General features: G+C 50.2%; 57 protein-coding genes and 1 rRNA gene (1 of these 58 running past the window's edge). 30 read left to right on the forward strand and 28 right to left on the reverse strand.

Annotated features, from left to right (window positions below):
* From LZP69_RS14530 to LZP69_RS14550, 5 genes are all read right to left on the reverse strand, one after another.
* Nucleotides 1-77 (reverse strand): 16S ribosomal RNA (locus tag LZP69_RS14530); the annotation flags it as partial.
* A 527-nt stretch (nt 78-604) separates the two neighbouring features.
* A complete protein-coding gene (locus LZP69_RS14535) occupies nt 605-1,186 on the reverse strand; it encodes a TlpA family protein disulfide reductase (RefSeq protein ID WP_234201442.1) in 582 nt (193 codons plus the stop codon).
* Nucleotides 1,183-1,632: a heme lyase NrfEFG subunit NrfF gene (gene nrfF, locus LZP69_RS14540; RefSeq protein WP_234201519.1), complete on the reverse strand. Its 450-nt coding sequence runs from the start codon at nt 1,630-1,632 to the stop codon at nt 1,183-1,185. Before nrfF ends, LZP69_RS14535 begins: the two co-directional genes overlap by 4 nt.
* Nucleotides 1,633-1,661: 29 nt before the next feature.
* On the reverse strand, nt 1,662-2,219 hold the full coding sequence (locus LZP69_RS14545) for a DsbE family thiol:disulfide interchange protein (RefSeq protein WP_234201443.1): 558 nt from the start codon (nt 2,217-2,219) through the stop codon (nt 1,662-1,664).
* Nucleotides 2,220-2,236: 17 nt separating this feature from the next.
* Complete coding sequence (locus LZP69_RS14550; protein ID WP_234201444.1) at nt 2,237-4,210, reverse strand: heme lyase CcmF/NrfE family subunit; 1,974 nt, start codon at nt 4,208-4,210, stop codon at nt 2,237-2,239.
* Between the two features lie 407 nt (nt 4,211-4,617).
* Here LZP69_RS14550 and ccmI point away from each other — a divergent pair, with 407 nt between their 5' ends.
* Nucleotides 4,618-5,862, forward strand: a complete 1,245-nt coding sequence (gene ccmI / locus LZP69_RS14555) for a c-type cytochrome biogenesis protein CcmI (RefSeq protein WP_234201445.1) — start codon at nt 4,618-4,620, stop codon at nt 5,860-5,862.
* A gap of 130 nt (nt 5,863-5,992) precedes the next feature.
* Here the strand turns inward: ccmI and LZP69_RS14560 are convergent, their stop codons facing one another.
* Nucleotides 5,993-6,286, reverse strand: a complete 294-nt coding sequence (locus LZP69_RS14560; protein WP_234201446.1) for a c-type cytochrome — start codon at nt 6,284-6,286, stop codon at nt 5,993-5,995.
* Between the two features lie 340 nt (nt 6,287-6,626).
* Between LZP69_RS14560 and ccmA the strand changes: the two genes are divergently transcribed.
* The 7 genes from ccmA to LZP69_RS14595 all read left to right on the forward strand — a co-directional run bounded on the left by ccmA (nt 6,627) and on the right by LZP69_RS14595 (nt 11,752).
* The gene (ccmA, locus tag LZP69_RS14565) at nt 6,627-7,277 is read left to right on the forward strand and encodes a cytochrome c biogenesis heme-transporting ATPase CcmA (protein WP_234201447.1); all 651 of its coding nucleotides are present in this window, start codon (nt 6,627-6,629) and stop codon (nt 7,275-7,277) included.
* Nucleotides 7,278-7,287: 10 nt separating this feature from the next.
* Nucleotides 7,288-7,974, forward strand: coding sequence for a heme exporter protein CcmB (ccmB, locus tag LZP69_RS14570; RefSeq protein WP_234201448.1), 687 nt, complete (start codon nt 7,288-7,290; stop codon nt 7,972-7,974).
* 1 nt (nt 7,975) lies between these two features.
* A complete protein-coding gene (locus LZP69_RS14575; RefSeq protein ID WP_234201449.1) occupies nt 7,976-8,722 on the forward strand; it encodes a heme ABC transporter permease in 747 nt (248 codons plus the stop codon).
* A complete protein-coding gene (gene ccmD, locus LZP69_RS14580) occupies nt 8,722-8,922 on the forward strand; it encodes a heme exporter protein CcmD (protein ID WP_234201450.1) in 201 nt (66 codons plus the stop codon). The genes LZP69_RS14575 and ccmD overlap by 1 nt, the downstream gene beginning before the upstream one ends.
* On the forward strand, nt 8,919-9,404 hold the full coding sequence (gene ccmE / locus LZP69_RS14585; protein WP_234201451.1) for a cytochrome c maturation protein CcmE: 486 nt from the start codon (nt 8,919-8,921) through the stop codon (nt 9,402-9,404). Before ccmD ends, ccmE begins: the two co-directional genes overlap by 4 nt.
* Nucleotides 9,405-9,682: 278 nt before the next feature.
* Complete coding sequence (locus LZP69_RS14590; RefSeq protein ID WP_234201520.1) at nt 9,683-10,729, forward strand: NAD(P)-dependent alcohol dehydrogenase; 1,047 nt, start codon at nt 9,683-9,685, stop codon at nt 10,727-10,729.
* Nucleotides 10,730-10,849: 120 nt separating this feature from the next.
* On the forward strand, nt 10,850-11,752 hold the full coding sequence (locus tag LZP69_RS14595; RefSeq protein WP_234201452.1) for an AraC family transcriptional regulator: 903 nt from the start codon (nt 10,850-10,852) through the stop codon (nt 11,750-11,752).
* Nucleotides 11,753-11,783: 31 nt separating this feature from the next.
* On the opposite strand, the gene LZP69_RS14600 is transcribed toward LZP69_RS14595, so the two are convergent.
* The 6 genes from LZP69_RS14600 to LZP69_RS14625 all read right to left on the reverse strand — a co-directional run bounded on the left by LZP69_RS14600 (nt 11,784) and on the right by LZP69_RS14625 (nt 17,354).
* A complete protein-coding gene (locus LZP69_RS14600) occupies nt 11,784-12,161 on the reverse strand; it encodes a TonB-dependent receptor (RefSeq protein ID WP_234201453.1) in 378 nt (125 codons plus the stop codon).
* 94 nt (nt 12,162-12,255) lie between these two features.
* Complete coding sequence (locus LZP69_RS14605; protein WP_234201454.1) at nt 12,256-12,801, reverse strand: DUF4377 domain-containing protein; 546 nt, start codon at nt 12,799-12,801, stop codon at nt 12,256-12,258.
* 618 nt (nt 12,802-13,419) lie between these two features.
* A complete protein-coding gene (locus LZP69_RS14610) occupies nt 13,420-14,343 on the reverse strand; it encodes an IS5 family transposase (RefSeq protein ID WP_234201455.1) in 924 nt (307 codons plus the stop codon).
* Between the two features lie 97 nt (nt 14,344-14,440).
* Entirely contained in the window at nt 14,441-14,758 is a 318-nt protein-coding gene (locus LZP69_RS14615) for a hypothetical protein (protein WP_234201456.1), read from the reverse strand.
* A gap of 1,042 nt (nt 14,759-15,800) precedes the next feature.
* Nucleotides 15,801-16,391, reverse strand: a complete 591-nt coding sequence (locus LZP69_RS14620; protein WP_234201457.1) for a hypothetical protein — start codon at nt 16,389-16,391, stop codon at nt 15,801-15,803.
* Nucleotides 16,392-16,580: 189 nt separating this feature from the next.
* Nucleotides 16,581-17,354, reverse strand: a complete 774-nt coding sequence (locus LZP69_RS14625; protein ID WP_442800689.1) for a class I SAM-dependent methyltransferase — start codon at nt 17,352-17,354, stop codon at nt 16,581-16,583.
* 189 nt (nt 17,355-17,543) lie between these two features.
* Between LZP69_RS14625 and LZP69_RS14630 the strand changes: the two genes are divergently transcribed.
* Nucleotides 17,544-18,383: a 23S rRNA (adenine(2030)-N(6))-methyltransferase RlmJ gene (locus LZP69_RS14630; protein WP_234201458.1), complete on the forward strand. Its 840-nt coding sequence runs from the start codon at nt 17,544-17,546 to the stop codon at nt 18,381-18,383.
* Between the two features lie 8 nt (nt 18,384-18,391).
* Here the strand turns inward: LZP69_RS14630 and LZP69_RS14635 are convergent, their stop codons facing one another.
* Genes LZP69_RS14635 through LZP69_RS14645 form a run of 3 tightly spaced genes read right to left on the reverse strand, consistent with a single transcriptional unit; the run spans nt 18,392 to nt 20,718 of the window.
* Nucleotides 18,392-19,126 carry a lytic transglycosylase domain-containing protein gene (locus tag LZP69_RS14635; RefSeq protein ID WP_234201459.1) on the reverse strand — a complete coding sequence of 245 codons (735 nt, stop codon included), beginning with the start codon at nt 19,124-19,126 and terminating at the stop codon, nt 18,392-18,394.
* Nucleotides 19,126-20,136, reverse strand: a complete 1,011-nt coding sequence (locus LZP69_RS14640; RefSeq protein WP_234201460.1) for a DUF3137 domain-containing protein — start codon at nt 20,134-20,136, stop codon at nt 19,126-19,128. Before LZP69_RS14640 ends, LZP69_RS14635 begins: the two co-directional genes overlap by 1 nt.
* A gap of 15 nt (nt 20,137-20,151) precedes the next feature.
* Nucleotides 20,152-20,718, reverse strand: coding sequence for a LemA family protein (locus tag LZP69_RS14645; RefSeq protein WP_234201461.1), 567 nt, complete (start codon nt 20,716-20,718; stop codon nt 20,152-20,154).
* A gap of 533 nt (nt 20,719-21,251) precedes the next feature.
* On the opposite strand from LZP69_RS14645, the gene LZP69_RS14650 reads away from it, so the two are divergent.
* Nucleotides 21,252-22,859: an AbgT family transporter gene (locus LZP69_RS14650; protein ID WP_234201462.1), complete on the forward strand. Its 1,608-nt coding sequence runs from the start codon at nt 21,252-21,254 to the stop codon at nt 22,857-22,859.
* 94 nt (nt 22,860-22,953) lie between these two features.
* Here the strand turns inward: LZP69_RS14650 and prlC are convergent, their stop codons facing one another.
* Entirely contained in the window at nt 22,954-24,993 is a 2,040-nt protein-coding gene (gene prlC, locus LZP69_RS14655) for an oligopeptidase A (protein ID WP_234201463.1), read from the reverse strand.
* Nucleotides 24,994-25,286: 293 nt separating this feature from the next.
* On the opposite strand from prlC, the gene LZP69_RS14660 reads away from it, so the two are divergent.
* The 9 genes from LZP69_RS14660 to LZP69_RS14700 all read left to right on the forward strand — a co-directional run bounded on the left by LZP69_RS14660 (nt 25,287) and on the right by LZP69_RS14700 (nt 34,157).
* Nucleotides 25,287-26,063: a hypothetical protein gene (locus LZP69_RS14660; protein ID WP_234201464.1), complete on the forward strand. Its 777-nt coding sequence runs from the start codon at nt 25,287-25,289 to the stop codon at nt 26,061-26,063.
* A gap of 203 nt (nt 26,064-26,266) precedes the next feature.
* Complete coding sequence (locus LZP69_RS14665) at nt 26,267-26,860, forward strand: hypothetical protein (RefSeq protein WP_234201465.1); 594 nt, start codon at nt 26,267-26,269, stop codon at nt 26,858-26,860.
* A 132-nt stretch (nt 26,861-26,992) separates the two neighbouring features.
* Nucleotides 26,993-28,348 (forward strand): glutathione-disulfide reductase, encoded by a 1,356-nt coding sequence (gene gorA, locus LZP69_RS14670; RefSeq protein ID WP_234201466.1) that lies wholly within the window; start codon nt 26,993-26,995, stop codon nt 28,346-28,348.
* A 204-nt stretch (nt 28,349-28,552) separates the two neighbouring features.
* Nucleotides 28,553-28,822: a hypothetical protein gene (locus LZP69_RS14675; RefSeq protein WP_234201467.1), complete on the forward strand. Its 270-nt coding sequence runs from the start codon at nt 28,553-28,555 to the stop codon at nt 28,820-28,822.
* 445 nt (nt 28,823-29,267) lie between these two features.
* Nucleotides 29,268-30,173, forward strand: a complete 906-nt coding sequence (gene rimK / locus LZP69_RS14680; RefSeq protein WP_234201468.1) for a 30S ribosomal protein S6--L-glutamate ligase — start codon at nt 29,268-29,270, stop codon at nt 30,171-30,173.
* On the forward strand, nt 30,174-31,196 hold the full coding sequence (locus LZP69_RS14685; protein WP_234201469.1) for a succinylglutamate desuccinylase/aspartoacylase family protein: 1,023 nt from the start codon (nt 30,174-30,176) through the stop codon (nt 31,194-31,196).
* A 24-nt stretch (nt 31,197-31,220) separates the two neighbouring features.
* On the forward strand, nt 31,221-31,664 hold the full coding sequence (locus LZP69_RS14690; RefSeq protein ID WP_234201470.1) for an ATP-dependent zinc protease family protein: 444 nt from the start codon (nt 31,221-31,223) through the stop codon (nt 31,662-31,664).
* Between the two features lie 59 nt (nt 31,665-31,723).
* A complete protein-coding gene (locus LZP69_RS14695; protein WP_234201471.1) occupies nt 31,724-33,091 on the forward strand; it encodes a magnesium transporter in 1,368 nt (455 codons plus the stop codon).
* 118 nt (nt 33,092-33,209) lie between these two features.
* Nucleotides 33,210-34,157: a YeiH family protein gene (locus LZP69_RS14700; protein ID WP_234201472.1), complete on the forward strand. Its 948-nt coding sequence runs from the start codon at nt 33,210-33,212 to the stop codon at nt 34,155-34,157.
* Here the strand turns inward: LZP69_RS14700 and LZP69_RS14705 are convergent.
* The 6 genes from LZP69_RS14705 to LZP69_RS14730 form a co-directional block, all read right to left on the reverse strand.
* Complete coding sequence (locus LZP69_RS14705) at nt 34,131-34,316, reverse strand: hypothetical protein (RefSeq protein WP_234201473.1); 186 nt, start codon at nt 34,314-34,316, stop codon at nt 34,131-34,133. The genes LZP69_RS14700 and LZP69_RS14705 overlap by 27 nt on opposite strands.
* Nucleotides 34,317-34,679: 363 nt before the next feature.
* On the reverse strand, nt 34,680-35,432 hold the full coding sequence (locus LZP69_RS14710; protein WP_234201474.1) for a DNA-binding protein: 753 nt from the start codon (nt 35,430-35,432) through the stop codon (nt 34,680-34,682).
* Entirely contained in the window at nt 35,429-35,968 is a 540-nt protein-coding gene (locus LZP69_RS14715; protein WP_234201475.1) for a core component of ECF transporter, read from the reverse strand. Before LZP69_RS14715 ends, LZP69_RS14710 begins: the two co-directional genes overlap by 4 nt.
* 4 nt (nt 35,969-35,972) lie before the next feature.
* Entirely contained in the window at nt 35,973-36,659 is a 687-nt protein-coding gene (locus LZP69_RS14720) for an energy-coupling factor transporter transmembrane component T (RefSeq protein ID WP_234201476.1), read from the reverse strand.
* On the reverse strand, nt 36,643-38,016 hold the full coding sequence (locus LZP69_RS14725; RefSeq protein WP_234201477.1) for an ATP-binding cassette domain-containing protein: 1,374 nt from the start codon (nt 38,014-38,016) through the stop codon (nt 36,643-36,645). Before LZP69_RS14725 ends, LZP69_RS14720 begins: the two co-directional genes overlap by 17 nt.
* A 6-nt stretch (nt 38,017-38,022) precedes the next feature.
* A complete protein-coding gene (locus LZP69_RS14730; RefSeq protein WP_234201478.1) occupies nt 38,023-40,083 on the reverse strand; it encodes a TonB-dependent receptor plug domain-containing protein in 2,061 nt (686 codons plus the stop codon).
* A gap of 467 nt (nt 40,084-40,550) precedes the next feature.
* On the opposite strand from LZP69_RS14730, the gene LZP69_RS14735 reads away from it, so the two are divergent.
* The 3 genes from LZP69_RS14735 to LZP69_RS14745 all read left to right on the forward strand — a co-directional run bounded on the left by LZP69_RS14735 (nt 40,551) and on the right by LZP69_RS14745 (nt 43,210).
* On the forward strand, nt 40,551-41,822 hold the full coding sequence (locus tag LZP69_RS14735; protein WP_442800691.1) for an isochorismate synthase: 1,272 nt from the start codon (nt 40,551-40,553) through the stop codon (nt 41,820-41,822).
* 181 nt (nt 41,823-42,003) lie between these two features.
* A complete protein-coding gene (locus LZP69_RS14740; protein ID WP_234201480.1) occupies nt 42,004-42,672 on the forward strand; it encodes a 7-cyano-7-deazaguanine/7-aminomethyl-7-deazaguanine transporter in 669 nt (222 codons plus the stop codon).
* Nucleotides 42,673-42,748: 76 nt separating this feature from the next.
* Complete coding sequence (locus LZP69_RS14745; RefSeq protein ID WP_234201481.1) at nt 42,749-43,210, forward strand: GNAT family N-acetyltransferase; 462 nt, start codon at nt 42,749-42,751, stop codon at nt 43,208-43,210.
* A 205-nt stretch (nt 43,211-43,415) separates the two neighbouring features.
* On the opposite strand, the gene LZP69_RS14750 is transcribed toward LZP69_RS14745, so the two are convergent.
* Entirely contained in the window at nt 43,416-45,533 is a 2,118-nt protein-coding gene (locus LZP69_RS14750; RefSeq protein WP_234201522.1) for a sensor histidine kinase, read from the reverse strand.
* 28 nt (nt 45,534-45,561) lie between these two features.
* Nucleotides 45,562-46,992 carry a sigma-54-dependent transcriptional regulator gene (locus tag LZP69_RS14755; RefSeq protein ID WP_442800690.1) on the reverse strand — a complete coding sequence of 477 codons (1,431 nt, stop codon included), beginning with the start codon at nt 46,990-46,992 and terminating at the stop codon, nt 45,562-45,564.
* A gap of 259 nt (nt 46,993-47,251) precedes the next feature.
* Between LZP69_RS14755 and LZP69_RS14760 the strand changes: the two genes are divergently transcribed.
* From LZP69_RS14760 to mutM, 8 genes are all read left to right on the forward strand, one after another.
* Nucleotides 47,252-48,064, forward strand: a complete 813-nt coding sequence (locus tag LZP69_RS14760) for a substrate-binding domain-containing protein (protein ID WP_234201483.1) — start codon at nt 47,252-47,254, stop codon at nt 48,062-48,064.
* Nucleotides 48,061-48,768, forward strand: a complete 708-nt coding sequence (locus LZP69_RS14765; protein WP_234201484.1) for an ABC transporter permease — start codon at nt 48,061-48,063, stop codon at nt 48,766-48,768. Before LZP69_RS14760 ends, LZP69_RS14765 begins: the two co-directional genes overlap by 4 nt.
* 2 nt (nt 48,769-48,770) lie before the next feature.
* A complete protein-coding gene (locus tag LZP69_RS14770) occupies nt 48,771-49,502 on the forward strand; it encodes an ATP-binding cassette domain-containing protein (RefSeq protein ID WP_234201485.1) in 732 nt (243 codons plus the stop codon).
* Entirely contained in the window at nt 49,486-50,076 is a 591-nt protein-coding gene (mobA, locus tag LZP69_RS14775) for a molybdenum cofactor guanylyltransferase MobA (RefSeq protein WP_234201486.1), read from the forward strand. Before LZP69_RS14770 ends, mobA begins: the two co-directional genes overlap by 17 nt.
* Nucleotides 50,077-50,091: 15 nt before the next feature.
* Nucleotides 50,092-51,897, forward strand: a complete 1,806-nt coding sequence (locus LZP69_RS14780; RefSeq protein WP_234201487.1) for a bifunctional molybdopterin-guanine dinucleotide biosynthesis adaptor protein MobB/molybdopterin molybdotransferase MoeA — start codon at nt 50,092-50,094, stop codon at nt 51,895-51,897.
* 53 nt (nt 51,898-51,950) lie between these two features.
* Nucleotides 51,951-52,937 (forward strand): GTP 3',8-cyclase MoaA, encoded by a 987-nt coding sequence (gene moaA / locus LZP69_RS14785; protein ID WP_234201488.1) that lies wholly within the window; start codon nt 51,951-51,953, stop codon nt 52,935-52,937.
* 82 nt (nt 52,938-53,019) lie between these two features.
* Complete coding sequence (locus LZP69_RS14790) at nt 53,020-53,499, forward strand: hypothetical protein (protein ID WP_234201489.1); 480 nt, start codon at nt 53,020-53,022, stop codon at nt 53,497-53,499.
* Nucleotides 53,500-53,502: 3 nt separating this feature from the next.
* Nucleotides 53,503-54,318: a bifunctional DNA-formamidopyrimidine glycosylase/DNA-(apurinic or apyrimidinic site) lyase gene (gene mutM / locus LZP69_RS14795; RefSeq protein WP_234201490.1), complete on the forward strand. Its 816-nt coding sequence runs from the start codon at nt 53,503-53,505 to the stop codon at nt 54,316-54,318.
* Between the two features lie 63 nt (nt 54,319-54,381).
* On the opposite strand, the gene LZP69_RS14800 is transcribed toward mutM, so the two are convergent.
* The 4 genes from LZP69_RS14800 to LZP69_RS14815 all read right to left on the reverse strand — a co-directional run.
* Nucleotides 54,382-56,106: an ArnT family glycosyltransferase gene (locus LZP69_RS14800; protein ID WP_234201491.1), complete on the reverse strand. Its 1,725-nt coding sequence runs from the start codon at nt 56,104-56,106 to the stop codon at nt 54,382-54,384.
* A 9-nt stretch (nt 56,107-56,115) separates the two neighbouring features.
* Entirely contained in the window at nt 56,116-56,790 is a 675-nt protein-coding gene (locus tag LZP69_RS14805; protein ID WP_234201492.1) for a TVP38/TMEM64 family protein, read from the reverse strand.
* Nucleotides 56,783-57,511 (reverse strand): glycosyltransferase family 2 protein, encoded by a 729-nt coding sequence (locus LZP69_RS14810; RefSeq protein ID WP_234201493.1) that lies wholly within the window; start codon nt 57,509-57,511, stop codon nt 56,783-56,785. The genes LZP69_RS14805 and LZP69_RS14810 overlap by 8 nt, the downstream gene beginning before the upstream one ends.
* Before the next feature lie 132 nt (nt 57,512-57,643).
* A protein-coding gene (locus LZP69_RS14815) for a capsule assembly Wzi family protein (RefSeq protein WP_234201494.1) crosses the window boundary here: on the reverse strand, nt 57,644-57,671 show its 3' end. 1,496 nt of this gene lie beyond the right edge of the window; only the last 28 of its 1,524 coding nucleotides appear in the window; its start codon lies off the right edge, out of view; the stop codon is at nt 57,644-57,646.

A 57,671-nucleotide genomic window follows, 5' to 3' on the forward strand; every position in this document is an offset into this window, starting at 1 on the left:
CCCCGCTGCCGCTCGACTTGCATGTGTTAGGCCTGCCGCCAGCGTTCAATCTGAGCCATGATCAAACTCTTCAATTAAAAGTTTTTTGTTCGACTACGCCGAACGACTCAATGAATTCTGATTCATCACTTAGACTCGGAAGAATCTAAGGATGTTTGTACATATTGCTATGGACTCTCATCATTGCATTGAGATTTAAATCGTTTTCGATTTCTCAACACCTGTGAGTGTCCACACAGATTTCTTGTCTCATCTTGTTAAAGAACGGTCGCCTCATACTGGACTCCAGCGGGCTAGGGCTGCGTATTCTACACTTCCCAATCAAGTCGTCAAGGGCTAATTTTAGCAAACCTTTCGACTGCGGATTTATTGAACAAATCCACCTGACAAGGCGCTGCTGTATCTGCTTTGCCGTGTCAGTGGGAGCGCATTATAGGGAGTGAATTGGTTTGCGCAAGGGATTTTCCTAAAAAAAAGATCGCATGTTGTTTTTTCCAACAACTGCGACCTTTTCTGGTGAATTCTGCACCGATATGGCTATTTTATAGCAAATACTGACTATGCCGGCTGATTGAGCTACTTCTGGTACTTCTTCCTACTTCTGTTACTTCGCCTTCTCAAGCAAGCTGTTGATCAGCGCAACTGCCTTTTCATCATCCCAATCGACAAAAGTTCTGACGAAGGCGACGAGCTCACCCTCTTTATTCAGAATGAAAGTCGCGGGGATAGTATCCAGTGGAAACACATTCGCCAGCGCCTGCTGCTGATCATAATAAGTTTCAAATGAACCCATCTCCAAAGATTTCAGGAAAGGCTCAACCTGCTTTTTACCTTCGGCATCGATAGAGATAGGTAAGACAGTAAACTTGTTTTGATCAAACTTGGCCTTAAAACGTTCCAGTGCAGGTAACTCTCTCACACAGGGCGGACACCAGGTCGCCCACATGTTGATCATGACCAAGCGACCACGGTACTGACTGAAATCGACATCTTTTCCATTGGCATCTTGAAAGGTCACCAGATCGATTGGAAATGGCTTTGACAGCACATTGATCTTATCGACACTGGACTGCACTTCACCTTGAGCTTGCTTTTGCATACCCGGATAAGCCTGCGCATCCGTTGAGCCAAGGAAAGAACCCGAGATCAATACTCCACATACTAACGGGAGGAGTAACTTATTCATTTATCATCCCGCTTGAGCAGCTTATCCAGCTCGGCCTGGTCTTCCTGACTCAACTCTTCCTCGACCGCACTCACAGCGCGCTGCTTACGAATAAAGAAGAAACCTATCATCAGGCCAAATAACAATAGACCGATTGGCCCCAACCATAAGATAAGGGTTTTCGCTTCCATACGTGGTTTGTAAAGCACAAACTCACCGTAACGGCTGGTCATAAATTCGATGATCTCGGCATCGCCTTTACCGGCATCGACCATCTGATAGACCTCTAAACGCAGATCCTGAGCCACTGGTGAGTTAGAGTCGATCAGATTCTGGTTCTGACACTGAGGACAACGCAGTGAATGGGCGAGATCCAAGGCGCGCTTCTGGTTCTCAACACTCTTGAATTCATAGGTATCAACAGGTGTCGCCAGCGCAGTGCCCACCATAACAACAGATAACAGCATAGCGCTGATAAGAGTAAAAAATGCTTTCATTAAGATGCTCCATCCGCTTTAGCCTGGGCCTGTAGCTCCTTGACCATAGGATAAAGGGTTTCATTCCAGATGCGCATGTCGATTGGACCTGCGTAACGGAAACGAATAATCCCGTTATGGTCTACCAAGAAACTTTCTGGTGCACCATAGACACCTAGATCTAAGCCCAGACGACCATCTTTATCAAAAATATTGAGATGGTATGGGTCGCCCTGACGTTTTAGTTCCTGCAGTGCAGGCATACGCTCATCACGGTAGTTGATCCCATAGATAGGCAGGATGTTCTGACGCTTCAGTCTCACCAGATAAGGGTGTTCATACTTGCATGAAGGGCACCAAGTTGCCCACACATTGAGTAATGACACCTTACCTTTGAGGTTTTCGTTGGTGATCATCACACTGCTGTCTTCAAGCTTTTCCAGTTGGAAAGCCGGGATCGGCTTTCCTTCTAGGGCTGAATCGAGCTTCTGCGGGTTAAGGAAGAGCCCCTTATAAAGGAACACTCCCATCACCAAAAACAGTACCAAAGGAATAAATAGTATTAACCTGTTTTTCATACTTGCCCCAATACCAGTTATGCGGTTGCTAAATCTTCTTTCGCTTTTTCGCCTGCGGCTTCTTTGGCTTTGGCTTTGCGATAACGTTTATCCGACGCGGCGAAGAAACCACCGACCATCATAAAGATGCTACCGAACCATAACCAACGCACAAAAGGCTTATAGTTCAGACGTACGGCAAACTCGGTACGCGACAGCGGATCACCCATGGTGATATACAGGTCACGGAACAGACCCCAGTCGATACCCGCTTCTGTCATGTCCATAGTACGAACATTGTATTGGCGACGATCGGGTCTAAGCAGAGTGATAAATTCACCGTCTTTGGTCACTTCTACCTGACCTTGCTGGGCTGTGTAGTTAGGACCAACCACATTTTTGGTTTCAATATAGTGGAAGCTATAACCCGCCAACTCTTGAGTAATACCAGGACCCATTCTGACACTCTTCTCTTGCGAGTAGTTAGACACCATGGTCGCACCCACAACAGACACGGCAATACCGATATGGGCGATGATCATACCCAGTTCACTACGACCGAGACGCATCAGGCTCAAACCATCTTTGCCCTTGATGATGTCATAACCGGCGCGCAGAGTTGCCAGAGTGATCCAGGTCGCAGTACCTATACCAAGCACTACCCAGATATTAAAGCTACCGTCGACAATAAAGGGTGACACCACACCAACCAGAGTAGAGACCACTGCAGGAATGAGCAGTTTACGCTTAAGTTCGCCCTCTTTAGCACGTTTCCAGCGAATGCTTGGACCTATACCCATAAAGACAAACAGCACTAGAACAATAGGAACGAACACGGCGTTGAAGTATGGAGGTCCAACAGAGATCTTACCCATGTTAAGCGCATCGATAAGCAGCGGGTAAAGCGTGCCTAACAATACAGTACCACAGGCCACGGTCAGCAGAATGTTACCGATCAGCAGCATGGTCTCTTTCGACATCAACTCGAAACGCGCCGGGCTCTTCATGTCACTGGCGCGGAACGCAAAGAGAGTCAGAGAACCACCGATTGCCAGCCCCAAGAGCAAAAGAATAAACATACCGCGGCTTGGATCGGCGGCAAATGAGTGCACTGAGGTCAACACACCAGAACGTACAATAAAGGTACCCAGCAGACTCAAAGAGAAAGCGAAGATAGAAAGCAGTACTGTCCAGTTACGGAATGCCGCACGTTTCTCAGTCACGATAACTGAGTGCAACAGGGCTGTACCAATCAACCAAGGCATGAATGAGGCGTTTTCAACGGGATCCCAGAACCACCAGCCGCCCCAGCCGAGTTCATAATATGCCCACCAAGAACCCAGAGAGATACCGCCGGTGAGGAAGATCCAGGCGGCCAAAGTCCAAGGACGGCTCCAACGTGCCCAGGCCGAGTCGAGACGACCGCCAAGCAGCGCTGAAATAGCGAAAGCAAAACTCACTGAGAAGCCCACATAACCCAGGTACAACATAGGCGGGTGGAAGATTAAGCCCACATCCTGCAGCATAGGGTTAAGGTCGCGCCCTTCGGCCGGAATAGGGAACAGACGCTCGAAAGGACTCGAAGTCAACAGCATAAATAGGCTGAAGCCGATAACGATCATGGCCAGAATCGCCAGCACACGTGCCGTAAAGACCTCTTCTAACCCTTTACTAAAGTAGGCTACTGCCGCAGTCCAGGCAGATAAAGAAAACACCCAGAACAGCAATGAACCTTCGTGACCGCCCCATACCGCAGCAATCTTAAAGAAGATAGGCAGCTGCGAGTTTGAATGGTGTGCCACATAGGCGACTGAGAAATCATCGACAGCAAAACTGTAGCCAAGGACGATAACGGAGAGAGCGATAAAGAAAAACATGCCATAGCTCAATGGCCAGGCATAGCGTACTAAGTATTGATCTTTACGAGCAACACCGATTAACGGCACGCTGGCTAACAGGAAGGCGAATGCCAAACCTATTATCAACGAAAAGTGTCCTAATTCAGGGATCATGGGATTTCCTCAGTCCTATTCATTCGAATCTGATAACTTTAGCATTACCTGATTCACGCGCGTTTGCAACTCGGCTCAGGGTACTAAATTTGGGCTCATTTTAGTATTTGCTATTGTATCTGTCTGCTGCTTTAGCACAATAATGGGTCACTAGTCTCATTCTTAGGGCTGAGTGATACCCGTTAAACAGTGTAAATACAGACAAATTCTTACCTCTGACCTAGGTTTGAAAATTAAGTTTCAGCGGATTTTAGAAAATGGAATCGAACTGTGAACCAGTGCAAAAGTATCATTATTTAAGGATGCTTAAGCCTTATATTACTGTTCAATGAATAATCTTTCCGTATAATCTGATCCCTAATCGCGCGGCATAACCGCATTCTTGTAACTAATGTGAAAAAGAAATAATGACCACTCTCTGGACTTTTATTGCGCTTTTTGTATTAGTCAGCCTAGTGCTGATTTGGCTTCCTCACTTCCGTCAGCAAAAGATGCTGCAAGCGGAAGAAGCAGGTGTTCGTAGGTCAACCAACTTAGAGCTATTTAACAATCGCCTTGCCACTTTAGAGAAAGAACTGGCCGACGAGCTATTAGATCAAGCTGAATTCGATTCTCTGAAAAAAGAACTTGAGATCAGTCTGCTGCAAGATATGAAGCAGGGTGAAGATGAATCTTTAGTCAATAAAGTTAAGCCTAAAGGCCTGTTGTGGCCAACCTTGATGTCTATCGTTGTGATTGGTTTATCTGGCTATTTTTACAGTCACTTAGGCGCATACGCCAACCTGGAGCAAGCCACCCCAGCTAATCCACATGCGGGTATGGATGCAAGTCAGATCATGGCGCAGCGCATCAGCATGATGGAAGCTCAGCTAAAGGCTGAGCCGGAGAACAGCCAACTGATGTTCAGCCTGGGACATGCCTACATCAATGCTAACCGTTTCGACGATGCGGTTAAGTCATTCGATAACGCCATGAAACAGGTGGGTACCCATGCCGAACTGATTGGACCTAAAGCCACCGCTTTATACTACAAGGCGAATCAGCGCATGACCCCTCAGGTACAAGCTCTGATCGATCAAGCGTTAGCCTTAGATCCTGAAGATCCATCCACCCTGCTGCTTGTGGGTATGGATGCCTTCTTCAGCGCAGACTACCAAAAAGCGATCGATGCCTGGCAGATCATTTTAGACAGCGGCCGTAGCGATGTAGATCGTACCGCCATCATCAACGCTATCGACAGCGCCAAGATGAGAATGGGCGCCGCGACAGGTGAAATGCCACAGGATGCGACTCACCAGCAAGCCATGGCTGACAAGAATGTGACCGTCGAGATTTCGATTGCACCAGAACTGGCAGCCCAAGTTGGTGAATCTGATATGCTGTTTATCTTCGCCCGTAACACTGAAGGTCCTAAGGTGCCACTGGCAGCGACCAAAGTGTCGGCAAAATCACTGCCTGTCACTATCACGCTTGATGACAGCACTAACATGGGTGGCAACACCAAGTTAAGCGATGCTAAAAACGTGGAAGTGATCGCCGTCCTGTCAAAGCATGGTTCAGTGAAAGCTCAGCCTGGTGATATCCAAGGCCGCATAGAAACCGTTAAGGTAGGCGCAACTGCTAAACTGGTGCTAGACACTCAAGTTCAATAAACCTAGCAAATTACTGAAAAGCCGACATTTATGTCGGCTTTTTTATTTTTGCCTTGTCTACTCCTGAAATACAGGCACAAAAAAGCCGGCGTTTAGCCGGCTCTTTCACTGAGACAGATTTCAGCTCGGTTTACTTAGACATAAACTCGATAGCTTTCTTGTAATCTTCATCAGTACAATCGGTACACATACCACCTGGTGGCATAGCATTTAGACCGCTTTTGATGCTACCGACTAAGGTGTCTAGGCCCTTTGCTAGACGAGGCTCCCATGCTGCAGCGTCGTGTGCTTTAGGAGCACCTGCAACGCCCATGCTGTGACATACATGGCATGCCTTGTTGTAAATAGCTTCACCTTCTTGAGCAAATACGTTTGCCGATAGGGTCAATGCAGCCACGGCTGACAATGCTAACAGTTTTTTCATCTTAAATATTCCTAGTGCAATATTAACAAAGCTCTATGCCACCCTGACATATGATTGGGCAGACTTATTTATTGTGTTGCGGCCACAGGATACAACAAACTTCAAAAGATCTCACCTTTTTGTGACTAATCTCAGAATTTCGGTTTGCATTAGGGATCCTTAAACCAAATTTGCTGTTACATTAGCAAAAGTTGAAAAAGTTCAATATCAAGCAGTAAAAGGTTTCGCTTTTTGGAAGCATATCAAATTGCTGACACTAAAAAGTAACCAATACTAAACCCCTTAAGGGGATTATGTTAATATCGCTTGAGTTTATAAATGGCTTGAGATAGAGGGTTCTGTGGTAGAAGAAAACACGGCGTTAACGCTGGTATCGGCCGATAACTTAACCTGCATTCGTGAAGAACGCATCCTGTTCGATGAGTTAAGTTTCCACATTCAAGCTGGCGAAATTGTTCAAATTGAGGGGCCTAACGGCGCGGGGAAAACCAGTTTGCTGCGTATCCTTGCCGGTTTATCGCGCCCCTATGGCGGCCAGGCTCGTTACAAGGGTGAAGATATCACTCGCTGCCGCGACGAATACAACGATGATCTTTTGTATCTGGGCCACCTAGCCGGGGTGAAAAGCGAACTCACCGCCGAAGAGAACCTTAACTTTAATTTAAAGATCAGCGGTTATGATGCGTTCGATACCCGCGATATTTTAGGAAAAGTTAATCTATCAGGGTTTGAAGAAGCCCTGGCAGGCCATCTTTCAGCAGGACAACATCGCAGAACCGCACTGGCGAGACTCTGGCACACTAACTGCAAAGTTTGGTTATTGGATGAACCCTTTACCGCAATTGATAAGAAAGGCGTAGAAGAGTTGGAACACCTGTTTTTACAACATGCCCAAAACGGCGGCTGTGTCATCATGACCACTCACCAGGATATGAGCATCATAGGTGATGACATTCTTCGTAAAATTCGTCTCGACTATCGTTTCGTATAAGGTGCAGTAAATGAATAAAGGAATCAGTTTTACTCAAGCATTTTTCACCTTATTGAAGCGTGACCTGCAGATCGCAATCCGCCATAAAGGCGATATTTTTAACCCATTACTCTTTTTTATCCTAGTGGTGACCCTATTCCCATTGGGGATCGGCCCTGAGCCACAGGTGTTGTCGCGGGTTGCCCCCGGAATCATCTGGGTCGCGGCGTTATTGGCCTCCATGTTGTCGCTCGAGCGCCTATTTAAAGCCGACTTTGTCGATGGCAGTCTGGAACAGATGTTATTAAGCCCGCAGCCACTCTCCTTAATGGTGCTGGCGAAAGTGCTCGCCCACTGGTTATTAACGGGTGTGCCACTGATTTTGGTCGCTCCCTTGCTGGCAGTATTGCTGCATTTAGAGTCCAACAGCTACGGTGCACTGATGGCAACACTCGCACTAGGCACACCTGTGCTGAGTTTGCTTGGCGCAATCGGTGTCGCCTTAACCGTAGGCTTGCGTAAAGGCGGGGTTTTACTTAGCTTATTGATCTTGCCGCTTTATATTCCGGTATTGATCTTCGCCACCAGCGCGATCGATGCCGCAGGCTTAAATCTACCCTACAGCGGGCATCTTGCCATTATTGGTGCGATGCTGGTTGGTTCATTAATATTGGCACCTTTTGCAATAGGCGCCTCATTAAGAGTGAGTACTAACTAATATGTGGAAATGGCTACATTCATACGCAGACCCTCAAAAAGCCTATAATTTGGCAGGCACCCTGCTGCCTTGGTTCACTGCATTGGCTATCGGCTTTATCGGCGTAGGTTCTATCTGGGGTCTGCTATTCGCCCCTGTGGATTACCAGCAAGGCGACAGCTACCGTATCATCTTTATCCATGTTCCAGCGGCGTCCATGTCGATGGCGGCTTACATGGCGATGGCTTCATCCGCATTTATCGGTTTAGTGTGGCAGATTAAAGCAGCCGACTGGGCCGCAGCCTCCATCGCACCTATTGGCGCAGTGGTGACCTTTATCGCGCTGATCACAGGCTCTGCCTGGGGTAAGCCTATGTGGGGCACTTGGTGGGTCTGGGATGCACGTTTGACCTCTGAACTGGTACTGCTCTTCCTCTATCTGGGTGTGATCTCTCTGTACGCCTCTTTCGAAGATAAAGTGCTCGCAGCGCGCGCAGCAGGTATCCTGGCGATTGTGGGTGTGATTAACATCCCCATCATCAAGTATTCTGTAGAGTGGTGGAACTCGCTGCATCAACCAGCAACCATTAAGATCACAGAGAAATCTTCAATGGCGCCCGAGATGCTGTACCCACTATTGATCAATATCTTTGGTTTTGGCCTGATGATAGGCGCCATCACTTTAGTTCGCTTTAGAGCCGAAATTCTTGCCCGTAACGGTATGCGCCCTTGGGTAAGGGAACTCGCTAAGGCCGAAGGAGTCAAATAATGCAATTCGATTCATTAGCAGATTTTTTTAACATGGGCGGCTATGCTTTTTATGTATGGCTATCCTACGGAGTTACGAGCTTCGCGCTGGGTACCCTGATTTTTTTCAGTGCCAGACAGAAGCGTAAAATCTTGAGCGAAATCGCCAAGAAGATACAGCGTGAAGAACGCCTAAAAGCAAACCGGAGTAATCAACAGTGAACGCCAGACGTAAGAAAAGACTTGCCCTTGCTAGCGCATTAATCGGTGGTGTAGCCGCAATCGCATCATTACTTTTATATGCGTTGAATTCTAACCTTAACCTCTTCTACACCCCGACTGAGATAGTTCAGGGTAAGAAAGACACAGGGGTTAAACCTGAGGTGGGTCAACGTATCCGCGTCGGCGGTATGGTTACAGTGGGCTCAGTGGTTCGTGACCCTAACAGTCTGCATATCGAATTTGCCGTACACGATGCCGCTGGCGGCGAGATCATAGTGACCTATGACGACCTTCTACCGGATCTCTTCCGTGAAGGCCAAGGTATCGTTGCCCAGGGCGTATTACTCGAAGGTGATAAGCTGGAAGCCACCGAAGTACTGGCGAAGCATGATGAAAACTATATGCCACCGGAAGTTGCCGAGGCGATGGGCCAGAGTCATGAGAAAATGGAATATGGCGAGAACCAGAAATCAGGCTACTAAGCTGAACTGATTCACCCAGACAAACATAAGAAGACCTCAAATTGAGGTCTTTTTTATTGCCCGCAGCCAAACTCCCTCTCAGCCGATAACATCAATATCCGATTAAAAATCCTAACAATTGGATTTTTAGGCAAGAATAAAAGCGTATCTTGCTACCCTAAATTTCCCAGATTAACCATACTCAATCTCGTCCCTAATTAGCTATCGTCTGAATGCCAGTAACCAATCGTTTAATTCAAGCGGCTAGCAGTTTTTCAGACCCAACCGAGGAGATAGAGATGCAAACCACAGGATATGCGGCACAATCGGCCGACAGCCCACTCAAGCCCTACTCGTATGATTGCCGCTCACTGCGCGATGAAGATGTCGCCATCGAAATTTTATACAGCGGCGTATGCCACAGCGATCTGCACACGGCGCGCAACGATTGGGGCTGGACAGTTTACCCCACAGTCCCAGGCCATGAGATAGTCGGACGTGTGATTGAAGTCGGCAGCAAGGTCAGCAAATATAAAGTCGGCGATCATGTGGCCGTTGGCTGTATGGTCGACAGTTGTCAGGAGTGTCAACACTGCCATAGCGGTGAAGAGCAGTTCTGCGAAGAGGGCATGACACAAACCTACAACAGCCCGGATAGAATCACCCAGGAGATCACTAAGGGTGGCTACGCTAAACATGTCGTGGTTAGGGAAGAGTTTGTGCTGGAAGTGCCTGCCAGTCTCGATTTGGCCAAAGTAGCGCCGCTGCTGTGCGCCGGTATCACCACTTACTCGCCACTGCGTACCTGGGACGTGGGTCCCGGCAGTAAAGTAGGCGTTGTGGGTATGGGTGGCTTAGGTCATATGGCGGTCAAGCTGGCCGTGGCCATGGGCGCCCATGTCACAGTGCTAAGCCGTTCAGAAGGTAAGCGCCAGGATGCCATGGATCTCAACGCCGATGCATTTCTCATCTCCAGTGACAGCGATGCCATGGCACAGGCCGCTAACCATTTTGATCTCATCATAGATACTGTTCCGGTCAAACATGATGTGACCCCTTATTTCCCGCTGCTGAAAGTCGACGGCACTATCGCACTTGTCGGTCAGGTCGGTCCTATGGCCGAGCTCAACTCTGTGCCTATGCTGCTGGGACGCCGTCGCCTGGCGGGTTCTATCATAGGTGGTATCAAAGAGACTCAAGAGATGCTGGATTTCTGTGGCCGCTTTAATATACTGCCTGAGGTGGAGATGATCAAGATGGAACAGATCAACGAGGCCTTCGAGCGTCTGGAAAAAGCCGACGTGCACTACCGATTCGTTATCGATATGCAGGCATCCAATTTCTAGTAAGTGCTTTATAAAAGAGGTTCTATGCCGAGCCTCTTTTATATACTTATGATTTGCCTTTTTATCCAAACTGACAGATAAAATAAACGACTCGCCACCGACGATTTAGAAGTGATGACCATGCCAGACACCAATCCGTTAATCGAAAGCCTAAGCGATCAACTCGCGGCCAATATCGCCCGCTGGACCCATGGGGTCGAAGAGCTGGATACCGCCATAAATGGTCTCTCCTTCTATCGCCGGGATAATCCGACCGCCTGCTCCGTTTGCGTGGTTGAGCCCAGTATCGCCTTAGTGGTGCAAGGGTTAAAAAGCATGGCGCTAGGGGATGACGTTTTTGAGTATGATCGTTATCGACTGCTTATCACCTCGCTGGATCTCCCCGCCCAGATGCAGGTCTTAGAGGCTAAGCAGCAGCAACCTTATTTGGGTCTGGTATTAAAGCTAGACCTAGGCGTGATGAGCGAGCTAATGATGCAAACATCCTATCACGCACCGGCCTCATCCAGTAAACGCGGCATGTTACTGGGTTATACCACGCCAGAACTGCTCGATGCCTGTAAACGACTGGTGGAATTATTAGATGATAAAGATTCAATGCCTGTGCTTGCAGCCCAGATAAAGCGGGAGATCTTCTGGCGGGTACTCAACAGCGAACAGGGCGCACAGCTGCGCCAAATCGTCGCCGTAGGTGGTCAGGGGCTGCGCATCAATCGCGCCATTAACTGGCTGAAAACCAATTTCGCCACCCAGCACAGCATAGATGCCCTCGCCGAACTGGCACAGATGAGCAAATCCAGCTTTCATCACCATTTTCGAGAGCTGACGTCCATCAGTCCGCTGCAATATCAGAAACGCCTGAGATTGCTCGAAGCACGCCGCCTGATGCTAAGTGAAAATATCGATGCCGCCAACGCCGCCTACCGAGTGGGTTACGAGAGCCCCTCCCAATTCTCGCGGGAATACTCGCGTTTCTTCGGTAATCCACCGAAACGCGATCGCGAACTGATCAGAGAGAGTTAAGATAGGATAACCTGTCTGCAGCTAAGTGCGGCTAAGATCGTCGAGAACACCTGACAAACTCAATCGTCATCAAGATCAAGCCGATAAACACTGTGATGGATGCGATGGCGAGTATGGGATCTACGGTTTCCAAGGGGACAAACTTGCCATAAAGCAGGAACAGGCCGCTGAGCACCACGACCGAGCCAATCTGATGCACATAAAACTGAACAATGGCTAACTTGGATGTGGAATTATCCAGCCAGAGTTTATGACATAAACCATAGAGAAATGAGAGCAGAAAACCGATGAGCATAATATGGGCATGGGTGACATATTGACCATGATTATGGGTTGCCGCCATATGTATCCCCAGCATCAAACCCAATATGCCATACCCGAACGCGGTTAAGATAAACTTGCGATCCATAGACAATTCCTCTGCCAAATTGCTATGGATAAGTATAGATTGGCTTACAAACAAGCCATAAAAATCTGCATTGGCCAGCCTGCCTGAGCCCCTATCACATCCAGGCATCCAGCTGTATCTTGCCGCCGCCCAGATAACTAAAAGTCACCTCGGATAACAAACCGCCGGAACCACTGAGAGAAACCAGCGTGTCACAATCTACCCCAGCCGCGCAGCTAAATTCTTTGCCGTAAAAAGCGTAATTGTTATCCACACGAGTAAAAATAGCGTCCGATAACTCAAGGTTAGAGTAGACATATTCGCTGCCCAAATTGTCTTCAACCTCAGTATCTATGCTTATCAGAGTGTAAGCCAGACTGCTGCCATCGGCAGGGGGATTGGCGATTTCAGAGACTTCAACCGTCATGCTGTAGAAGTGACCCCATTGGTAGGTAAAGCCCTCTATGCTGCCATAAAAATGCATAAAGGCGGTTACAGGGCCAGTTCCCGACACGTCTAAACAGAGCTGATTACCGACTGCAGTGCAAACCGTAGGATTGCTTAACACACTCAGGGAGAGTGTCTCTGCCTTATCATCGCTGCCGTTACACCCAGTTAATATCGCGCCGCCAAATAACAATACCAATCCATGCTTTAACATATTTAATCTCTCCATATTTGGCCGACGTCTTAGTGTGAGTCACCCTGCCACGAATTAAGTTAACTTAAGCTAAATTAATAAATTAGACAAATTGTGTCGCTTAAAGCATAAGCTGACATAGGCTGCTTCCAGCTTTCAATCACTTAGCCAAAAAATGTAGCCATATCCTGACATAAAATATAACCATAAGCTGACAAATTAACTCAATCCATAGCAAGCCATGATTTTTACATGTAATTTTCTTACAAGTTTAAAGATATCTGAAGCTAAAGCGGAATTGGACAAAAGCAGTTTTGAACTTTAACTTGATGGTGAGCTCATTACCTGTGGTGAGTTTACGTGTAGTTACTTCTGAGGCACGCTGTAAACCCATCCCTGGGCGCTCCACGATTTCATCCCTGAAATCGAAGGCCTCAGCCGCACCTACACTCAGCTATCCATCACACCGATTAAGCCTGCCGAGTATGACTCCAATAATCAGAAGCAAAATAATTTATGGACAAAAACGTGTTAGAAAGGCGGCTATATCAAGTAACTTTCGGATTAAAATTTCTATAGGGTAACGGCTTTGTTTCCTAAATCGAATCAACACACAAAGCTCCCCCTGCTGTTCACATATTAGACAAAATACCGTGTTTCAGGCATACCTAGCTTAGTCAGTTTGTTTAATGCTTTGATCATGGCGTAAGCCTCCCCGACTTGAGCATTGTAATTTCTCATGCTCAAGCCGCCGCCGAGCAACTGCTTTATCCGATGCATGGCGGTTTCAGAGATTGAGCGACGATTGTAGCCATAACGTTTCTTCCACTTTTTATTTGAGCCGTAAAGCTTTTGAAAACTCACGGCTAAATTGCGCGGATGCCCTTGTTCCCAATAGGCTGCACCATCGCGTGGAGGGATCAGACTAAAGGCCCGTTTACGGCGGATAACCGTGTGACATTCTCGCGTATCATAGGCACCATCTCCTGAAATCGTATGGATTTTACGGTGGGTTTGTTTAAGCAAATTTGGCAGCACTTCAGCGTGGGTCACATTCGATAAGCTGAGCTCAGCGGCAATAATCTCATGAGTATGAGTGTCAACGGCAATATGCAGTTTGCGCCAAACTCGGCGCTTGCCATCCGTACCATGCTTCTTTACTTTCCATTCTCCTTCGCCATAGACTTTTAGTCCTGTGGCATCGATAGCTAAATGCTCAATAGTGCCCCTTGTCTTAGTTTTAAAGGAGACGTTAGCCGTCTTAGCGCGTTTGCTGATACAGGTATGATGTGGGCAAACTAATGGTACGTTTGCCAGTTTAAATACCGAATTGATAAAGCCTTGCAGGGCTCGCAATGGCATAGAAAAAACACGCTTAACCATAAGTGCGGTAGTGATCGCTAAATCACTAAACACAAGTGGCCGACCTTTTTTGCCTGATCCCGTTGTGGCTTTCCAAGTGGCGATGGCTTCCTCATCAATCCAGAAGGTCAATGAACCACGGTTAATCAAGGCTTGATTGTACTGTTTCCAGTTGGTTGTCTTATAGCGAGGCTTTGGCACGGTTGATTAGTAGCTCTGTGAATGATGTCGATCTGATCACTCGCTACAGATTTAGTTCCGTCGATTTAGGAAACAAAGCCTCAATTTTGGTTAAAAATCAACCTTGATTCAACCAGTCAGAATAGAGTTTCTTCAGAATCACTTCATTGTCATCTTTCGCCTTAAAAAACTTTCTCAGAGAGCTAATTCGAGGAATTAAAATCATCAAAAAGAATATAGCGAGAAGAGGAAAGAATACTTTAATAGAAAATTCCACTGAGCTTTTTATAGCTGTTTCAGCACTACTGCCGAAAAAGTACTCTTCTAAAAATTCCAAAGCAGCAAACACTAAAGTAAAAATTAATGTTCTCAAGAAGGTCTTGAAAAAGCTTCTGGGAAAATCAATTAAATAAAAAGCCAACTCACGTTTCGTCATAATAATCTCGGATTTCTTAGTGCAGTTAACAATATGGATTGGTTGGTAAACATTTACCCATTCTATCATCAATGGATCGAGAAACCTTGTCGCCTAAACCATCATTTACAATTTCTGGTAAGGCTTGAGAAAATTAGACACTTTGTAGCATTACTAAAATTAGGTCAACAGTCCAATGCCAAGCTGAGCTAGTTCAGTCATGCGAAGCAAAGAAAGGGGCAAATTCTTGTTAGATTGAATAGCTGAAAGGCTAGTTAATATTGGCATTGTTGATACCAGTGACCTTCTAAAACAAGGATGTTTTAGTAGAGCCCTCAGGGAAGAGTTTATGGCGTGTCACTGGGGAAACAATGACAATAAACACAGATCGACAATCACTTCCTTACCTCACTTTGGGGCAAAAACCAAGTTAGCTTTTTGATCCATCTTCACACCAATCACGGTTAAAATCGAAGAGAGACAATAACCAAGTGTAAGCACACTTTTGGCCTTCGAAATCAGGGATGATTTCGCAGAGCCCACAGGGACGTGCTTGTGGCGAGCCAAAAGTGTGTTTGCACATCCCCCGCCGGGCAGGCGTTAGATAGCCATAAGAGTACGAACTAAAATTTACCAAGTAAGAAAAGCAATACTGAAAAATGCCCTTCCTTCATTTCAAGGTTAACTCACTTTGGGGCAAATTCTTGTTAGATTGAATAGCTGAAAGGCTGGTTAATATTGGCATTGTTGGTATCAGTGACCTTCTAAAACAAGGATGTTTTAGTAGAGCCCTCAGGGAAGAGTTTATGGCGTGTCACTGGGGAAACAATGACAATAAACACAAATCGACAATCACTTCCTTACCTCACTTTGGGGCAAATACGTGTTACATCTTTTTGGGACAAAAGCGCCTTAGAAAGGCTGTCTTAGGCAAGGATATTTCCATGCTAACGGATTTACTCTAATCCACAAAATTCGGATTAAATTTTGTATTGAATTATGCAAAAGTCTTTGATGAGGCTCAAAGTTATCTAGTGATGTAGTGGTGATTCAATTCATTACTTTACCAAAATCGTCGCATATACCTTAACTCATTTTTGGGCACTGGTTCCCACCGAGTTTTGTTAACAGTTCTGGAATTCTTAATGCAACGGTCTTTAAATTCATCATTACTTGATTCTGTTGCTATAGTTTTTTGAGAGTTTATCGCTGTAGATCTGTTTTGATACTCTAATGCTTTTGCATGACTAAAGTACTCATTTAACAAAGCTAGGTTTCTCTCATAAAGATGTAGGTTGGAAGGATGTGCCTGAGAATATTTAGCTCTCAACATTGCACTTTTTTCACGATTGATAAGAATCCAAAGTTCTTTCTTAGATAGGCTGCTTATTTTATTTAAGTCAATTTTAGAGGGAATAAACTCTTTAGAACCTGCGCCTTGTAAACTCCGATTTTGAACAAATGAATTTTGTGTAATATCGGGTGGCGTTTTTTCTGATAAAGCCAGATTAACTTTTTTTCTATTTAAGTTGAACCTATGATGGCCTCTAAACCAATAGCCCAATATAAAACCAGCAAGTAAGATTGTTAAATGTAACATTTCTTGTTCAAATATATTAAAATAATATTCTAACATACTACTGGGAATGAACACCACTGGCCACATTAATCGATGGAAACGGGGTTGTGCTGAAAAGAATTTGGCTCAAATTTAAGCTGAAGAAGACACCAAAAAACTGGGTAACTGTCAGATAAGGCCTGAGTCTGAACTAGTACAGATTAAGTTCTACAAACCTAATTCATTAAATACTGAATCGCCACTGCTTTACTAGACAGGTTTTTACTACACCATAGCCGCTTTGACATAGACATCGAAGCGGTTTTTCTTGGTTTCGATGCGGGTGCTGGGTTTAATTCCGTCGAGATCGTCTGCGTAATCGGGGCGCTTCACCACCACACGTTTACTGGCCAAGGCCAGCGCCGGTGTCAGTAGGCCATCGGCATCGAGATCCGCGCCTACCAAGGACTGAAACACCCGCATCTCCTTTTTTACTAGAGCGGATTTTTCCCTGTGGGGATACATGGGGTCGAGATAAACCACATCCACCTGCTCACCAATATCGGCCAGATCCGTCAGGCTGGAGCCATGCACCAGAGTCATACGCTCGCGCATCCACTCGCCGATATCGCTATCTTGATAGGCCCGGCGCAGTCCATCTTCCAGCAGGGCAGCCACCACAGGATTACGCTCGATCATTGTGACTTTGCAGCCGAGACTAGCCAGCACGAAGGCATCGCGGCCAAGGCCTGCTGTGCCATCGACCACAGTGGGATTCACGCCCTGTTTTAAACCGACCGCCTTGGCGATGGCCTGACCACGGCCACCGCCAAATTTGCGCCTATGAGCCACGGCGCCAGTCACAAAATCCACCCAAATGCCCTTGAGTTTCGGTTCGTCACGCTTATTGAGCACCAGACAATCTTGCTCAAACACCAGCTCAAACTGAGCGTCTTTATCGAACACCAAACCCCAGCGGGCACAAATGGCCTCTAGCGAGGGAAAATGACGATTAAAAAAGATGCCGATGGTCGGCTGCGGGCTGGATGCTGGCTTCACGAGTCACTCTGAGTTTAATAAATAACCCGGCTATTATGCCAAATGCCAGCGGCACTGAACATGGGATTTATTATTCTTCGCCATAGGTAATCGTTGCCGCCTCCTAGGTCAACACCAAAGGCGTTACTCACAGCATAAGTTTGAATGGTATAATCCCTTATCTGGCTCTCGCCCATTTTTGGAAACCACATGTTAAGTTATCGCCACGGCTATCACGCCGGCAACTATGCCGATCTCCTCAAACACAGCCTGCTGCTGCAGACGCTCAAACTGATGCACAAGAAAAATAAACCTCTAGCGTATATCGATACCCACGCGGGCGCCGGCGGTTACAGCCTGAGCGATGAGTTCGCCCAAAAGACGGGTGAGTATCTCGAAGGGGTCGCCAAATTGTGGCAGCGCAGCGACCTGCCCGAGCCACTGGCTGACTATATCAATGATGTTAAGCATTTTAATGGCTCGGAGCAGTTGGAGTTATACCCAGGCTCGCCCGCCTTTGTGGACATGAATATGCGGGACAAGGACCGCATGGTGCTGCACGAGCTGCACGGCACAGACCATGAGATACTGGATGAACATTTTGCCGGCGACAAGCAGATCAAGGTGATAAAAGGCGATGGTCTGAAAGGCTTAATCGCCGCCGTGCCGCCGCTGGAGCGCCGCGCTGTGATTTTGATCGATCCCAGCTACGAGATGAAAAGCGATTATCTGGATGTGGCCGATGCGGTGATCAAGGCCCATAAACGCTTTGCCACAGGGGTCTATATGATCTGGTATCCTGTGGTGAATCGCGCCCAGACGGAGGCGATGTTCGATCGCCTGAAACAGAGCGGCATCCGTCGCCAGCTGAGAGTCGAACAAGCGATAAAACCTGACAGCGACGAGTTTGGCATGACGGCGGCGGGACTTTGGATTATCAACCCACCCTGGCAGCTGGATGAAATAGCGCAAACCACTTTAGATTTCCTCCACCCTCTGCTTAATCAGGGCGGCGGTCATGTTAACGTAAGCTGGGAAGTGGGCGAGTAACGGCCGAGTCAAAGCGCCTGCTGATAGCGTTTGAGTAAGATTTTCACTCGCTTCACATAGGCCTGAGTCTCAGGGTAGGGCGGAATACCTTGGTATTTCGCCACAGTTGTTGGGCCTGCATTGTAGGCGGCGCAAGCGAGATCGATATCGCCATCGAAACGCGCCAATAACTTCGCCAGATAGCGGGCGCCACCGGCAATATTCTCGTCAGGACGATAGGGATTATTAACCCCCATCGCCTTAGCCGTATTGGGCATCAACTGCATCAAACCCATGGCACCGGCGCGGGACAGGGCAAACACTTTAAATGCCGACTCGGCATGAATAACCGCGCGGATCAGCGCCGGATCCAGCTTGTTTTCCCTAGCGGCACTGTGGATCAACTCATCATAATCGGCGCTGAACAGCGGGATTTTTTGCCAGTCCAGCTCAGAATCCACCTTGCAGGCGTAACAAGTATAAAGCAGCACCTTAAAGTCCTGATCTCCTGGGGCATGGTCTGCAAATACCACACTACCGTCGGCTTTGGTGTATTGGTAGACCTTCACTTTTTGCTGTGCCGAGCCAGAGGTCGCTGGCGCGGTAGAATGGCTTTGTATTCCGGATGAAGAGTAACTGGCCTTATAACGCGGTTTCGATGCACTCGGCTCCTGCGCTAAGAGGCTCACAGAGCACAAGAGGCTCACGATTAAGGTAAGCACTTGGGGAAAGTAAAAAAAACGCAGACTATGGGCTGGTTGCATCAGAGTCCAATCTTTTGATCCAGTTTGAGTATGTCAATCATAGCAAAGAGCTGCTTCATTTCTCGGTTTATCTGGCTAAATTCATATTCGAAGGTCGCCGGCTGGAACAGCGAACCTAGCTCGAAGCGATTGTCGCGGCTGGAAAGCATGATAAGCAAACTGTCGGCATAGAAGGCACATTGAATTTTGTTATCAAACAGACTGGCTAACTCCTGCAGGCGCTCCATAAAACTCACTGTCAGCAGGTATCTGGCCTCTATCTGATCGGTCGAGAACACATCGAACTGCTTCTCAAAACGGGGATCTTCCAGCTTGACCCGACTCAGCCCCCTGAAGCTGTCGGAGAAGAAGTTAACCAGGCCGCCACGATTTTTAATCACCACAGTATGGCCCTTAAAGGCCTTATGACTGCCAAGCTTGACCATCACCCCCTGAAACTGAGTCTGGGTTTCGGTGCGCTTATCCCGCCGCACCTCCTTGGTGAGTTTAAGCTCATTGATTGTGATTGCCACCCCCTTATGGCTGCCATGAACATAATCATCGAAATGGGCGTCATCGTAATCGGGCAGTAACTTGGACAGCTCAAGGAGTGGCAGGCTCATGCGTTGATTGGGATTAAAGATAAAATCATCGCCGAAGTAACTGAAGATATAGGGAAAAACCAGATGTTTGACGTTGGCCTTGTACTCTTTCACCGGGCGGTAGGCCCACCAACTGAGCACCACCACAGGCAGTAACAATAAAGGCCAAGGCAGATTGACATAACCTTTAGCACTGTAAAGCAGCGCCACCAGCACTATGACCGCAAGTATCATGACACTGGTATAGATACGCTTTCGCAGCGTGGTTAAACAGGTGATCCGCTCTTTTTCAAACAGGCGAGTGAGGGGCGCAATATGCTCCTCATAATGGGCCTTAAATAGCTCAAGCTCCTCGGGAGCGGCGCTTAATCCCTTTCCCCGACGCTTAGGTTTCAGCTTAGCGCCGAGCAGAAAATTGATGATATTCAAAATAGTGGCCGGAGATTATAGATAATCGGCGGCATCCACACTGACTCTTGCGGCGGCCTCTGCTTCATAGAAAGGCATCACCTTCACCTTGGCCATAGAGGCGATAATGGAACCGGGGAAGATCTCCACCGCAGTATTAAGCTCGCCCACGGCGGCATTGTAAAAGCGGCGGGCGGCTGAGATATGCTCCTCCACTTCGTTGTAGGTCTGCATCGCCTGCAGCATAGTGACATCGGATTTCAGCTCAGGGTAGTTCTCCACATTCACCATCAGTTGACCCACCTTGGCATTAAGCTTCTCGGCCGCTGCCAGATGAGTCTTAATCGCCCCGCTATCTGTAACATCATAGCCGGCGGTAACTTGGGCTCTTAGGGCGGTGATCTCTGTGAGCAGTGACTTTTCATGCTCCATAAACTTCTTGGCGATTTTTAGAATATTGGGCACCAGATCCGCACGCTTTGTCAGCTGTACATCTATGCCTGACAGGGCTTCTCTGGCACTGTTGCGCTTCTTGATCAGGCTGACATACCAAAGGTAAGCAATGATCACCGCTATGCCTAAAATTAATAGTAAACCCTGCATTGCTATATCCTTGTAAATAAATAAAACCTGAATAATCGAGCACACCTTGTCTGATTTTAAAGAAGATTTCCAGCTATGTCTGCAAATGGCAAGGCAGATAAAAATGGTGAGCATTTAGACAAATTTCAAAAAAAACCTCTCAATTTGCCATTTAAAACCGATTAAACACTCACTTACTCGAGCATGCGCTGACTTGCCATGCTAAAGACCAATAAACAGATACAAACAAGGTAGAATAAATTTAACCTCCTTTATTTCAGTAATATACAACAAACAACAAACATTTCAATAACAATAAACCTGCTGCAAATTGTCTTAAATCGCTGAAAAAAACCATACAAACAGCCATTCAGACAAAAGAATTAACCCACCAAGCAGGAAATAAACCTCTTCACCTGTATTTCAGCTGTATGGGCGCACCTAGGCGCAATTTAAGCTTCAGTTAAAGCTAATACTTCATCATGCTCGGTTCATTATCTGCATTGAACACAAATTAACCAAGGGTCCAAAGAGGCTCACAATAAGGAAGTACCATGAGCGTTAAGCAAGATGAGCGACTGTCGCCCGCCTATTCTGATTCTCCCACCTCGAACGGCCTGTTCGTCCGTTTCTTAAATGTGGTCGAGCGCTTGGGTAACTTACTGCCCCACCCTATTACCCTGTTCGCCCTCTTTTGTGTCGCAGTTATCCTTATTAGTGGTATTGCCGGTTATTTCGAATTAACGGTAAACGATCCCCGCCCTGAGGGCGCTCCGGGACGCGGCGCCGATGGCCTGATCCATGTGGTGAGCCTGATGAACGGTGAGGGACTTAGGATGATAGTCTCCAACCTGGTGACCAACTTTACCGGCTTTACCCCACTAGGGACTGTATTAGTGGCGCTGCTTGGGGTAGGCATTGCCGAACGCTCGGGTCTGCTGTCGGCGGCCATGCGTACTCTGGTAATGGGCGCCTCGAAACGTCTGGTGACCCTGACCATAGTCTTCGCCGGTATCGTCTCCAATACAGCTGCCGAGCTGGGTTACGTGGTGTTAATCCCTATGGCTGCGCTGATCTTCCACTCCCTCGGCCGCCACCCCCTCGCCGGACTCGCCGCTGCCTTTGCCGGTGTATCCGGCGGCTATAGTGCCAACCTGCTGCTTGGCACAGTTGACCCACTCTTATCAGGGATCACAGAAGCCGCCGCCCAGATGATCGACCCCGAATATCTGGTTGGCCCGGAAGTGAACTGGTATTTCATGTTTGCCTCCACCTTTGTGATCACCATTCTAGGCGCCCTGGTTACAGAGAAAATTGTCGAGCCCAAGCTGGGTAAATACGATGTCAGCGAGGCCAATATCGATCTCGGCGAACAGACGATGGATAGCGTGACCGACACTGAGAAGCGCGGCTTAAAGATGGCGGGATTATCGATACTAATTCTCGGCAGCATTCTGGCTCTGACGGTCGTTCCTGAGAATGGCCCACTGCGTCACCCCGAAACAGGTCTGGTGGCAGGCTCGCCTTTCCTCAAAGGCATAGTCGCCTTTATCTTTATCTGTTTTGCCATCCCTGGCCTGGTGTACGGCAAGGTGGTCGGCACCATGAAACGGGATAAAGACGTTATCGATGCCATGTCCCACAGCATGAGCACCATGGGCATGTATATAGTGTTGGTGTTTTTTGCCTCGCAGTTTGTGGCCTTCTTTAAATGGACCAATCTTGGCGCCGTGCTCGCGGTGACAGGTGCCGATGCCCTCAACGCCATCGGCCTGACCGGCCCGTTAGTATTCCTGCTGTTTATCATGATGTGTGGCTTTATCAACCTGATGCTGGGCAGCGCCTCGGCGCAGTGGGCGGTGACAGCACCAATTTTCGTGCCCATGCTGATGCTGGTTGGCTACGCGCCTGAAACCATTCAGGCCGCCTACCGGATTGGGGATTCGGTCACCAACCTGATCACCCCCATGATGAGTTACTTCGGACTTATCCTAGCCGTGGCGTCTCAGTATAAGAAAAACCTCGGCATAGGCACCTTAGTCGCCACCATGCTGCCCTATTCTGTGGTGTTCTTTATCGGTTGGACCGCCTTCTTCTTTATCTGGGTCTTCCTGCTTGGATTACCAGTAGGACCAGGCGCGGCAACTTACTACACTCCTTAAGTTGCGCTGAACGTAAGTTGCGCTGGAATACGCAATAAAAAATGCCAATCCACAGGGATTGGCATTTTTGTATTCTCGGCGCTTGGCTGAAAGATTAAGCCTGTATGCCCGAATGCCTTAACAGGGCATCGATCTTAGGCTCGCGCCCCATGAAGCGTTTAAACAGCTCCATGGGCTCCAAGCTGCCGCCCATCTCAAGAATGTTTTCCAGGAAGCTGTGACCTGTGTCAGCATTGAAGATTCCCTCCTCCTCAAAGCGTGAGAAGGCATCGGCAGAGAGCACTTCGGCCCACTTATAGCTGTAGTAACCTGCCGCATAGCCACCGGCAAAAATATGGGCGAAGCTATGTTGGAAACGGTTAAAGGCGGCGGGCTTGACCACGGCCACCAGAGAACGCACCTCATCCAGCTTGGCCTGGATCTCGGCGCCAACGGCCGGATCATATTCATGGTGAAGGCGAAAATCGAACAGAGAAAATTCCAGCTGACGCAGCATCATCATGCCGGACTGGAAGTTTTTCGCCGCCAGCATCTTATCCAACATGGCTTTGGGCAAGGGCTCACCTGTTTCAAAATGACCTGAGATCTGCGCCAGCGCCTCCTCTTCATAACACCAGTTTTCCATAAACTGACTCGGCAGCTCTACCGCATCCCAGGGCACGCCATTGATGCCAGAGACGCCGGCCACATCGATTTTGGTCAGCATGTGGTGGATACCATGGCCAAACTCGTGGAACAGGGTAGTCACCTCATCATGGGTAAACAAAGCGGGTTTGCCCCCCACAGGTGCATTGAAGTTACAGGTTAGATAGGCCACAGGATCTTGTATTCCCTGGGCGGTTTGACGGCGTACTCGGCAATCGTCCATCCAGGCACCGCCACGTTTACCTTCACGGGCATAGAGATCCAGATAGAAGCTGCCTCTGTGTTCGCCGCTGGCATCTTTGATGGTGAAGAAGCGCACATCTTTATGCCAGGTATCAAATGCTTTTTGCTCTTCAATCGTGAGACCAAACAGACGCGATACTGTGTAGAACAGCCCGGATAACACGCGATCCTCAGGGAAATAGGGGCGTAACTCCTCTTGGGAGATCTCATATCTGTGCTGCTTGAGCTTCTCGGCGTAGTAGCTCAGATCCCAGGGCTCAAGCTCGGTGACACCATAGTGCTGCTCGGCAAACTGCTTGAGTTCAGCCAACTCATTTTCACCTTGAGCCTTAGAACGCTGCGCCAGCTCATTAAGGAAATCCAGCACCTGCTGTGGCGACTGCGCCATCTTAGTCGCCAGAGACTTATCGGCATAGCTGTCAAACCCAAGCAGCTTGGCCAGTTGATGACGCAGAGACAAGATCTCATCCATCAATGGGCCGTTATCAAATTCACCGGCATTGGGACCCTGATCCGAGGCGCGGGTCACGAAGGCGGTATAGCACTCTTCCCTTAACTCGCGGTTGTCGCTGTAGGTCATCACGGGCAGGTAGGACGGAAAATCCAGGGTAAACAGCCAGCCATCGAGCTCTTTGGCCTCAGCCATCGCCTTGGCAGCAGCAATGGCCGACTCGGGCAGACCCGCCAGACCTGACTCGTCGGTGATCAACTTATGCCAGGCGTGGGTAGCATCCAGCAGCTGATTCGAGAAGCTGCTGGTTAATTCAGACAGGCGCTTCACCAATTTGCCATACTGCTGTTTATCTTCGTCGCTAAGACCAATGCCCGACAGCTCGAAATCCCGCAGGCTGTGTTCGATACTGGTCTGCTGCGCCTGGGTTAGATGCGCAAAGGCTTCACTCTCTTTCAAAGATTTATAGGCTTGATACAGACCCTGATGCTGGCCGACAAAGGTGCCATATTCAGACAAGAGCGGCAAACAGGCATCGTGCGCCTCACGCCACTCGCTGGTGCTGAGCACTGAATTCATATGGGAGACGGGCGACCAGATCTGGCTCAGCTCATCATCCACCTGCTCCAGTGGCTCAATCAGGTTATCCCAGGTATAGGGGCCGCCAGATGCCAGAACCTCATCGATCTTGCGGCGGCAATTTTCAATCCTCTGCTCCACTGCAGGCTGAATATGCTCGGGTTTTATCTGCGAAAAAGGCGGCAGCTTGCTAGCGCTTAGCAAAGGATTGCTCATACTTGGGTTCCTCAAAATCTATTCTGCTCAAAATCTAGGGTATTCGTCTCGCTTATTACCCTCTAGATATGGGCTATCGCCCCTTGATTCAAGCGGGCGGGCTGCAAATAATTCGGTATCAGGCCATCTGACAAAATTCCTTGATCTATGGCAAAGAATAATCCCAGCGAGATAACTAAAGATCATTATTGCCAAGGTGTTCGCAAACACAAGTCGTTCTCATTTTTAAGCCGCTCGGCTCAATTTATCATAGCGAATATAAATTCACTCTTACTGTAATAAATATTTGCCCCATGAAAAAAATAACTCAGCTCACCATCACTTCGGCCTTGCTATTAAACAGCGGCGCCTTGTTGGCCAACGAACTGGCCTACACCTCTGCCGCGGATGACATTCATATCAGCTCGATTCTCACTGAACCCGCGCCTGCCGAGACGGCTTGGGTGTTTGATTTAGGCTGGGATTCTAAGTATATGTCTCAGGGTCGCGATCTGATCGGTGAAGGCGGTATCACCTGGGCGACTGCTGTCTACGAATATGAAAACTTAGCCGTATTTGCCAGCCTTGGCCGCGGCGACAGCACAGCCTATATCGAGTGGGATCTGGGGATAGAATATGGTTTAGACCTGACAGACAATCTCGAAGCAACCCTAGGTTTGATGCATATACATTGCTTTGGTGATGACGATTTCCGCGATAACGAGCTGTCGGCATCGCTAAGATACACTCAATATGAGTGGTTCACGCCTTCGGTCACTTATATCTACTCTACCGAAGCCGCCGGTTATCGGGTTAATGCCAGCATCCACAGCAGCTGGGATCTCACAGAGACCTTGAGCGTTACCCCTTATGTAACCCAGGGATTCGACTTCCAATACTCCTCTGAGGAGCACAACGGCCCCAACCACTTCCAGTTTGGTGTAGAAGCCGAATACCAACTCCAGGAAAATCTGTCATTGTCGGCTCAAATCAGCCACAGCATCGCTCAGGAAGATATTAAGCAGCAATATGGTCATCAAGAAGATCTGGATCAGACCTTCGGTGGGGTTCACATCACCTGGATCTTCTAAGATAAACTTGAATCTTCTAAGATAAACTTGGATCTTCTAAGGTAAGCTTGGCTATCTCTATGGGGATGTCGCTTGAGGCTAGATTGCCAAATCCAGCCTCTTAAACTAACTTTTAAGCAGTTCAGCGTCAGGCTAGCCAATATCATCAGGCGCGGTAAGGAATGCCGCGTCGATTCAGTTAAAAAGCGAAAGAGGGACAAGGAATGTCTATTTATTCAAAAGCGAACGCTTGGGTTTGCCACCATATCGACCTAAGTTACATCAAAGATATTCATCAGGTTACACTCAGACCGCTCTGGCGATTGCTATTTTCCTTGTTGCTCGTCTCCTATTGCCAGTCGCTTATGGCTACAGAAACCAAACACAATGAACCTAAACATAATGAAGCCAAGCACAATGAACCTAGGCTGGTGATCCCAAAAGATGGTGCCAGAGACAGTAATGGCAAACCTCTCCCTATCCCAGAGACCCCAAGCAGTGCACTCCATTACTCCTCTTCAGAAACACGAGAGCCTAAAGAGCAAAAGCGCAAAAAAAGCCAAAAACAAAGGACATCTAAATCTTCGAATCAACACAATAATCAGCTTGCTAGAAGCCAAGTTGCCGATGATCCCAGCTGTCGCTGGCTGGATAACCGCATACGCCAACTAGAGAAACAACTGAGGCACACATCTGCTTCCCGATATGGCTTTCATCGTGACGAGCTTAATATCCGCGAAACCGAATGGCAGTGCCTCAAATGCGGCGGCGAAGGCCCTAAAGTGGCCGACCACGCGCGCTGCCAACACAGGCGCTGAGATTTCCCCCTAACGGCATTAGTTTAGCCAAATGCAATCTATTAATTCGATTAGCTAAAAGCTCTCTGGTTTGCGATCCTGTTTAGCCCTACAATGGCGATAACATGCAATCGTTCAAATTTGGAGATAATGATGGCCCAACATTTTGACTATATCTGTTTAGGTGCTGGCAGTGGCGGGATCGCCTCGGCTAACCGCGCCGCAATGCGAGGCGCAAAAGTACTCTTGATCGAAGCCAAAGCGCTGGGCGGCACCTGCGTCAACGTCGGCTGTGTACCTAAAAAGGTGATGTGGTATGGCGCTCAAGTCGCCGAGGCCATGCATCTCTATGCCAAAGATTATGGCTTCGATGTCTCAGTGAACCATTTCGACTGGAGCAAGTTGGTCGAAAGCCGTGAGGCCTATATCGAACGTATCCACGGTGCCTATGACAGAGGCTTAGACAGCAATGGCGTCACCTTAGTCAGAGGCTATGGCCGTTTTATCAATAGCAACACCATAGAGGTCAACGGCGAGCACTATACTGCCGATCATATCCTTATCGCCACAGGCGGCTCGCCCACTATTCCCAATATTCCCGGCGCCGAACTGGGTATCGACTCAGACGGTTTCTTCGCCCTCAATGAGCAGCCTAAGCGTGTTGCCGTTATCGGCGCAGGCTATATCGCCGTCGAAGTGGCCGGTGTGCTGCACGCACTGGGTAGCGAAACCCACCTGTTTGTGCGCAAACACGCGCCGCTACGCAGCTTCGATCCTATGCTGAGCCAGGCTCTGATGGAGAGCATGGCCACAGATGGTCTGAGCCTGCACACCAATAGCGTGCCTCAATCGGTAGCAAAACAAGCCGACGGCAGCCTTATTCTTACCCTAGAAAGCGGCGAGCAATATGAAGTTGACTGCCTTATCTGGGCAATCGGCCGTAAGCCTTCTACCGATAATATCGGCCTGGAGCACACAGAGGTGAAGCTGGACGACAATGGCTATGTCATAGTCGATGCCCAGCAAAACACCACGGCCAAAGGCATCTATTGTGTTGGCGATATCATGGCCGGCGGCGTCGAACTCACCCCTGTGGCCGTCAAGGCTGGACGCCTGCTGTCTGAGCGTCTGTTCAACGGGATGCATGATGCCAAGATGGATTACAACTTGATCCCAACCGTGGTCTTTAGTCATCCGGCTATCGGCACCATGGGACTGACCGAACCTGAAGCCATCGCCCAATATGGTGAGGAAAACATCAAGGTCTACAACTCCACCTTCACCTCTATGTATACCGCAGTGACCGCCCATCGTCAGGCCTGTAAGATGAAGTTGGTCTGCGCGGGCGCCGAGGAGAAAGTCGTCGGCATTCATGGCATCGGCTACGGCATGGATGAGATACTGCAAGGCTTTGGCGTGGCAATGAAGATGGGCGCCACCAAGGCGAACTTCGATGCGGTAGTGGCCATTCACCCCACTGGCGCGGAAGAGTTTGTTACCATGAGATAAGTGATTGTGCGATAAGTGACTATGAAATAACTCACTATTAATAAGTAACTAAGCCCAGTTATCCTAATGGGAGTGTCAAAAGCAGGCCAGATTTATTCTGGCCTTTTTTGTATTCTCATCAAGAAGTAACACTTTGTTACTGATGCTATTTATTCTATTTTGACAAGTTATAATCTGGACAAACAGGAAACACAGGACTCAGGGATGATGAGCGTAAAAAAGAGTAGATTGCGGCTAGTTTTAATCATTTTTCTCACTGTTGGGATCAGCTCATGCACTAGCAATACATCAAACTTAACCTGTGCTTTCGTAACAGGTGCAGCGACAAGCGATCAGAAAATACAAGCACAAAACGCCAGGCCCAATAGCAGGGAAAACAGCAAAGCCAGCTTAACCAATATTATAAATGGTATTCTGGATGTTTTAGCAGAGATGATAAATGATGATGACAACTCTCGCTGTAAAGAGGATTAGTCCTTATATTCATCTAGTTATTTAATTTTATCGGCTTTTATTTTTTTCACCCATTTCATCCCTGAGCCGCTAAACAGCAAATAAAATAGCTTGTTGTCACGATAAAAATTATTTGCTGTTCATTTCACCCCATTGGCTCTATGGTCGCGTCCTAATTTTAATGCGCAAACATAAACCAAATCTCTCCCCTTAATCCTGTAAAACTATCTGATAATCGGCGATTACTGCGCGGGTTTTCCTGCTCGGCTGTCGATGCGGGAAGCCGCATTTATCAGAGCAAAAGTCACAGGGAGTGACTCACAAGGGACGAAATTTATGGCTATAGTTAACCCTGGCGCAAATATAAAAATGAATAATATTAACAACGAGCTGGGCAGTGTATGCACATTTATATCCAACTGCACTCGTGTGATGATAAACCTAAATTAAATGAAAGGCCTTAGACATGCGTATCGCAATTTTGTCTCGTAATGAAACTCTTTATTCCACCCGCCGCCTCAAGGAAGCCGGGGAAGCCCTTGGCCATACTGTCGATGTGATCGACACCTTGCACTGTTATATGGATATCACCAGCAGTAACCCGACTGTGCGTTACATGGGTAAGGTGCTGCCGAAATATGATGCCGTTATTCCCCGTATCGGCTCCTCCATTACCTTCTATGGTACCGCCGTAGTACGTCAGTTTGAGATGATGGGCACTTTCTGTGTCAATGAATCTGTGGCCATCAGCCGCTCCCGCGATAAGTTGCGCTCCTTGCAGTTGCTATCCCGCAAGGGAATTGGCCTGCCGCGCACCGGCTTTGCCAGCAAACCAGACAAAATCCAGGATTTGATCAAGAACGTCGGCGGCGCGCCGCTGGTGATCAAGCTGCTTGAAGGCACTCAGGGGATTGGCGTGGTACTGGCCGAGACCAATAAGGCGGCAGAGAGTGTGATCGAGGCCTTTATGGGACTCAAAGCCAACATCTTAGTGCAGGAGTTTATTAAGGAAGCCGGCGGCGCCGATATTCGCTGTTTCGTGGTCGGCGGCAAAGTGGTGGCGGCCATGAAGCGTCAAGCGGCTGAAGGGGAGTTTCGCTCTAACCTGCATCGCGGTGGCATCGCACAGCTGGTGAAGCTAACCAAAGAGGAACGCTCTACCGCCGTCAACGCCGCTAAGGCGATGGGACTCAATCTTTGTGGTGTGGATATTTTACAATCGAATCATGGCCCAGTTGTGATGGAGGTTAACTCCTCTCCCGGACTGGAAGGAATAGAACAGGCGACAGGGAAAGATGTGGCGGCATTGATTTACGAATTTATCGAGAAAAATGCCAAACCCCACGCCAATAAGACGCGCGGAAAAGGCTAAATGGCAACAGGATTACGCATTGGTGGAGTAGAGATTTTTCCCGGTGAGCAGCGTCAGCTAGAGCTGCCGGTTGCCAGTCTCTATACCGATACCCAGGTATCGATTCCGGTTCATGTGGTGCGCGCTAAGAAAGAGGGACCTAAGGTCTTTATCTGTGCGGCTATTCATGGTGACGAACTCAACGGCATCGAAATGATCCGCCGCCTGATCCAGCAACAACTGAAACTCCTCAAGGGCACGCTGATTCTGGTGCCTATGGTCAATGTGTACGGTGTGCTCAACCAGAGCCGCTATATGCCGGACAGGCGGGACCTTAACCGCTGTTTTCCCGGCTCTGCCAAGGGCTCTCTGGCCGGGCGAGTCGCCCATACCTTTTTGCAGAGCATAGTCAGGCACTGCGACTATGGTATCGATCTGCATACGGGGGCGATTCACAGATCTAACCTGCCCCAGGTGCGTGCTAACCTGGATGACAGCGAGACCCTGGCGTTAGCCCAGGCCTTCGGCGTACCTGTGCTGCTTAATGCCAACGTGCGTGACGGCTCACTGAGAGAAGCGGCGGTCAATAATGGCGCCCGCGTCCTGCTCTACGAGGCGGGCCAGGCACTGCGTTTCGATGAGCTCTCCATTCAGACTGGGGTACGCGGCATACTCAATGTGCTCTCAACCCTTGGAATGATCCGCAAGCGCAGCCATAAGCGCAAGGTAGAACCTTTTATCGCCAACCGTAGCGACTGGACCCGCGCTGCGGCCAGCGGCTTCGTGTGCGAGTTTGCCAAACTCGGTGCCTATGTAGAAAAAGGCGAGGTGCTGGCCGAGATCAACAGCCCCCTTGGCGAGTTGATCCAACAGGTCACCTCGAACCGCGCAGGTATCGTCATAGGCAAGCAGAATATTCCTTTGGTTCTGGAGGGTGATGCCATGTTCCATATCGCCTATTTTGGGAGTGCTGCCGACGAAGTGGTCGAGCATATCGAGATCATGAACGAACAGATCACCCCCATAGCCACTCAGGTTATCTAGTAGAACAAGCTCAACAGGTAGAAAATGAACAAGTTTATTATCGGTAATCTCGAGTCCTGCAACCTGCCCGACCTAGGGATCAGCGATCTGCATGTCCGCATAGACACAGGCGCTAAAACCTCCTCGCTGCATGTGGACAACCTGAAACGACTTAAGGTCAATGGCCGTCCTTATGTCTCCTTCGACCTGCACCCTGATGTCTACAATCTGGAGCAGATAGTGCACTGTAAGGCACCTATGTTCGACTCGCGCCGGATCAAATCCTCCAATGGCGAAGTCGAGCAACGCTGCGTTATCCAGACAACACTGCAACTGGGCGAACATCAGTGGCCTATCGAACTCACCCTGAGTAATCGCCAGGACATGACCTATCTGATGCTGCTCGGCCGTGAAGGCATGAAAGGCCGCGTCCTGGTAGACCCAGCAGAAACCTTTTTGGTGAATAACCCTGCTGCTGAGGAGTTGTAAAACCCACCGCCACTATTGCATCATAGTGGCGCAATTGCAGTTTAAATAAAGGAATAACTATGACAATACCCGAGCAAGAGCCTGTTGCAGCGCAGGTGCATAGCGATGATTTACTGGCTCGGGTCATTGAAATTATCAGCCATCCCCAGGAGGAGAGCCCCTCTCTCTCCTTTATCGCCGACTACAGCGATGTGGATCTGGCGCACCTACTCGAGTCGGTTCCCGAGCAATACCGTTTCCTGCTGTGTCGTAATATTCCTGTCGATCGGGGCTGGCCGATTCTGCACCTGTTGCACTATGAAACCGCCCGCCACGTCTTGGATCTGCTGACCCATGAGCAACTTAGAGGCTTATTAAGACGAGTCAATGAGAACGACATTCTCACCTTCGCCGAGATCCTGCCCAGCGACTTTGTAGATGACTACCTGGATCAACAGGCCGACCTCACCACAGAGCAGATGCAACAGGCGCTCAGCTATCAGGATGAGGAGGTCGGTCGTTATCTCAATAGCAACATAATGCGTGCTCGCCCCACAGCCAAAGTAAGCCGGGTGCTCGAACGTCTGGAGAAACACAAACGCCGCGAGTTCGTTGCCGTGTATGCGGTCGATGCCAAAGGGGAGTTTCATGGCGGCTGCACCTTAGAGCAGCTGCGTCATGCCGATGGCGATACCCAGCTGGCAGAAGTGATCACCAAACTGGAAACGGTAGGCGATGAGCAGGATATTACCCAGGCGGCGCAGCATCTGAGTCCAGTGGCCGGCTTTGCCTGGTATCCAGTAGAGAAAGAGGGCAAGATCATAGGCGCGGTAGCGCTATCGACCCTGATGCAACGATTAAGGGAGCGAAGCCTGGAAGTGCTGGCCTCTGAAACCGCTCAGGACGAGGAAGATCTGTTCACCCCGGTCAATGTCGCCGCGCGGATGCGAGCTATCTGGCTTACCACCAACCTGCTGACCGCGTTTTTAGCATCCTGGGTGATAGGGCTGTTCGGCGAGGCGTTGCAGCATGTGGTGGCGCTGGCGATTTTAATGCCAGTGGTGGCCAGCATGGGCGGCATAGCCGGCAGTCAGACCTTAGCGGTCGCCCTGCGTGGTATTGCCCTCAATCACTTAAAACGCAGTAACTTAAAGCTGCTGCTGGACAAAGAGCTCAAGATTGCCGCCTTCAATGGCATACTGCTTGGCGCCTTGGTGGGCGTGGTGGTCAGTTTCTGGTTTGAGTCTGTCGCGCTGGGAAGCATCATCTTTATCGCCATCGTATTCAACAGCCTAGCGGCAGCATCATCCGGAACTGTTATCCCCTTTGTACTCAAACAGATGCGGATAGACCCTGCCGTGGCAGGCTCGGTGATCCTCACCACAGTCACGGACGTGGTCGGCTTCTTTATCTTCTTGGGCTTAGGCACATTAGTGCTGCTGCCATAGAAAGCCTGTTCACGCTGAGATTAGGGCTTGAACACTACAAATTTAAGTTATCTAGAATTTATTCGCCGGGACGACAAGGTTATACTGCCCCTCCTGTTTCGCAAATGATGATGTTTACATGAGCTCTGCGTTTAAATCGGCAATCAAAGATCCCGCATATCTTCCCTTTGTGCTGTGCGCCCTTGTCTGTTTACTGCCGCAGATCTCCTCACCCATCGCCCTGGTATTAGGCTTCACCCTCGCCAGTCTTGGCCTGGTTCCGGGCAGCATTCCGTTGAATCAGCTGGTCAAAAAACTACTGGCCTACTCGATTGTCGGACTCGGCTTTGGCATTCAGCTCGACAGCGCCTTGCAGGCCAGTGGCGATAACCTGAGTCTGATCCTGGGCTCGATTGTATTTACCCTCTTGCTGGGTGGCCTGTTAACCCGCTGGCTAAAACTGGATAGCAAACTGGGACACATGATCGCATCGGGCACAGCCATCTGTGGCGGTAGTGCCATCGCTGCTGTGGCGCCAGCGATCAGGGCCGAGAGTCAGCAAACGGCCATCGCTCTGGCTACCGTATTTGTTCTCAACTCTGTGGCTCTGTTCCTGTTCCCGGCGCTGGGGCACCTGCTGGAGATGAGTCAGTATCAGTTTGGGATCTGGAGCGCCATTGCCATACATGACACCTCCTCTGTGGTCGGCGCCGCCTCCGCCTATGGTGATGAGGCACTGACTGTGGCCACCACTGTCAAGCTGGCTAGAGCCTTGTGGATCATCCCGCTGGCGCTGCTCAGCGCGCTGATTTTTGGGGGCGATCGCCGCAAAATCGCCATCCCTTATTTTATTCTGCTCTATGCTGTCGCTATCGCCATCGCCCATTACCTGCCCGAGGGCAAGGCGATTTATGAGATCATTTTCAGCGTCGCTAAACGCACTCTAGTACTGTGTCTCTTCCTTATCGGCGCGGGGATCACCCTCAGCAAATTGCGTCAGGCGGGCGCCCAGCCTTTGATATTAGGGGTATTACTCTGGGTGGCAATTGGGATAGGTTCGTTACTCTTTATCCTGAACTTTAGCTGATTTAGCTGCGTTGGATTTAGCTGCATTGGATAATGCAAACACCAAGACAAGCATTGCGATAAAGGCACACAGATCGACAAGTGAACGGGCGATACCCGAGGTCAGCATGGATGCGATAAGAAAAACGCAACAGCATAAGATAATCAGCCATTTTTTCATTTCGCCTCCTTCTATCACAGGGCAAAAATTAACAGATGGCCATTATTTCCTCTCGAAGGCGTCTCTACAAATATCGGTTTTTACTATCAAATACCCTAATTAGCTAAGGCGCGGACGCACCCGGTGATTTGGCACATAGATAGCGGCATTCGATGCCATCCACTAACCAACGCCGATAGGCGCAGTTCACACAGGACCTGGGCTGGTCGTCCACCTGCTCATCCTCATCGTCCGGCATAAAAGCGTCACACCCGGCGGCGAGAGTGCGCGAGGCCCGGTAATCCTCATCGGTTATGGCTAACTGCCAACGGCCATGAATAAAACGGTATTCTGTCTGCATCATAGTCTCGTTATCTAGTCCAGTTAAAAATGTTTCAGCTGCTGCTTGAGCGCATTACGCCAGATACCGCCTTGCTGGTATACAAGCAAAGAGACCTGATGATCCCGATAGACGGCCTTCACCTTACCTGAGAGGAGGAGCTGAGTTTTAATGCACAGAGACTCGCCCGTATCGGCCAAGACACGATCGACACCCGTTCGCTCTATCACCTGCCCGACAGAGAGCGCCACTTCTCCAGCCTCGAGTCCATCTAACTTAAATTGTCCCTTGATGCGGCCGTCGTTGCCCTGCAGCCGCAGCCCGAGTCCCGCCAGCGCGCCGATAACGCCCTGGCCGGTGCCGCCGTGTTCGGAGAGATGTATGCCCAGCTTATTCGCCAAGTCGTAGGCCTGGGCTTTGGTCTTCACCATCTGCTTGGCTTCCAGACCGAAGTCGACCAATGCCTGATGATCTGCCCCAGCCTGCAGATCCAACAGGGCGAGGCCGGGATCGGCCGCCGCGGCGCTCTCCTTGATTAGATGCCTAGTGGCAAGCTGTAAAATCGCCTCCTGATTCAGCGTCGTCCTTACCTGAAAACACATGGCGCTGTTATGTGAGGTATAGGGGATATCCGGATGCACATAGAGCTGATGCCGGGTGACGAAACTACAGCGGCTCGGCTGACCATCGGATAACAGGTGCGCTATCTCTTCGGCTATCTCTCCCGTGCCTTTAGTGCCTATATCATCGGTATCATCGATACATACAAGCCAGGATTTTACTCTCGGATTCATCATCTCTTTTCCTCACTATCGATCAGGCCGTGGCTGACGAGACGCGTCAGCACGGGCGGCACTAGCAGGGCGGCCAGCGTGGCGAACATGCTTCCCATCAGCAGGCTCTTGGCAAACTGCAGCAATGCCACCTGCATGCTCAGCCCCACGATCAGATCTTCCGCCAGCCCCTTGCCCGCCCATGCGAGAGTGGCGATCAGCGCCAGGATAATACAGCGCCATTTGAGCGCCATCAGGCTGGGCAGCAAGAGCAGAGCCAGATCCATCGCGATGGCCGGCAAGGCAAACTTTATCAGGATCAGCGGGCCGCCTTTACCGACACTGAAGGTCATGGCGACTAACCCAGCCAGCAGGCCACACAGGCTGATCGCCCCTCTCCTCGCCACTGCGCCATAGCAGATCAGATAGAAGAAACTCATCAGGAACATAGAGTGGCCCGACAGCCCCAGTTTCAGTCGCAGCATCCCCTTTAACGCCACCAGCAGGGTGGCACAAAAGCCGATAAACAGCGCGTCATGTAATGTAAATTTATTATTCATCTCGTTATTCCGGCCAATGAGTCGGCCTGTTCGTTTGTCCAAAACCACGTAATTTCGCCGCCACCGCCATCTGTTTCGACAGCTTAAGCAGTTGGATAAGTAAGGGATATAAGACGCAATAGACTAGCTCGCGCCAATTTTTAGGGTTTATGAGTGCCTTGGGCGTGATACGGGCACCCCGCATCACCTGCATCTGATAGATCTCCCTGACCTCCTGACTCAGGTGAGGCAACAGACTGAAACAGGCCGCTAACACGAAAGCCCATTGGTGGGGCAGGCACCAACTGAGCACCTGGCCGATTCGATGAGGCGAGCAGCTAATACTCAGCCACCAGCCTGGGATCATCGCCAGCAAAATACGCACTACGGCCAGGATCCCCTCATTGATGCGCTCCCCCCCATGCAGTAGCAGGTACAAGAGCAGAGTAATAGTCAGTTGGGAGCAGAACAGTATAAATAGCCCTTTGACTTTACCGCCAAGCAAGACGCCCTGAATCAGCAGGACGGCGCAGATGATCCCCAGCAGCGGCAAAAGAGAGGTCGGCAGAAAAAACGCGCAGCTGGACAAGAGCACACACAGCAGCAAACTCAGGGCACACAGCCAGGGATGATTTACCCAATAACGGCCAGGTTTAAGTCCCTCCCTCTCCATGGGACGATAGGATCTGCGCTGTTTAACCCACACAGGCATAACTCATATCCCCATGCAAGCTCCCCTCTGGTGAGCAGATCTGTAATTGCCTGTCATCGATGCGCCAAAGGGTATCGACGGTCAGCCCGGGGATAGGCCGATGACTGGCGATCACTATAGCTGTACCCTGTTGGCTCAGCTCAATCAATAAATTCACCACCTTACTGAAACTGGCACGATCCAGTCCGGCAAAGGGATCATCGAGCAGTAGCACCTTAGGCCGTAAGCAGACTAGGGACGCCAGCGCCAACAGATGTTGCTGACCGTAGGATAATTTGTGGGGCGAGTGGGTCACCAAGGCGCCCAGCTCCAGCCTGGCGAGCAGTTCATCGGCGCGCGATAATGGCAATCCATAGCGTTGCAGGCTAAACTGCATCTCCTCTATCACACTACTTTCAAACAACTGGCGGCTGGGGCGTTGATGCAGCAAGGCCAGAGCCGAGCCATAACGGCCTAGCTTAGGCGGCTTATCCAACACCTTGATATTCACCGCCGCCATATCGGCCTGTATACCGGCCAGACACTTAAGCAGGCTACTCTTACCCGCGCCGTTATCGCCGACCAGGGCGACGACCTCCCCCGGATAGAGCATGAGTTCCCTACCTGTGAACAGCAGAGTGTCGTCAGTGAATCTCAGGCTGAACCCCTGGCTGTGGATCAGCGGGGAAGCCTGTCTGTCTATCTTGCGCGGCCCGCTAGTCACAGAAGTGATAGGCTGTGCTTGCTCCACATAGGGTTCGAGCCGCCCGCCCCGCAGCTGCCATCTATGGGTGGCGCAGGCTAAGAATACGCGCTTTTGATGCTCGGTGATCACTATCGCCATCCCCTGAGCCTGCAGATCGATGATCAATTGGGTCAACTCTGAAACCCCCTTATCATCGAGCTGCGCCCAGGGTTCATCCAGCAGTAATATCGAGGGTTGCAGCACCAACTGCGCGGCGATCATCAGGCGATAACGCTGCCCTAATGAGAGCTGATGAATGGGGGTGTCGAGGCGGACAAACAGCCCCACCTGGCGCAGAGCCAGAGTCACTCGCTGACCCATAGCCTCGGGCGGGATGCCCAGATTTTCCAGGGCAAAGGCCACCTCGCTGCCCACATTTTGCCTGAGGAGCTGACTATTGGGGTCCTGCAGCACCACGCCTAAACTGACGCCAGCGGCAAGCCGGCACTCACCCTCGAAAGGGCGCTCCAGTATCCCTAAGATCAACTTCAGCAGGCTGGATTTGCCCGATCCCGTATGACCATAGATCAACTGGCAATCCCCCTTTTCCAGCGTCAGCCCTAAGCCATCAAACAGCGGTGAATCCGCCGTTTGATAGTTAAAGCTGATCTGCTCCAGGGTAAGTAACGCCATGATAGCCTACAGCTGCCAGGTCACGCCGAAGAAGACTTGTCGGCCAGGCTGAGGCAGACTGACACTCTGGTAGTAATACTCATCGAGTAAGTTGGTCGCCCTGACATACACAGACAAGTTGTCATTCCAGACAGGCTGACTCACACTCAGATCCACTAGCGTGTAATCGTCCAGCTCCTGCTCAAGCAGCACATTCTGACCACTGACTTTCTGCTGCGTCTGATAAACCTGCCCCATGATATGTTCTATGTTCAGATTCACCCGAGTCGCAAAAGAGAACTGATAATCGGCCTGCAGGCGCAGTTGATGACGCGGACGGTATTCCAGAGTTTCCAGTCCTGGCGCCGCATCTTTATCTTCAGCATCTAAGAAGCTGTAGGCAAAGGTCAGCGACAGATTGTCTATGCTGCGGTTATTCAGCACAAGATCGACCCCTTTAAACTGATAACGGCCCATGTTCTGGTAGATACCTGCGCTGTCCTTGGCGATATAGTTTTCTGCATCAGTAAAGAAGGTCGCAATATTCAGATCCGTGTTGGCACCTAAGCCCTGATCCAGGCTCAGCTCGACATGTTTGGAGGTTTCGGCCTCTAGATCTTCATTGCCAGATGACAGAGAGTAGAGGTTACGCATAGAAGGGAAACGCACCTTACGCGCCACCCCCAGATTGATCCTTGTCTCCTCCAGTGCTTGCCAATAGGTCGCCGCCTGAGCCGAATAGTCTGTACCATCGTCTTTAACTCGCTCCTGCTGGTGCAGTGCGCCGCCCAGGGTAAAGCCGACACTCTCGTATTGCTGCTGATACTCGATCGCCGCAGTATAGAGCCAGGATGCGTCATCAAACTCTTCGTTGCCCGAACCACCGCCTGTGCCGCCACCAGAACCACCGCCTGTGCCGCCACCAGAACCACCACCGCTGCCACCGCCAGAGCCACTTCCCGATCCGCCACCGCTAGTGCCGCCCAGAGCCTGATTGGTCGACTCCCAGCTTTGACGTTCGGCAATCAGGCCGCCGGTTAACAGCTGACCCTCACCAAAATCGGCGATCAGCTGCAGATTACCGCCGCGAACGATAGAGCGTCCCTCCAGGCTCTGAGTCAGAGTAGTGAAGCTGTCATCGCTGTAGCGGTTTTCCAGCACATCGTCCTGGTTCTCATACAGGAAGCCGCGCAGAGTGAGCAGATCATTAAATTGGTGCGCCATGCCCAGCTGCAGCGTATGGGAGTCATAATCATCGACTCTGTCGTACTTGGCCTTAGTGTCCATCACGCCATCTACATCTGGCTTACCCCACTCACCTTCGCGGTAACTGAAATTCGCCATCAACTGGGTTCGAGCCGACAACCAGTAGCTGCCCTGAGCGAAAAGCGTGCTCACCTCTTTATCAGAATTTAATCGGGTATCGCCATATTGCAGACTGGTATCGACTTGATCGCCAGCCACAGGCCAGCCATCTGTCTGCTGACGGGAAACTGAAACCAGTCCCTGCCATTTTTCACCCGAACCCGCGGCGGTAATATCACCATTGAAGGTATCATTTTCCGAGCCTTCCAGACGACCAGAGAGCAGAGGTGCGTTGTCACCATTCTTAGTACGAATATTGATCACCCCGCCAGCGCCGCCTGGGCCATAGAGTACCGAGGTCGGCCCGACAGACACAGTCACAGACGCTATCTGACTGGCCGGGATAACGCTGGGATCGAACTGACCATCTTCGGTGCCACTAGCAGGAACACCATTAATCAGATAGATAAGATGACGGGTTTTAAAGCCTCGAATATCGACGCGAGGGGTGCCTTGCCCACCAACGCGCACATAGAGGCCGGGAACATTTTTCAGCACCTGATCTAAGGACAGTGCCCCCGATGCAGCTATCTCATCCTGGCCTATGGTCCAGGTCGTGGTGGTCTGTTGTAGGGCTGTTGGCTTGTTACCTGTCACTACTATGACATCGGTAACATCTAATTTTGGTGCTCTTTCGATCTCTGCAGCGGCGAAGGCGGCTGGCATTGTCCCTATCGCTAACGCGACCAGTGACAGTCTTAATGCTGTTTGTTTTCTGTTCATATCCATTAACTTATTGCTGACTTGATTCTTACTATTGTTAGACCAATGCAATTAAGCAACAAGCAAACAAAAAACAAAAAATGACCCAGATCGACTAATTTGGAACTTATCTGCGAATCACTGTCACTGATTGCGACAAATTATCTAATGAATATCTATTTATGGACAAAATGACCCACAAGTTTAACTTAACAACAAAAAGAGAGCAGCTGATTCCTTGGGCAAGCTCACAGCTTAATAGCCTGTAACTTGACACCTAATGGTTAGCACATTAGTTTGTGGTAAAGATTCTTATTAGCAATAATGGCTTTCGGCTGATGAATATGAATCCCAGACTCACCACAAACCGGGGCAATTTCAGAGCATAGTTGGAGTATTTTTTGAGCGTTCCTTCGCTGCAACAGGCCATACAATCCTTAATCAGCAAACTTAAACAACTGGAACTACATCAGCATGGTGAGCCTGTGATGCAGTTATCTGTGGCTGTATGCCCTCTGCCGATCATCGCCTGGTTAGCCAGCCAAGCCTGCTATCCACGTGTCTATTGGAGCGGTCGCGACACCCTGGAAGAGGTGGCAGCTATCGGTTCTTGTAAAGATTTCATCTTCGAAGATGCAGTCGACGACAATCAACTCAATACGGTTTATCAGCGTCAACGCAGCCTCTCCACCAATCAGGAGATCCGTTACTATGGCGGCGTGGCCTTTGACCGCCATACCGATTGCTGGCCCGAATATGGTCGGGCACACTTTATCCTGCCGCGCATCGAGCTTCGCAGAAGTGGTAATGAATTCAAGCTGCTGGTGAATCTCAACATCGAGTCCAATGGCATAGAGTCAGAGCGACAACTGGCACTTGCGGCGCTGGACAGGCTGGCACCGCCTGTGCCTTTGTCACCGCCAAATAAGATCCACCTGCTCAGCCGTAGCGACAGGCCGGATCAACGCCGCTGGCATGATTTGGTTGAACAGATCACCCAGGATAAATTCATTAAGGACACGCCTAAGGTGGTGTTGTCACGACTGACTCAGCTGGAGATCAACGAAAAAGTCGACCCTTGGATGCTGCTGGCCAGCTGGCAGGGGCGTAATCACAACAGTTTCCAGTTTGGCTTTCAATTTACCCCTGAGAGCGCCTTTATCTCCTGTACACCTGAGCGTCTCTACCGCCGCTGCCAGCGTGAGCTCTTTACCGAGGCGCTGGCCGGTACCACCACACGTGGCCTGAATGAAGATGAAGATGCGCTATTGGCACAGCAGCTGCTGGATGACAGTAAGAACAGCCATGAAAACCAGTTAGTCAGGCAACACATAGTCGATGCCCTTACGCCACTAAGTAACTATGTGGGCGCCGATGAAGTCGCAAAAATCTTTAAACTCAGCCATATCCAGCATCTGCACCGCTCCATCCGTGCCGAACTGAAATCTGGGATCAGCGATTTTCAGATCCTGCAGGCTCTGCATCCAACCCCTGCGGTGGGCGGTCTACCTAAAGAGTCGGCAATCAACTTTATTCGCCAGCGCGAAGGTTATACCCGAGGTTGGTACGCGGGCGCTTGTGGTTATTTCAACAAGTATGAAAGCGAGTTTGCGGTGGCGATCCGCAGCGCGCTCATCGAACCAGGTCGCATCAATCTGTTCGCGGGCGCTGGGATAGTCTCGGGCTCTGAGGCCAGCGCCGAATGGAATGAGCTGGAAAACAAGCTCACGACCATTATGTCTATTCTTACGGAAGTCTAATCTAGCCGTCTCCTCGATGGATAAAGATCGTCCATCCCCTTGTACATCTGCTGTAAATGGCTATAATCTTCCGCCCCGATTGACCGAGCCGATGTTAAAAGCGCCTCAGAGCCGCTAAGCTTACTATAATTCACCATTGCGGGTTCCCTCACCCCGCGTTAACCACTAAAAAGGCCACAAGATGTTAATGTTATCCAATGCACAGATACGCCGTGCACTCTATCTATTGGTCAGTTTTCATATACTGATCATCTCAGCCAGCAACTATTTGGTTCAGCTGCCGTTTCAATTGTTTGGCTTGCACACCACCTGGGGGGCTTTTAGCTTTCCCTTTGTCTATCTGGCGACCGACCTTACTGTGCGGATTTTCGGCCAATCTGATGCCAGAAAAATCATCTTCAAAGCCATGCTACCAGCACTGATCATTTCCTATCTTATCGGTGTGCTGTTTCATCAGGGAAGCTATCAGGGCGGTAACGCGCTACTGGAATTCAACAGCTTTGTGTTTCGCATCGCCTTTGCCAGTTTTGCGGCCTATCTGATGGGGCAACTGATGGATATCAGTGTCTTCGCTAAACTGCGCCAGGCCAAAGCCTGGTGGGTGGCACCAGCGGCTTCGACCGTTATCGGAAACCTTATCGATACCCTGGTGTTCTTCAGCATCGCTTTCTATGCCTCAAGCGATCCCTTTATGGCCAGCCATTGGCCTGAAATTGCGGCTGTGGATTATGGTTTTAAGCTCTTGATCAGCTTATGTCTCTTCCTCCCAGCCTATGGCGTGTTGCTAAAGATACTGCAGGAACGCCTCTTGCGTGTCTCCTCACCAAATCAAGACAACTCACTGGCCTGACCAGTTGAAATAGGCTATCATCGGCGGCACTTAACCCCTAGTGCCGCCATAGTGGCGTTACTGTTTGGAGACCCCTATGTACACCACGACCATTGAACGCCATACCCAACTGACCGAATCTCTGTTAGACAAAATCATTAGCCTGAGCCAAGAGATCCCTGAATTTGAACGTGGTTATAGTCTGCAAGAGTATCAAGAGCGTCTCGCTGATAAGCCTGTGTTAGTGCAGTTTGTGTATGTTGAGGGTGAACTGGCGGGATTTAAACTGGGTTACAGCGATCAGTCAGGTCAATTCTATAGTTGGTTAGGCGCCATACTGCCTGAGTTCAGACAGTTAGGACTGGCGAAAATGCTGTTAAAAGATCAGGAAAACTGGGCCAAACAGCAGGGATTTATCCTGATAGAGGTCAAAACCTATAACCGCTTCACCACCATGCTGCAGATGTTAATCAGCCAGGGTTATAAGATTGCAGGTTTGCAAGAAAATCAAACCGAGATAAATGATAATAAACTGATCTTAAATAAAGTTTTAGTCTAGCTCGTAAAAAAATAGAAATTATTTCCGATAAAAACTTGCAAAGTTAAATGATAATGATTACTATTTACATGCGTTCCAAAACTCAGTTTGTTAAGTACTTCATCTCTACTTAATTGAGTTCGCAAGCACAACATTGCTCACACATTTTGTGGCCGGAATATCACTATTCCGGCTTTTTTTTATGTCGACCTCGTACGGGCCTCTTCTAGCGCCCTTTCTTACCAAACTCGCTAGTGAACTGTAATCCTTCATAAGGTGGATTAAATTGATCCTCTTTCGCCTTATGGTAGAGACCTATGGTAAACAGAGTGCCTTTACCTAGGGTCGAGCTCACCTCTATCGTGCCGCCAATCCGCTTGATGATGCCGTAGCTTAAAGATAAGCCTAGGCCGGTACCATCCTTACGCGTGGTGTAGAAGGGGTCGAAAATTCGTCCGAGTTGCTCCTCTGGGATCCCCTTGCCCTCATCCTCGACCTCAATTTTCACCCCTATGGGTTCACCTGCTTGTAGCCAGTCATAGGTGCGGATCCAGATCCTGCCTTTGCCCTCCATGCCATCCATCGCGTGGGCGGCATTCACCACTAGGTTAATCAAGACTTGCAGCAACTGGGGGCGATTGACTTCGATGGGATAGCTGGCGTTTAGCTCTTGGATCAATGTCACATCCTGCTTACGCACCGAGTGGCGCACTAAGATCAGCATCTCCTCGATAATAGGTGTCAGCTGGTGCATCTCCAGCGGCGCATTAAACTCCCCAGGGCGACTGTACTGCAACAGGCTGCGGATAATAGTACTGATCCTACCCACCTGCTGAATCACTATCTCTATCTCCTCTTCCACATCGTCGGCTTTATCGCCCAACTCATATTTCAGCAGTTCCATATTGCCTAAAATAACCGCGGTAGGATTGTTGATCTCATGGGCAATACCCGCAGTCAATTCACCCAGGGCCGTGAGCTTCTCATTGGTCACCAGCTGCTGACGAGTCTCGTTAAGCAGCGCCACGTTGCGTTGCAGCTCATCGGTTTTTTCCTGCAGACTACGGGTACGCTCCTCGACCTTGACCTCCAGCTGCTCGGCGGCCGCCTGGATCTGGGCATTACGCCGCTGTAGGAGATCCAGCATGCGGTCAAACTGTTCAGCAAGATTGGACAGTTCATTGTCTTGTTCAAGCCCCAAGGAACCGATGCGCAGGTTTCGACCAGACTGCACCGCCTTGACCACATGATGTATGCGTTCAATCGGCTGCAACAGGCTATAGGCGCCGCGATACACCAGCAGGCCCGACACCAGCAGCACTAGCATCAGAATGGTTCCCAGCTCTATGATGTTAAGCAGGTAATTATGAATAAAGGGCGATTCGGAAAAGCCGGTATAGATCATGCCGATCCGCTCGCCGCGCATATCTTTCAGGGGCGCATAGGCAGAAATAAACCAATCATTATAAACAAACGCCCTGTCAACCCAAACCTCCCCTTGGATAAGCACCTTCTGTCTGACCTCTTCTGAAGCCAGACTTCCCAGAGCTCGCCCCTTAATCTGTGTATCTTGTGCCAGCATATGCAGGGGAACATTGGTACTGATACGGGTATTATCTAAGAAAATGGTCACTGTGCCGATAGAACGCTCTGGCAGGGCGCCCTTGTCATACACAAGATCACGAATATGATCGACGATACGGATATCACGATTCAGCAAGATCCCACCATCCAGATACCACCCCAGATTGCCATCATCACCATAGATGGGTAGCAAACTGCGGCTGAGCATGCCCCGTTTCTCCACCGTTTTGGTAGGTTTTTGCGAGCGCGGTGTATCCACCAGTTCTATAATAGCCTGCTGCTCTAGTTTTGGTTCCAGACGCGCCAGACGCTGAGGCTCGAGTACCATGAGACCCGAAATGGCCGCCCTGTTATCAATTTTAGGCAGCATCACCCTAAGGTCGGGATCTGCTGCAGCCTCTGAGATACTGATCAGGCGGAGAAAATCCAGTTGTAATTCCTGCTTCTTCTGTTCAAGCAAGGCATCGAGACGTTTTCTGACGGGGTCAGACTGAGTCTCTATTCGACGAAAATCATTTTGAAACGCCCAGGAGTCCTTGACCAACTCAAGTTGCTGCTCCTGCTTTTCCTGTACGGCTATAAGGGTGTTGCGGGCCACAGTCAAGTCAGCTTTTACCTTCATAAACAGCTGCTTGCCTGTATAACTTATGTTCCAGTAGATGGTGATAAACACCAGACTTACTAAGGTGAGCAAGATGGGCAGCAGAGTCAGAATCAAGATACGATAGCGCACCTTGGCCCTTAACTGCTGCCAATTCATACCGGAAAGTTGCGGAAAGAGCGGCAAATTAATCATCCTCGCTTGAATCGAGTTCAAACCACTCTTTATATTTACGATCTAAGGTCTTTCTCGATACCCCGAGATCCCGCGCAGCGGCAGATTTATTGCCCTGATGCAGATCCACCACTGACATAACATGTTGTTTTTCAACTTCTTTTAGTGTCCAGTCCAGCGGGTAACCCGCTTCGCTTGGGGCATCTGCCTTAGGCAGCTGCTTCCAATATTCCGCAGGCGGCTTACCCAGGAGAATACAGCGCTCTATCATATTGCGCAGCTCACGAATATTACCCGGCCACTGGTGCTGCTGCAGTTTAAGCATATCTTCATGGCTCCACACCACCTCTTTAACCCCCAGTTCGGCCGCCAGTTGACGGGTAAAATGATGAGTCAATTCAACCACATCTTCGGGTCGCTCGCGCAGTGGCGGGATCACTATATCCAGCACGTTAAGGCGATAGAAGAGATCGCGTCTGAAATTGCCATCCTCTACCTCATCGGCCAGCTTACGGTTAGTCGCCGCCAATACACGCACATCGATATTGATCTCTTTTTCACTCCCCACAGGGCGGATAGCACGCTGCTCTAACACCCTCAGCAGTGCGGTTTGCATCTTAAGTGGCATCTCGCCAATTTCATCGAGGAAGATAGTTCCGCCGGAGGCGAAGCTAAACAGACCTTCGCGGGTGCCCTTGGCGCCGGTGAAGGAACCCGCCGCATGACCAAACAGTTCGCTTTCCAGCAACTCTGGGGCTATCGCACCACAGTTAACCGGTACAAAGGGGCCCTGGCGGCCACTGAGCAGGTGCAGTTGTCGCGCCACCAGCTCCTTACCTGTGCCCGACTCGCCTTCAATTAAGATCACTGAGTTAGTGGGCGCCACCCGCTCGATAACCCGTTTCACCTCTGTCATAGCATCGCTGCTGCCGATAATGCTGGAGGAGTGTCCAAAAGAGACTTCACGGCGCAACATCAGGTTTTCACGCTTAAGCAGACGTCGCTCGATGCAGCGATCCACCGCCTTCATCATCTGCTCCAGATGGAAAGGCTTCATAATAAAGTCAGAGGCGCCGGCCCTTAATGCCTTAATCGCCACATCCATATCGGCATAACCTGTCATGAAGATGATATCCGAGCGCCGCTCCTGATCGCCCAAGGCTTCATCCCACTCGATCCCCGAACGTCCGGGCAGGCGGATATCGACAATCAAGAGATCGAAATGGCAACGACTTCGCAGTTGCTCGGCATCTTCGACACTGCCGGCGGTTTCTACCAGGGCGAACTTTTTCGATAGCGCCTTCTTCAAAAAACTTCTCATACCCGGCTCATCGTCGACGATCAACACAGATACGGCTGAAGGAAGGGGTTTAATCTCTTTGCTAGGTTGGCTCATATTGTCTGCTTTTGGACATTTTGACTCACATAAACTTAATACTAGCATCAAAGCGCGGCAAATAGACGTGCCTATAGCTCATGAATCGCCACTTGCGACATTCTGTCTGGATAAATTTTGCCAATAACGCGACAAAGATCACGTTTCATATCCGAGTTGTGACAATTTCAGGCCAGATTTGCCTTTGGCATCCTTCTTGCTGCTATCTGGCTGAAATTACTCGGGTGCGTGTTAGCCCCACGATTTCTCTCATCAATTAATTTATGCGAACGGCAAATCGCACATTTGGCTAGGCCAAGGAGCAAAAATGTTAAACTTAAAATCGATTTTCAGTGTGGCACTGATCGCAAGCGCAGTCGCTATTTTACCGGCGCAAGCTCAGGAAGAGATCAAGCTGGCGACCACCACCAGCACAGAGAACTCAGGCTTACTCGGTTACCTGTTACCTAAGTTTGAAGCCGAGTCAGGTTATAAGGTACAGGTTATCGCGACCGGTACGGGTAAGGCGCTTAAATTAGCCAGCCAAGGTGATGTGGATGTGGTTATGACTCACGCCCCTGCAGCGGAAGCAAAATTTGTTGAGCAGGGCTTCGGTGTGATGCCCCGTGGCATAATGGAAAACGATTTTGTGATCTTGGGCCCTAAAAACGACCCAGCCAAGATCCGCAGCAGTAAGACAGCTGAAGAAGCTTTTGCTAAAATAGCCGGCTCTGGTAAAGGCTTTGTTTCTCGTGGTGATAACTCTGGCACCAACATGAAAGAGATCATCATCTGGAAAGGCGCAGAGATCGAACCTAACTTCGAAGGTTACCGTTCTATCGGACAGGGCATGGGCAAAACCCTGCTGATGGCGAACGAACTGCAGGCTTACACTCTCTCGGATCGCGGTACTTTTGTGGCTTATAAGGCCAAGCTCGATTTAGCAGTGGATTTCGATGGTGGTGCCGCACTGGCCAACCCTTACCAGATCATTCTGATTAACCCGGAAAAATATCCAGATCTGAATCATAAAGGTGCCAAGGCATTGAGTGATTGGTTAATCGGTGATGAAGCCCAGCAAATGATTAACAGCTATACCGTTTCCGGTGAGCAACTGTTTAAGGCTACATACAATAAATGAATGAAGGCTGGTTAGCCCTGATACAGCAGGCTTTTCGTCTGCTGTTTTCTTTAGACCCAGATGTGTGGTCCATAGTGAATGTCTCCTTTGTCGTCTCGATTGCGGCACTGGCACTCACCCTGTTTCCATCTATGATCCTCGGCTTTATTCTGGCTTTCGCCCGTTTTCCCGGTCGCTGGTTCGTTACCAATCTGGTTCAGACCTTGCAGTCGATCCCTACAGTAGTGATCGGCCTGCTGGGTTACCTATTACTGACCCGCATGGGACCCCTTGGGGAGCTGCGCTGGCTATTCACCCAGAAGGGGATGATCTTAGGCCAGATGATGATCTGCGCCCCTGTGCTAATCGCCATGAGCCAGGCCGCCTTTACCAGTGTCGATAAACGGGCCTGGGAGACCTCGCGCACCTTGGGTGCCTCCTGGCTACGCGCCGTGTGGGGGATCTGCCGCGAACTGAAAGTACCACTGCTAATGGCGATTGTCGCCGCTTTTAGCCGCATTGTCACAGAAGTCGGCTGCTCCATGATGATAGGGGGCAATATTGCCGATGCGACCCGCAATATTCCCACGGCTATCGCTCTGGAAACCAGTAAAGGGGATTTTGCCCAGGCGATCGCCCTGGGACTGGTATTATTAATTCTCTCACTAATACTTAACTTTACCTTAGGGACATTAAGAGGCAAAGCCGAGCCGAGGAGCCACTGATTATGGCCCAAAACAGTATGGTCAAAATTACCGCTAATAATATCGAGATGCGCTTTGGCGACCGCCTATTGTATCGCTTCGACCGACTCTGCTTTCCTCAGCAGCAAACCATACATCTGCAGGGCGACAATGGCTCGGGTAAAACCACCCTAATGAAGCTGTTTGCTGGCCTGCAAACGCCAAGTCAGGGTAAGTTTCGGCTTGAGGGCTTCGACACCTCTCCCTGGTGGCGGCGCAATCCCCTGTTAGGCAAGGCAGTCTATCTGCACCAGCACCCTTATCTGTTTGATGGCACTACAGATTATAACCTGCACTATGTACAGCCCTTTTGCCAGCTCAGCAATCAGGAGATAGCGCAGAGAGCCAAGGTCGCCATCGAGATGGCGCAGTTGGGGGATCTACTGACACAGCAGGCGGCCAATCTTTCCGGTGGCGAGCGCCAACGCCTGGCCATCGCCCGCGCCTGGATCATGCGCCCTAAACTGTTGATGCTGGACGAGCCCACCTCCAACATGGATAAACTGTCCCAACAGTTGGTGCGCAACATGATAGTCGACCTGAAACAGCAAGGCACAGGCATGCTGATCAGCAGTCATCAGAGCTGTTCCCTCACATCTCTGTGCGAGCAAAACTGGTATATTCGTCAGCAGCAGATAGTCACAGATGAAGTTCAATCTGCCATAACAACCACGAATCACACTCAACAGGAATTACATTATGTCTCAGCAAATTGATGCGGTGATCCTTGCCGGTGGCATGGCAAGACGCATGGGGGGAAACGACAAGGGATTGGTCGAGCTTAATGGCAAACCTATGATTGCCCATGCCATCGACAGAATAAAACCCCAGGTTAAGGAGATCCTGATCAACGCAAACCGCAATCAAAACCGTTATGCTGAGTTTGGTTTTCAGGTTATCAGCGATGAGGATTCGGGCTACCTGGGCCCCTTAGCGGGCATGATCACCGCCATGGGGCACACACAGGCCGATTATCTTCTGGTGGTGCCATGTGACTGCCCTCTGCTGCCGCTAGATTTAGTCGGGAGAATGCTCAAGGCTATTAACGGCCAGGGAGCCGAGATGGCGGTGGCCAGTGACGGCAAACGCGAACAACCTGTGGTGCTATTGATGAAACCCGAGCTACGCGCATCGATGAAGGCGTTTTTAGATGCGGGCGAGCGCAAAATTGACTTCTGGTATGCCAAGCATAACTGCGTGGTGTGTGAATTCTCCGACCAGCCGAATGCGTTCGTCAACGTCAATACACCAGAACAAAAACAACAATTGTCTGAGGCAATTGCCAACTAAATTTTAGAGGTTTACATGAGCATTCCGTTTAACAATCCACTGTCGATCCCGGTTCTTGGATTTTGCGCTTACAGCGGTACGGGCAAGACAACTCTGCTCAAGAAATTGATCCCAGAGCTTAATCGTCGTGGGCTGCGTCTGGCTGTCATTAAACATGCTCACCACAATTTCGATGTGGATATTCCCGGCAAAGACAGTTACGAGATGCGTAAAGCCGGTGCCAGACAGATGCTGGTCGCTTCCCATGTACGCTGGGCGCTGATGACAGAAGATCTCGTTGAAGAGGCGCCATCCCTGCCACACCTGTTAAAGCAGATAGAAGCAGACAAGGTGGATATCGTTCTGGTCGAAGGCTTCAAGAAGCTGGAACTGCCTAAGATAGAACTGCACCGCGCCGCCCACGGTAAACCCTTTATTCATACCCATGACGCCAACATTCAGGCCATCGCCTGCTGCGACGACACTGTGCTTCCCTCAGAGCTGCGTCGCCTAGATATCAACAATGTCGGCCAAATTGCCGATTTTGTTATCGAATATGCCAAGCAGTGGACCGCCTCTGGCACCCAACTGCCGCTGCAAGCCGCACCTGAGTGCGGCTGCGAACTGGACACAAGCAAGACGCTCTCGGTCAGACAAGGGATCGACAAGATCCTCACCTATGTTAACCCCATCAGGGTGAGCGAACTTGTGGATATTGACGACAGCAGCAACCGGGTGCTTGCCGAGGACGCCATCTCACCTGTGGATGTACCTCAGCATACCAACTCGGCGATGGACGGCTACGCCTTTAAGTTCTCTGAGCCCATGCTGGGCAGCTACAAAATCGTCGCCGATGTGATGGCAGGCCACAGCTATCCTGGCACGCTACAGGCCGGTGAGGCGGTACGTATCATGACTGGCGCACCAATGCCTGTGGGCGCCGATACTGTGCAGATGAAAGAGCTGGCCGAAGAGAACGGCCAAACAGTGAGTTTTAACGGCGAGATCCGCTTAGGGGATCATGTACGTCAGGCCGGTGAAGATATTGCCAAAGACACCACGGCACTCGCCGCAGGTCACAGGCTGCAAGCGGCCCATCAGGGTATGCTAGCATCCTTAGGCTTCGGTCGCCTGCCTGTGTATCGTAAACCTAAGGTGGCGGTGTTTTCCACCGGCGATGAAGTCTGTCAGCCGGGCGAGCCACTCAAACAAAACTGCATCTATGACTCCAACCGTTTCACCATCAAGTCTATGGTGAAGCAGTTGGGCTGTGAGGTGATCGATCTTGGCATCATCCACGACTCGGAAGCGGCATTAGTTGAGGCCTTGAAAGGCGCAGCAACTCAAGCCGACGTGGTGATTAGCTCAGGTGGTGTCTCGGTTGGCGATGCCGATTTCATAAAACTGGCACTGGCAAAAGTCGGTCAAATCAATTTCTGGCGCATCAATATGCGCCCCGGCCGTCCACTGGCCTTCGGTCAGATCGGCGGCAGCCTGTTCTTCGGTCTGCCCGGCAACCCTGTGGCCGTGATGGTCTCCTTCATGCAATTTGTACAACCTGCACTGCGTAAATTGGCTGGCGAAACCGATTGGGCGCCAACCTTAGTGCCCGCCATCGCCGATGCGCCACTGCGCAGCCGCTGTGGCCGTACCGAGTTTATGCGCGGCGTACATCATCTGGCCAGTGACGGCAAGCTGCATGTGACCAGCACGGGCGCCCAGGGTTCTGGCATGCTCAGCTCCATGGTCAGAGGCAACTGCCTTATCGTGATCGGTGAGCGTGATGAACAGCTGATGCCTGGCGATACCGTTTATATTCAGCCATTTAGCGATCTATTGTAAGTAATTTTTTATGGGCCTGCTCACCCAAGTGAGTAGGCCCAAGGTGATGTAACATGAGTTTAATTGTCGATACTTTTGGCCGCACGGTTGAATATTTACGCCTCTCGGTAACAGACAGATGCGATTTTCGCTGCGTCTACTGCATGAGCGAAGACCCCTGCTTCCTCGATAGAAATCAGGTGCTGAGTCTCGAAGAGCTGGCATGGGTAGGACAGGCTTTTACCGAGCTAGGAGTGAAAAAAATTCGCCTGACCGGCGGTGAACCTCTGGTCAGAACCGATTGCGATCAATTGGTGGAACTGCTGGGCAAACTGCCGGGGTTGAAAGAACTGTCTATGACTACCAATGGCTCCAGATTAACCAAGTTCGCCGACAAGATGCGTCAGTCGGGGCTGGATAGACTCAATATCAGCTTAGACACTCTCAACCCAGATCTCTTTACCCAGCTCACGCGCAACGGCAAGCTGGAGCGCGTCATCGCCGGTATCGATGCCGCCAAGGCCGCCGGGTTTAACCGTATCAAGATCAATGCGGTAATTTTGCGGGGACAAAACGATGGCGAGGTACTGGATCTGATCGAATTTTGTCGCGGGCGGGAACTGGATATCGCCTTTATCGAAGAGATGCCGCTCGGGGTGATGGATGAACGCAAACAGAGTCGTCACTGCAGCAGCGATGAAGTCAAAGCCATTATCCAACAACGCTATCCTCTGATGGTGTCAGATAAACGCACAGGTGGACCCGCGCGCTATTACACTATGCCCGGCAGCAACATACATGTGGGCTTTATCTCGCCCCACAGCAATAACTTCTGCCATGAGTGTAACCGGGTGCGAGTGACAGTCGAAGGCCGACTGCTGCTCTGTCTGGGCAATGAAAATTCGGTGGATCTCAAGGCCGTGGTGCGTGAATATCCCGGCGATATCGAACGTCTGAAACAGACCATTCTCGATGCCATCAAGCTAAAACCCAAAGAGCATCACTTCGGCTCAGAGGGCGATACCCAGATCTTGCGTTTTATGAATGCCACAGGCGGTTAACTTTCCCCCTAACCAGCGGATGCTCTGATAAAGTTTCGATGATACACTCAAGTCAGGTCTGGCTTGTGTGTGCAGGGAATACATGGCGTTATCACGCAAAAAATGGAACAACATCATCATCTTCGCCTCTGTCGCCATGATGGCGATACTGACCCTGCTCGACGGCGAAGCGCCCAGCCTGCCGGAAGATGCGCAGCCGCTGTTCGATAAGGCCGCGCCACTTTATCAACTCCAATATGACAATCTCTGGCTGAGTCAGGGAGGCTTCTCCTGGCAATGTGAGCCCAGCATACTCAACTGCGACAGCTGGGCCGATGCCTGGAGCGAAATCCAAGTCTCGCCGATAGACAAACTTATCCCCCCAGAGTCCAGGCCCCATGAACTGGTGATCCAGATCCAGGAGTTCAAGACACCTCAAATATGGCTGCTCTACCCCCAGGAGGGATTACTCAAATCGCCGTCGGATAACTGGTACCTTATTCCCCCCAGCCTGCGCGATGGACTCAAGCCTGTGATCGATGCCAACACTGATACCAACACTAATACCAAAAATAACGAGTAACCTATGCCCGAATTGCCCGAAGTCGAAGTCACCCGTCAGGGAATATCCCCTCACCTTATCGACCAGGACGTTATTGGCCTGACGGTTCGCAATCCCTCCCTGCGCTGGCCTGTGCCTGAGATAGCCCAGCAAATTGTGGGGCAGCGCATCCGCAGCGTGCGCCGCAGAGCTAAATACCTGCTGATTGATACCGATGCCGGCACCACAATCGTCCATCTGGGCATGTCCGGCAGCCTGCGCATCCTGCCAAAACAGACGCCGGCTGAAAAACACGACCATATCGACCTTGAGCTGGCAAGCGGCAAGATACTGCGCTTTAACGATCCGCGCCGTTTTGGCGCCTGGCTCTGGTGTGAACTGCCGGAAATGGCGCACCCGCTGCTATCCAAACTGGGCCCAGAGCCCCTATTGGCGGCATTTAATGTCGGCTATCTTGCCAAGGCGCTCTCAGGCAAGAAGAAGGCGATAAAGTTGTGTCTGATGGACAATCATATCGTGGTGGGAGTGGGCAATATCTATGCTAACGAAGCCCTGTTTGCCGCGGGTATTCATCCACAAACCGAGGCGGGCAGAGTCGATGCCGAGCGGCTGATGATTCTGGTCACAGAGGTGAAACAGATCCTCAGTAACGCCATCAAACAGGGCGGCACCACGCTGAAAGACTTTACCAATGCCGAGGGTAAACCCGGCTATTTCGCTCAGAAGCTGCATGTGTATGGCCGCGGTGGCCAGAGCTGTACCCAGTGCGGTCACCTGCTGAGCGAGATAAAACTGGGACAGCGAGCGACTGTGTTCTGCTCTCTGTGCCAGCCCAAATGAGTGGGCGATACACTCATAAAAATGCCTGCTATCTAGCAGGCATTTTTTATTCGCTTAATGACATCACTCTTTCAACCAGCGGCCTGGGTGGTCGGTAAAGTATTGCTGCACCCGCTTGGGCTCGGCGCAGCTCGGCATCATCTGATCGGCTGAGAGTAAGATCCAGTTTTCACGATGAGCAACCCCCATGCTGGTGCCAGCAGCCATATCGAAACAGCTCAGCTCAATTTTATCTGGGACAAGTAAATAACGATTGCCTTGCTGCTGCATCCACTGCCAGGCGTTGCGTTCCTGCTCTTCGACCGGACTTAAGTAACTGAAATGAGTGATACTCACAGGCGAGAACAGGATAAACTGCTCCTTAAATTTAATCAGTCCCAGCTCGGCATCCTCGCCTATCACCTCGGCGGTATGCTGCATCAGAGCTCTTGGCGTGCGCATCTCATTAAGCAGGCTATAACCCCAGGTGCTGACAAGTATCCAGCCCAGCGCCGAGATAATGCCCATCTTGATCAGGACAAATCGCGTCCTGAACCACCAGAGTAATCCCAGCCAGCTCACCCCAAGCAGAATAAACAGATAGCCGATATGGGTTAAGTCATCGGTATAATCCGCCAGCGCTTTAACCACTGCCGAGTGGTGCATAAACGCAAGTATGCCAACTGTCAGCACCACAGCGCCCAGGAACCACAACAGGCCACTGACAAACTTTTCAAACCATGCCTTAGGCGAAACACCCGTCAGAATCGCCGAACTGGCCAGCGCCAGCATAGGCAAGGCAGGCAGGATATAGACGTTGCGCTTACCCGGGCTGATACTGAAAAACAGCACCACAAGCGCAACCCAGATGAGAAGAATGGCGATAGTGGGATCGGCTTTAACCTTCTCGACCCACCTCTTCCAGTAAGCCACCAGCAGCAAAGAGATAGGGAACCACATCCAAGGGATCACGCTAAAGACAAAGAAATACCAGGGCTTAATATGATGCCAGGCATTCACATAACGCTCGCCCGTCTGCTTAAACAGAATATTGTTCTGGTAGGCAATTAAGTCAGGCGTCGCCTGAGATTGCACCGTCAACACCATAGGCACCAACCAGCAGGCGATCACCGCTAACATGACGATAGGCCCAGCCAGGCAGCGCCAGGTCAAACGTCCCTGAAAACGACTTCGCTCTTTAAAGGCATAAAAGGCAATGGGCAAGATCATCAGCAGCGGCAAGAAGCCAACGCCTTTAGTGATGATCCCCAGTCCCATAAAGCCCCAGGCGGTAAAATACCAGCGCCAGTGAGGGCCGAGCATAAAGTGGCGGATCAGGCCGTAACATCCCACAGTGATCCAGCACATCACCATAGCATCGATCTGGGCATTTTTGGCCTGCATCAGGAACTGAGGCACCAGCAGCAAGAGCAACGCCGCATTACGTCCGATGCGCACATTCCAAAGCCGGGCGCCAAGATCGAACACAAGAAAGAGGGTTAATATCCCGCACAGGGCATTGGGTAACAGAAACGCCAGTTTCAGATCGCCGGTGATCTGGTAAAACAGGGCGATGGACCACATAAATACCGGAGGCTTATCGGGGTAATATTCGCCACCACGAGTGGGAAACAGCCACTGTCCGGTCGCAACCATCTCTCTGGCGACCTCGACAAAACGTGGCTCATCAGCCGGCCAGGGAGCGCGAAAACCTATCCCCACCAGCAGCATAAGTCCCGCGATCAAGAGGAGAACCGACAATACCTGATAGTAATCATCACTATTGAAACGACGAGCTAAAGATTCCATTTTAAGTCCCTATTCCTCTTCTTCTATCTCCTCGACCTGCTTACGCAGCCGCGAGCGGTAGAGATATGCGCCTATAGCACTGGAGAGAATAAACAAGCCGATACTGACCATTAATTGTGTATGATCCGACAGACCGACACCTGCGCCGGCGAAACTAAAGATAAACATTTGCGGCAAATAGCCGACAAAGCTGCCCAAAATAAAGCCCCTTGCAGGCACATGGGTCGCTCCGGCAAATAGATTCGTCAGCAGATTACTGCCAACGGGCAACAGGCGGATGAGTAAGACTTTTAACCAGGTTTTTTCGATGATCAGCAATTCAAACTTATAGAGTTTTTTGCTGAAGCGGCGTTGCAGCGTCGAGCGGAAGGTCAGTCTTGCAAAATAAAAAGAGAAAATACAACCGATTATCGCTGCCACCGTTGACAACAAACCACCGACCACGCCACCCAAGGCAAAACCAAACACAAAGGCGATGACCTGCCTTGGGCCCCCTACAGCAGTGAACAGAGCCCCAACAAGCAATAACCCCCATACCGCCATGATGCCATGTTCGTCAACCATCTGAGCAACCCAGTTGCTGTCAGTAACATGTTCAAACAGGCCTTGATGGGTGGCAAAGGTCAAGAGCAATAATAAACTGACAATCACCAGGGTTTTATAGACACGCTTTCTCTTAGCCATGGGTGGTTTCTTGCTTAGCAACCTTAGCGATTTTGGCGCGGCGGTTAAGCCACATCACCCCAAGAATATCGACTATCCCCACCCATACTCGATTCCAGGCGGTATATTTAGAAACCCCCTCTTGGCGATCTCTGTGATTCACCACTGAAATATAGACTTCCCCTCCCATGCGGCGCACTAAGGCAGGGATATATCTGTGCATATGATCGAAGTAGGGCAAACTCAGAAAGGTATCCCGGGGGAATAGTTTAAGACCGCAGCCTGTATCGGGCACACCGTCATGCAAGAGTGCATCACGCACCTTGTTGGCGAAACGGGATTGGAAGCGTTTCCAGGCGGTGTCTTTACGATTTTTACGATAACCGGCAATGCAGAAATGCTCGGCACTAATTTGTGGCAACTGAGCCAACATGGCCGGAATATCGGCAGGATCGTTCTGCCCATCCGCATCCAAGGTCACTATATATTGACCCGCCGCATGCTTAACACCAGTGACAATTGCCGTACTTTGCCCAGTACTGGTTTCATGACGAATGGCTCTGGCGACACACTGGGTCTCCTTGGCCGTTCGAATCACTTCACCAAAGGTATCATCCTCGCTGCCATCATCGACAACTACAATTTCGAACTCGGTAAGTCCTTGTAATGATTGGCAGATCTCTTTCATTAACGGGCCTATATTGCCCACTTCATCTTTGCCGGGAATGACGACTGAAATCAAATTAACGCTCCAGATAACTTAAATCGGCTGACCAAATGTCGACTTATACTAGCATCACAATCAACCACTTAACACAGAGATAACATTTGTCTCTGCAAACAAGATCTCCTCTACCGTAAAGCGCTAGATACACTAGAAACGATACTCATAGGTGGCAAAC

Source organism: Shewanella sp. AS1, from assembly GCF_021412565.1.
GTDB lineage: Bacteria > Pseudomonadota > Gammaproteobacteria > Enterobacterales > Shewanellaceae > Shewanella.

Bases quoted from the DNA above. Each gene is read 5' to 3' on its own strand.
- LZP69_RS14615 (WP_234201456.1), bottom strand. From the start codon at position 14,758: ATGACGAAACGTGAGTTGGCTTTTTATTTAATTGATTTTCCCAGAAGC.
- LZP69_RS14630 (WP_234201458.1), top strand. From the start codon at position 17,544: ATGTTAAGTTATCGCCACGGCTATCACGCCGGCAACTATGCCGATCTC.
- LZP69_RS14725 (WP_234201477.1), bottom strand. From the start codon at position 38,016: ATGGCGTTACTTACCCTGGAGCAGATCAGCTTTAACTATCAAACGGCG.
- nrfF (WP_234201519.1), bottom strand. From the start codon at position 1,632: ATGCTGTTATCTGTTGTTATGGTGGGCACTGCGCTGGCGACACCTGTT.
- rimK (WP_234201468.1), top strand. From the start codon at position 29,268: ATGCGTATCGCAATTTTGTCTCGTAATGAAACTCTTTATTCCACCCGC.
- LZP69_RS14800 (WP_234201491.1), bottom strand. From the start codon at position 56,106: ATGGAATCTTTAGCTCGTCGTTTCAATAGTGATGATTACTATCAGGTA.
- LZP69_RS14695 (WP_234201471.1), top strand. From the start codon at position 31,724: ATGACAATACCCGAGCAAGAGCCTGTTGCAGCGCAGGTGCATAGCGAT.
- LZP69_RS14595 (WP_234201452.1), top strand. From the start codon at position 10,850: ATGCCAGACACCAATCCGTTAATCGAAAGCCTAAGCGATCAACTCGCG.
- LZP69_RS14745 (WP_234201481.1), top strand. From the start codon at position 42,749: ATGTACACCACGACCATTGAACGCCATACCCAACTGACCGAATCTCTG.
- LZP69_RS14755 (WP_442800690.1), bottom strand. From the start codon at position 46,992: ATGCTAGTATTAAGTTTATGTGAGTCAAAATGTCCAAAAGCAGACAAT.
- LZP69_RS14760 (WP_234201483.1), top strand. From the start codon at position 47,252: ATGTTAAACTTAAAATCGATTTTCAGTGTGGCACTGATCGCAAGCGCA.
- LZP69_RS14750 (WP_234201522.1), bottom strand. From the start codon at position 45,533: ATGAATTGGCAGCAGTTAAGGGCCAAGGTGCGCTATCGTATCTTGATT.
- mobA (WP_234201486.1), top strand. From the start codon at position 49,486: ATGTCTCAGCAAATTGATGCGGTGATCCTTGCCGGTGGCATGGCAAGA.
- LZP69_RS14535 (WP_234201442.1), bottom strand. From the start codon at position 1,186: ATGAATAAGTTACTCCTCCCGTTAGTATGTGGAGTATTGATCTCGGGT.
- LZP69_RS14605 (WP_234201454.1), bottom strand. From the start codon at position 12,801: ATGTTAAAGCATGGATTGGTATTGTTATTTGGCGGCGCGATATTAACT.
- LZP69_RS14665 (WP_234201465.1), top strand. From the start codon at position 26,267: ATGTCTATTTATTCAAAAGCGAACGCTTGGGTTTGCCACCATATCGAC.
- LZP69_RS14790 (WP_234201489.1), top strand. From the start codon at position 53,020: ATGGCGTTATCACGCAAAAAATGGAACAACATCATCATCTTCGCCTCT.
- ccmB (WP_234201448.1), top strand. From the start codon at position 7,288: ATGAATAAAGGAATCAGTTTTACTCAAGCATTTTTCACCTTATTGAAG.
- LZP69_RS14675 (WP_234201467.1), top strand. From the start codon at position 28,553: ATGATGAGCGTAAAAAAGAGTAGATTGCGGCTAGTTTTAATCATTTTT.
- LZP69_RS14600 (WP_234201453.1), bottom strand. From the start codon at position 12,161: ATGGATCGCAAGTTTATCTTAACCGCGTTCGGGTATGGCATATTGGGT.
- LZP69_RS14735 (WP_442800691.1), top strand. From the start codon at position 40,551: ATGCAGTTATCTGTGGCTGTATGCCCTCTGCCGATCATCGCCTGGTTA.
- LZP69_RS14660 (WP_234201464.1), top strand. From the start codon at position 25,287: ATGAAAAAAATAACTCAGCTCACCATCACTTCGGCCTTGCTATTAAAC.
- gorA (WP_234201466.1), top strand. From the start codon at position 26,993: ATGGCCCAACATTTTGACTATATCTGTTTAGGTGCTGGCAGTGGCGGG.
- LZP69_RS14770 (WP_234201485.1), top strand. From the start codon at position 48,771: ATGGCCCAAAACAGTATGGTCAAAATTACCGCTAATAATATCGAGATG.
- LZP69_RS14690 (WP_234201470.1), top strand. From the start codon at position 31,221: ATGAACAAGTTTATTATCGGTAATCTCGAGTCCTGCAACCTGCCCGAC.
- LZP69_RS14765 (WP_234201484.1), top strand. From the start codon at position 48,061: ATGAATGAAGGCTGGTTAGCCCTGATACAGCAGGCTTTTCGTCTGCTG.
- LZP69_RS14575 (WP_234201449.1), top strand. From the start codon at position 7,976: ATGTGGAAATGGCTACATTCATACGCAGACCCTCAAAAAGCCTATAAT.
- LZP69_RS14715 (WP_234201475.1), bottom strand. From the start codon at position 35,968: ATGAATAATAAATTTACATTACATGACGCGCTGTTTATCGGCTTTTGT.
- LZP69_RS14700 (WP_234201472.1), top strand. From the start codon at position 33,210: ATGAGCTCTGCGTTTAAATCGGCAATCAAAGATCCCGCATATCTTCCC.
- LZP69_RS14780 (WP_234201487.1), top strand. From the start codon at position 50,092: ATGAGCATTCCGTTTAACAATCCACTGTCGATCCCGGTTCTTGGATTT.
- LZP69_RS14705 (WP_234201473.1), bottom strand. From the start codon at position 34,316: ATGAAAAAATGGCTGATTATCTTATGCTGTTGCGTTTTTCTTATCGCA.
- ccmD (WP_234201450.1), top strand. From the start codon at position 8,722: ATGCAATTCGATTCATTAGCAGATTTTTTTAACATGGGCGGCTATGCT.
- LZP69_RS14550 (WP_234201444.1), bottom strand. From the start codon at position 4,210: ATGATCCCTGAATTAGGACACTTTTCGTTGATAATAGGTTTGGCATTC.
- LZP69_RS14720 (WP_234201476.1), bottom strand. From the start codon at position 36,659: ATGCCTGTGTGGGTTAAACAGCGCAGATCCTATCGTCCCATGGAGAGG.
- LZP69_RS14560 (WP_234201446.1), bottom strand. From the start codon at position 6,286: ATGAAAAAACTGTTAGCATTGTCAGCCGTGGCTGCATTGACCCTATCG.
- LZP69_RS14590 (WP_234201520.1), top strand. From the start codon at position 9,683: ATGCAAACCACAGGATATGCGGCACAATCGGCCGACAGCCCACTCAAG.
- ccmI (WP_234201445.1), top strand. From the start codon at position 4,618: ATGACCACTCTCTGGACTTTTATTGCGCTTTTTGTATTAGTCAGCCTA.
- mutM (WP_234201490.1), top strand. From the start codon at position 53,503: ATGCCCGAATTGCCCGAAGTCGAAGTCACCCGTCAGGGAATATCCCCT.
- LZP69_RS14710 (WP_234201474.1), bottom strand. From the start codon at position 35,432: ATGATGAATCCGAGAGTAAAATCCTGGCTTGTATGTATCGATGATACC.
- moaA (WP_234201488.1), top strand. From the start codon at position 51,951: ATGAGTTTAATTGTCGATACTTTTGGCCGCACGGTTGAATATTTACGC.
- prlC (WP_234201463.1), bottom strand. From the start codon at position 24,993: ATGAGCAATCCTTTGCTAAGCGCTAGCAAGCTGCCGCCTTTTTCGCAG.
- LZP69_RS14635 (WP_234201459.1), bottom strand. From the start codon at position 19,126: ATGCAACCAGCCCATAGTCTGCGTTTTTTTTACTTTCCCCAAGTGCTT.
- LZP69_RS14730 (WP_234201478.1), bottom strand. From the start codon at position 40,083: ATGAACAGAAAACAAACAGCATTAAGACTGTCACTGGTCGCGTTAGCG.
- LZP69_RS14685 (WP_234201469.1), top strand. From the start codon at position 30,174: ATGGCAACAGGATTACGCATTGGTGGAGTAGAGATTTTTCCCGGTGAG.
- LZP69_RS14805 (WP_234201492.1), bottom strand. From the start codon at position 56,790: ATGGCTAAGAGAAAGCGTGTCTATAAAACCCTGGTGATTGTCAGTTTA.
- LZP69_RS14645 (WP_234201461.1), bottom strand. From the start codon at position 20,718: ATGCAGGGTTTACTATTAATTTTAGGCATAGCGGTGATCATTGCTTAC.
- LZP69_RS14650 (WP_234201462.1), top strand. From the start codon at position 21,252: ATGAGCGTTAAGCAAGATGAGCGACTGTCGCCCGCCTATTCTGATTCT.
- LZP69_RS14545 (WP_234201443.1), bottom strand. From the start codon at position 2,219: ATGAAAAACAGGTTAATACTATTTATTCCTTTGGTACTGTTTTTGGTG.
- LZP69_RS14740 (WP_234201480.1), top strand. From the start codon at position 42,004: ATGTTAATGTTATCCAATGCACAGATACGCCGTGCACTCTATCTATTG.